Annotated in this window: 52 protein-coding genes, 2 pseudogenes and 2 riboswitches (1 of these 56 running past the window's edge); of the genes and pseudogenes, 35 read left to right on the forward strand and 19 right to left on the reverse strand. The window is 59.9% G+C overall.

Annotated features, from left to right (window positions below; translation table 11 throughout):
- The 8 genes from N2315_00555 to N2315_00590 form a co-directional block, all read left to right on the forward strand.
- Positions 1–272, forward strand: a 272-nt coding sequence (locus N2315_00555) for a phosphate-binding protein (GenBank protein MCX7827688.1), incomplete at its 5' end; no start/stop codon positions are given.
- Positions 273–395: 123 nt separating this feature from the next.
- A complete protein-coding gene (pstC, locus tag N2315_00560) occupies positions 396–1,265 on the forward strand; it encodes a phosphate ABC transporter permease subunit PstC (protein ID MCX7827689.1) in 870 nt (289 codons plus the stop codon).
- Positions 1,262–2,122 carry a phosphate ABC transporter permease PstA gene (pstA, locus tag N2315_00565; GenBank protein ID MCX7827690.1) on the forward strand — a complete coding sequence of 287 codons (861 nt, stop codon included), beginning with the start codon at positions 1,262–1,264 and terminating at the stop codon, positions 2,120–2,122. The genes pstC and pstA overlap by 4 nt, the downstream gene beginning before the upstream one ends.
- Entirely contained in the window at positions 2,119–2,919 is an 801-nt protein-coding gene (pstB, locus tag N2315_00570; GenBank protein MCX7827691.1) for a phosphate ABC transporter ATP-binding protein PstB, read from the forward strand. The genes pstA and pstB overlap by 4 nt, the downstream gene beginning before the upstream one ends.
- 15 nt (positions 2,920–2,934) lie before the next feature.
- Entirely contained in the window at positions 2,935–3,630 is a 696-nt protein-coding gene (phoU, locus tag N2315_00575; GenBank protein ID MCX7827692.1) for a phosphate signaling complex protein PhoU, read from the forward strand.
- Positions 3,627–4,316: a response regulator transcription factor gene (locus tag N2315_00580; protein MCX7827693.1), complete on the forward strand. Its 690-nt coding sequence runs from the start codon at positions 3,627–3,629 to the stop codon at positions 4,314–4,316. The genes phoU and N2315_00580 overlap by 4 nt, the downstream gene beginning before the upstream one ends.
- A gap of 2 nt (positions 4,317–4,318) precedes the next feature.
- Positions 4,319–6,067: an ATP-binding protein gene (locus N2315_00585; protein ID MCX7827694.1), complete on the forward strand. Its 1,749-nt coding sequence runs from the start codon at positions 4,319–4,321 to the stop codon at positions 6,065–6,067.
- A gap of 227 nt (positions 6,068–6,294) precedes the next feature.
- The gene (locus N2315_00590) at positions 6,295–7,137 is read left to right on the forward strand and encodes a transglycosylase SLT domain-containing protein (GenBank protein MCX7827695.1); all 843 of its coding nucleotides are present in this window, start codon (positions 6,295–6,297) and stop codon (positions 7,135–7,137) included.
- A 70-nt stretch (positions 7,138–7,207) separates the two neighbouring features.
- Here N2315_00590 and N2315_00595 read toward each other — a convergent pair whose 3' ends face one another.
- From N2315_00595 to xth, 3 genes are read right to left on the reverse strand one after another with little or no spacing between them, the layout of a single operon-like run.
- Positions 7,208–7,657 (reverse strand): DUF4234 domain-containing protein, encoded by a 450-nt coding sequence (locus N2315_00595; GenBank protein MCX7827696.1) that lies wholly within the window; start codon positions 7,655–7,657, stop codon positions 7,208–7,210.
- Complete coding sequence (locus N2315_00600; protein ID MCX7827697.1) at positions 7,647–8,489, reverse strand: hypothetical protein; 843 nt, start codon at positions 8,487–8,489, stop codon at positions 7,647–7,649. Before N2315_00600 ends, N2315_00595 begins: the two co-directional genes overlap by 11 nt.
- Positions 8,490–8,503: 14 nt before the next feature.
- Positions 8,504–9,298: an exodeoxyribonuclease III gene (gene xth / locus N2315_00605; GenBank protein ID MCX7827698.1), complete on the reverse strand. Its 795-nt coding sequence runs from the start codon at positions 9,296–9,298 to the stop codon at positions 8,504–8,506.
- A gap of 79 nt (positions 9,299–9,377) precedes the next feature.
- On the opposite strand from xth, the gene N2315_00610 reads away from it, so the two are divergent.
- Positions 9,378–10,391: a TrkA family potassium uptake protein gene (locus tag N2315_00610; GenBank protein MCX7827699.1), complete on the forward strand. Its 1,014-nt coding sequence runs from the start codon at positions 9,378–9,380 to the stop codon at positions 10,389–10,391.
- A 2-nt stretch (positions 10,392–10,393) separates the two neighbouring features.
- On the opposite strand, the gene dapF is transcribed toward N2315_00610, so the two are convergent.
- The 6 genes from dapF to N2315_00640 form a co-directional block, all read right to left on the reverse strand.
- A complete protein-coding gene (gene dapF / locus N2315_00615) occupies positions 10,394–11,242 on the reverse strand; it encodes a diaminopimelate epimerase (protein ID MCX7827700.1) in 849 nt (282 codons plus the stop codon).
- Between the two features lie 3 nt (positions 11,243–11,245).
- Positions 11,246–11,653: a translation initiation factor gene (locus tag N2315_00620; protein ID MCX7827701.1), complete on the reverse strand. Its 408-nt coding sequence runs from the start codon at positions 11,651–11,653 to the stop codon at positions 11,246–11,248.
- Complete coding sequence (locus N2315_00625; GenBank protein MCX7827702.1) at positions 11,646–14,546, reverse strand: cobyric acid synthase; 2,901 nt, start codon at positions 14,544–14,546, stop codon at positions 11,646–11,648. Before N2315_00625 ends, N2315_00620 begins: the two co-directional genes overlap by 8 nt.
- A gap of 4 nt (positions 14,547–14,550) precedes the next feature.
- The gene (speE, locus tag N2315_00630; GenBank protein ID MCX7827703.1) at positions 14,551–15,396 is read right to left on the reverse strand and encodes a polyamine aminopropyltransferase; all 846 of its coding nucleotides are present in this window, start codon (positions 15,394–15,396) and stop codon (positions 14,551–14,553) included.
- Positions 15,397–15,527: 131 nt separating this feature from the next.
- Positions 15,528–17,684, reverse strand: a complete 2,157-nt coding sequence (locus tag N2315_00635; protein MCX7827704.1) for an HD-GYP domain-containing protein — start codon at positions 17,682–17,684, stop codon at positions 15,528–15,530.
- A complete protein-coding gene (locus N2315_00640; protein ID MCX7827705.1) occupies positions 17,681–18,844 on the reverse strand; it encodes a hypothetical protein in 1,164 nt (387 codons plus the stop codon). The genes N2315_00635 and N2315_00640 overlap by 4 nt, the downstream gene beginning before the upstream one ends.
- 363 nt (positions 18,845–19,207) lie before the next feature.
- On the opposite strand from N2315_00640, the gene N2315_00645 reads away from it, so the two are divergent.
- The 9 genes from N2315_00645 to N2315_00685 all read left to right on the forward strand — a co-directional run bounded on the left by N2315_00645 (position 19,208) and on the right by N2315_00685 (position 29,682).
- Entirely contained in the window at positions 19,208–20,014 is an 807-nt protein-coding gene (locus N2315_00645; protein ID MCX7827706.1) for a zinc ABC transporter substrate-binding protein, read from the forward strand.
- 5 nt (positions 20,015–20,019) lie between these two features.
- Positions 20,020–20,856 (forward strand): ZIP family metal transporter, encoded by an 837-nt coding sequence (locus N2315_00650; GenBank protein MCX7827707.1) that lies wholly within the window; start codon positions 20,020–20,022, stop codon positions 20,854–20,856.
- A gap of 10 nt (positions 20,857–20,866) precedes the next feature.
- Positions 20,867–21,044: riboswitch (cobalamin riboswitch) on the forward strand.
- Between the two features lie 98 nt (positions 21,045–21,142).
- On the forward strand, positions 21,143–21,784 hold the full coding sequence (locus N2315_00655; protein ID MCX7827708.1) for a precorrin-8X methylmutase: 642 nt from the start codon (positions 21,143–21,145) through the stop codon (positions 21,782–21,784).
- A 150-nt stretch (positions 21,785–21,934) separates the two neighbouring features.
- Entirely contained in the window at positions 21,935–22,855 is a 921-nt protein-coding gene (locus tag N2315_00660) for a sirohydrochlorin cobaltochelatase (protein ID MCX7827709.1), read from the forward strand.
- Between the two features lie 69 nt (positions 22,856–22,924).
- The gene (locus tag N2315_00665) at positions 22,925–23,899 is read left to right on the forward strand and encodes an ABC transporter substrate-binding protein (GenBank protein ID MCX7827710.1); all 975 of its coding nucleotides are present in this window, start codon (positions 22,925–22,927) and stop codon (positions 23,897–23,899) included.
- A complete protein-coding gene (gene cbiD / locus N2315_00670; protein ID MCX7827711.1) occupies positions 23,899–24,987 on the forward strand; it encodes a cobalt-precorrin-5B (C(1))-methyltransferase CbiD in 1,089 nt (362 codons plus the stop codon). The genes N2315_00665 and cbiD overlap by 1 nt, the downstream gene beginning before the upstream one ends.
- Positions 24,987–26,240 carry an SAM-dependent methyltransferase gene (locus N2315_00675; protein ID MCX7827712.1) on the forward strand — a complete coding sequence of 418 codons (1,254 nt, stop codon included), beginning with the start codon at positions 24,987–24,989 and terminating at the stop codon, positions 26,238–26,240. The genes cbiD and N2315_00675 overlap by 1 nt, the downstream gene beginning before the upstream one ends.
- Positions 26,237–27,016 carry a precorrin-4 C(11)-methyltransferase gene (cobM, locus tag N2315_00680; GenBank protein MCX7827713.1) on the forward strand — a complete coding sequence of 260 codons (780 nt, stop codon included), beginning with the start codon at positions 26,237–26,239 and terminating at the stop codon, positions 27,014–27,016. Before N2315_00675 ends, cobM begins: the two co-directional genes overlap by 4 nt.
- The gene (locus N2315_00685; protein ID MCX7827714.1) at positions 27,013–29,682 is read left to right on the forward strand and encodes a precorrin-6A/cobalt-precorrin-6A reductase; all 2,670 of its coding nucleotides are present in this window, start codon (positions 27,013–27,015) and stop codon (positions 29,680–29,682) included. Before cobM ends, N2315_00685 begins: the two co-directional genes overlap by 4 nt.
- A gap of 184 nt (positions 29,683–29,866) precedes the next feature.
- Here N2315_00685 and N2315_00690 read toward each other — a convergent pair whose 3' ends face one another.
- On the reverse strand, positions 29,867–30,448 hold the full coding sequence (locus N2315_00690; protein ID MCX7827715.1) for a glycosyltransferase: 582 nt from the start codon (positions 30,446–30,448) through the stop codon (positions 29,867–29,869).
- A 345-nt stretch (positions 30,449–30,793) separates the two neighbouring features.
- Positions 30,794–30,915, forward strand: a riboswitch (cobalamin riboswitch).
- A 144-nt stretch (positions 30,916–31,059) separates the two neighbouring features.
- Here N2315_00690 and N2315_00695 point away from each other — a divergent pair.
- The 12 genes and pseudogenes from N2315_00695 to N2315_00750 all read left to right on the forward strand — a co-directional run bounded on the left by N2315_00695 (position 31,060) and on the right by N2315_00750 (position 42,152).
- Positions 31,060–31,746 (forward strand): SAM-dependent methyltransferase, encoded by a 687-nt coding sequence (locus tag N2315_00695; protein MCX7827716.1) that lies wholly within the window; start codon positions 31,060–31,062, stop codon positions 31,744–31,746.
- A complete protein-coding gene (locus tag N2315_00700; protein MCX7827717.1) occupies positions 31,737–32,657 on the forward strand; it encodes a hypothetical protein in 921 nt (306 codons plus the stop codon). Before N2315_00695 ends, N2315_00700 begins: the two co-directional genes overlap by 10 nt.
- Positions 32,654–33,523, forward strand: coding sequence for a hypothetical protein (locus tag N2315_00705; protein MCX7827718.1), 870 nt, complete (start codon positions 32,654–32,656; stop codon positions 33,521–33,523). The genes N2315_00700 and N2315_00705 overlap by 4 nt, the downstream gene beginning before the upstream one ends.
- A gap of 16 nt (positions 33,524–33,539) precedes the next feature.
- Entirely contained in the window at positions 33,540–34,001 is a 462-nt protein-coding gene (locus N2315_00710) for a hypothetical protein (GenBank protein ID MCX7827719.1), read from the forward strand.
- Positions 33,998–34,945: a hydroxymethylbilane synthase gene (hemC, locus tag N2315_00715; GenBank protein MCX7827720.1), complete on the forward strand. Its 948-nt coding sequence runs from the start codon at positions 33,998–34,000 to the stop codon at positions 34,943–34,945. Before N2315_00710 ends, hemC begins: the two co-directional genes overlap by 4 nt.
- The gene (gene cobA, locus N2315_00720) at positions 34,942–36,411 is read left to right on the forward strand and encodes a uroporphyrinogen-III C-methyltransferase (GenBank protein ID MCX7827721.1); all 1,470 of its coding nucleotides are present in this window, start codon (positions 34,942–34,944) and stop codon (positions 36,409–36,411) included. The genes hemC and cobA overlap by 4 nt, the downstream gene beginning before the upstream one ends.
- Before the next feature lie 99 nt (positions 36,412–36,510).
- Entirely contained in the window at positions 36,511–37,797 is a 1,287-nt protein-coding gene (hemL, locus tag N2315_00725; GenBank protein ID MCX7827722.1) for a glutamate-1-semialdehyde 2,1-aminomutase, read from the forward strand.
- Positions 37,794–38,771 (forward strand): porphobilinogen synthase, encoded by a 978-nt coding sequence (hemB, locus tag N2315_00730; protein ID MCX7827723.1) that lies wholly within the window; start codon positions 37,794–37,796, stop codon positions 38,769–38,771. The genes hemL and hemB overlap by 4 nt, the downstream gene beginning before the upstream one ends.
- Positions 38,772–38,800: 29 nt before the next feature.
- Positions 38,801–39,241 (forward strand): annotated as a pseudogene (locus tag N2315_00735) (hypothetical protein).
- 141 nt (positions 39,242–39,382) lie between these two features.
- Positions 39,383–39,565 (forward strand): annotated as a pseudogene (locus N2315_00740) (acyltransferase).
- Between the two features lie 90 nt (positions 39,566–39,655).
- Complete coding sequence (locus tag N2315_00745; GenBank protein MCX7827724.1) at positions 39,656–41,494, forward strand: polysaccharide biosynthesis protein; 1,839 nt, start codon at positions 39,656–39,658, stop codon at positions 41,492–41,494.
- A 28-nt stretch (positions 41,495–41,522) separates the two neighbouring features.
- Complete coding sequence (locus tag N2315_00750) at positions 41,523–42,152, forward strand: sugar transferase (GenBank protein MCX7827725.1); 630 nt, start codon at positions 41,523–41,525, stop codon at positions 42,150–42,152.
- 19 nt (positions 42,153–42,171) lie between these two features.
- On the opposite strand, the gene N2315_00755 is transcribed toward N2315_00750, so the two are convergent.
- The 3 genes from N2315_00755 to N2315_00765 all read right to left on the reverse strand — a co-directional run bounded on the left by N2315_00755 (position 42,172) and on the right by N2315_00765 (position 45,732).
- Positions 42,172–43,305, reverse strand: coding sequence for a glycosyltransferase (locus N2315_00755; GenBank protein MCX7827726.1), 1,134 nt, complete (start codon positions 43,303–43,305; stop codon positions 42,172–42,174).
- A 14-nt stretch (positions 43,306–43,319) separates the two neighbouring features.
- Positions 43,320–44,477: an aminotransferase class I/II-fold pyridoxal phosphate-dependent enzyme gene (locus tag N2315_00760; protein ID MCX7827727.1), complete on the reverse strand. Its 1,158-nt coding sequence runs from the start codon at positions 44,475–44,477 to the stop codon at positions 43,320–43,322.
- Positions 44,478–44,622: 145 nt separating this feature from the next.
- Positions 44,623–45,732, reverse strand: coding sequence for a glycosyltransferase family 4 protein (locus tag N2315_00765; protein MCX7827728.1), 1,110 nt, complete (start codon positions 45,730–45,732; stop codon positions 44,623–44,625).
- A gap of 133 nt (positions 45,733–45,865) precedes the next feature.
- Here N2315_00765 and wecB point away from each other — a divergent pair, with 133 nt between their 5' ends.
- Together wecB and N2315_00775 are read left to right on the forward strand one after the other, a co-directional pair.
- A complete protein-coding gene (wecB, locus tag N2315_00770; protein MCX7827729.1) occupies positions 45,866–46,954 on the forward strand; it encodes a UDP-N-acetylglucosamine 2-epimerase (non-hydrolyzing) in 1,089 nt (362 codons plus the stop codon).
- Between the two features lie 64 nt (positions 46,955–47,018).
- A complete protein-coding gene (locus tag N2315_00775) occupies positions 47,019–48,140 on the forward strand; it encodes an N-acetyl sugar amidotransferase (protein ID MCX7827730.1) in 1,122 nt (373 codons plus the stop codon).
- 102 nt (positions 48,141–48,242) lie between these two features.
- Here the strand turns inward: N2315_00775 and N2315_00780 are convergent, their stop codons facing one another.
- The 6 genes from N2315_00780 to N2315_00805 all read right to left on the reverse strand — a co-directional run bounded on the left by N2315_00780 (position 48,243) and on the right by N2315_00805 (position 54,957).
- Positions 48,243–48,959 (reverse strand): AglZ/HisF2 family acetamidino modification protein, encoded by a 717-nt coding sequence (locus tag N2315_00780; protein ID MCX7827731.1) that lies wholly within the window; start codon positions 48,957–48,959, stop codon positions 48,243–48,245.
- Between the two features lie 4 nt (positions 48,960–48,963).
- Entirely contained in the window at positions 48,964–49,578 is a 615-nt protein-coding gene (hisH, locus tag N2315_00785; GenBank protein ID MCX7827732.1) for an imidazole glycerol phosphate synthase subunit HisH, read from the reverse strand.
- A gap of 143 nt (positions 49,579–49,721) precedes the next feature.
- Positions 49,722–50,909 carry a hypothetical protein gene (locus N2315_00790; protein ID MCX7827733.1) on the reverse strand — a complete coding sequence of 396 codons (1,188 nt, stop codon included), beginning with the start codon at positions 50,907–50,909 and terminating at the stop codon, positions 49,722–49,724.
- A 76-nt stretch (positions 50,910–50,985) separates the two neighbouring features.
- Positions 50,986–52,023, reverse strand: coding sequence for a Gfo/Idh/MocA family oxidoreductase (locus tag N2315_00795; protein MCX7827734.1), 1,038 nt, complete (start codon positions 52,021–52,023; stop codon positions 50,986–50,988).
- Between the two features lie 4 nt (positions 52,024–52,027).
- Positions 52,028–53,329, reverse strand: a complete 1,302-nt coding sequence (locus N2315_00800) for a nucleotide sugar dehydrogenase (GenBank protein ID MCX7827735.1) — start codon at positions 53,327–53,329, stop codon at positions 52,028–52,030.
- Between the two features lie 47 nt (positions 53,330–53,376).
- Positions 53,377–54,957 (reverse strand): polysaccharide biosynthesis C-terminal domain-containing protein, encoded by a 1,581-nt coding sequence (locus N2315_00805; GenBank protein MCX7827736.1) that lies wholly within the window; start codon positions 54,955–54,957, stop codon positions 53,377–53,379.
- A gap of 245 nt (positions 54,958–55,202) precedes the next feature.
- Here N2315_00805 and N2315_00810 point away from each other — a divergent pair, with 245 nt between their 5' ends.
- The 3 genes in view from N2315_00810 to hisD are tightly spaced (at most 52 nt apart) and all read left to right on the forward strand, a layout consistent with a single transcriptional unit that may run on beyond the window.
- On the forward strand, positions 55,203–55,760 hold the full coding sequence (locus N2315_00810) for a DsbA family protein (GenBank protein MCX7827737.1): 558 nt from the start codon (positions 55,203–55,205) through the stop codon (positions 55,758–55,760).
- A gap of 4 nt (positions 55,761–55,764) precedes the next feature.
- Complete coding sequence (locus N2315_00815) at positions 55,765–56,694, forward strand: PfkB family carbohydrate kinase (GenBank protein ID MCX7827738.1); 930 nt, start codon at positions 55,765–55,767, stop codon at positions 56,692–56,694.
- A 52-nt stretch (positions 56,695–56,746) separates the two neighbouring features.
- Positions 56,747–57,671: the 5' portion of a histidinol dehydrogenase gene (gene hisD, locus N2315_00820; protein ID MCX7827739.1), read on the forward strand. It continues 356 nt past the right edge of the window; the window shows 925 of its 1,281 coding nt (coding positions 1–925); it begins with the start codon at positions 56,747–56,749; its stop codon lies beyond the right edge, outside the window.

Consider the following 57,671-nt stretch of genomic DNA (forward strand, 5'->3'; position numbering starts at 1 on the left):
CGGTGATACAGACCGTGGCCAAGAACCCCCTGGCCATAGGCTACGACGGGCTGGGCTACGTGGACACCCGGGTTGTGAAGACCCTAAAGATAAACGGCGTGGACGGCACCCCCACCAACGCCCGGAACGGCAAGTTCCCCACCGCCAGGAAGCTCTACATGTACACCAACGGGGAGCCCAAGGGGGAGATAAAGGACTTCCTCGACTTCCTGAAGGGCCCGGAGGGGCAGAAATACGTGGCCAAGGAGGGCTTCGTGACCCTTAAGCCCTAAGGTGGCAACAGGGTTCCGGCCCTTAGGGCCAAGTTTGAAAAGACGGGGCTGGAAAGTCCTCAAGGGGGGGCCTACGGGCCCCCTCTTTTCGGGAAAAGCCAAGACAGAAGGAGGTACCTTTAGATGGGGGAGATAAAGGGGGACCGGATACCCAGGGCCGCCATAGGGGCGGTGGCCATGATGGGCATAGCGGTGATGCTCTCCATAGTGGCCTTCCTGCTGAAGGAGAGCTTGCCCATATTGGCCCACACCACCCTCAAGGATATGGTCTTTGGCATGCTGTGGTATCCCACCAGGGACGAGCCGTCCTTCGGGATGCTTCCGCTGATGGTAGGATCCGCCGCGGTGACGGCCCTTTCGGCCCTCATGGCCCTGCCGGTGAGCGTGGGGCTTGGGATATTCACCGCCATGGTCTGCCCCAGGGGGCTTAGGGAGCTGTTCAAGCCCCTTCTGGAGGCCATGGGGTTCTTCCCGTCGGTGGTGTTGGGGTTCCTGGGCATGGTGGTCATAGCCCCTTGGATGCAGGAGAGGTTTGAGCTTTTAACCGGCCTTAACATGCTTAACGCCTCCATGCTCCTTGGGTTGATGATAGTTCCCACCGTGGCGTCCTTGACGGACGACTCCCTCACGGCGGTGCCGAAGGACGTGCGGGACGCATCCTACGCACTGGGGGCCACCAGGTACGAGACCATCTTCAAGGTGTGCTTGCCCTACGCCTGGCGCGGGATCGCCCAGGCGTGCCTGCTGGGGATCATGAGGGCCCTAGGGGAGACCATGGTGGTCCTAATGGCCGCGGGGGGCGCCGCGATCATACCGGAGTCCGTGACCGACCCGGTGCGGCCATTGACGTCCGCCATAGCGGCTGAGATGGGAGAGACCCCGGTGGGGTCCTACCACTATCACGCGCTCTTCTTCATGGGGCTGATACTCCTTGGGGTTACCATGGGGATAAACTTCGTGATCCTGTGGCTTGAAGGGAGGCACAGGGCTTGAAGGACTTCTCAAGGATCGCAAGGGATAGGCTGAACACACTGGTCCTTTGGACCATGATGATCGGGGTTATAGGGGTCATGGGGTTCATGTTGGCGTTCCTTTGGAGTAACGGGCATCCGGCGCTCAGCTGGGAGTTCATCACCGAGAAGCCCCGATCGGGAATGACCGAAGGGGGTATAGCCACGCCCCTGGTGGGTACGATCCAGCTCATGGGGCTTTCTATGCTCATGGCCCTGCCGGTGGGGGTGGCCACCGCGGTGTACCTCAACGAGTACTCCCCCAGGGGAGCTTTGGCCTCCGCGCTGAGGCTTGCGATACGGAGCCTGGCAGGGGTTCCGTCGGTGGTGTTCGGCCTCTTTGGGCTGTCGTTCTTCTGCGTGTTCTTGAGGCTCGGCACCAACATGCTCACCGCCTCCATGACGCTGGCGTGCCTGGTGCTGCCGGTGGTGGTGAGCGCCGCGGAGACGGCGCTGATGAACGTGCCGAAGGACTACAGGGACGCGTCCTTCGCCATGGGGGCCACCAGGTGGCAGACCATATGGAAGGTGGTGCTTCCCTCCGCCATGCCCTCCATAATAACCGGCGCCATACTGGGGCTGGGGCGAGTGGCGGGGGAGCCCGCCCCCATAATCTTCACCGGGGCGGTGTTCTTCACGCCGGACTTCGCAAAAAGCCCCTTTGAGTCCGTGATGGCCCTGCCGTACCACGTGTACGTGCTGGCCACCGCGGGGACCAACATAGACGCCACCAGGCCCATACAGTACGGAACCGCCCTGGTGCTCATGGGAGTGGTGCTCCTCTTCTCCCTCACCGGCACCCTGTGGCGGAGTCGATTGAGGAGGAGGAACCAGGCATGACCCAGGCACAGGGCGCTCAGGGGAACTTAGAGCACCGGGAGGACCCGAAGCTGGAGGCGTTGGGGCTCACCCTCTATTACGAAGAGGGGCGGGCCGCCATAAGGGACATAAACCTTAGGATACCCCCAAGGTCGGTGACGGCCCTCATCGGGCCGTCGGGCTGCGGGAAGAGCACCTTCTTAAGGTGCCTTAACCGGATGAACGACTTCATACCGGGGGTTAAGGTGGAGGGCAGGATCCTCCTGGACGGGGAGGACATATGCGCCCCCGGGGTGGACGTGATAGGACTTAGGCGAAGGGTGGGGATGGTGTTCCAGCGGCCCAACCCGTTCCCATTCTCCATATGGGAGAACGTCACCTACGGCCCAAAGCTGCACGGCGTGAGGGACCGCAGGAGGCTTGACGAGATAGTGGAAAGGAGCCTTAAGGGCGCGGCGCTGTGGGACGAGGTGAAGGACAAGCTGGACTCCTCCGCCCTGGCGCTTTCAGGTGGCCAGCAGCAGCGGCTTTGCATAGCCCGGGCCATAGCGGTGGAGCCGGAGGTGCTTTTGATGGACGAGCCCACCTCCGCTTTAGATCCCCTTGGCACCGCCAAGATAGAGGAATTGGTGAGGGAGCTTAAGGAGAGGTACACTGTTGTGATAGTGACCCACAACATGCAGCAGGCCGCCCGGGTGTCCGACAGGACCGCTTTCTTCCTGATGGGGGAGCTGGTGGAGGAAGGTCCCACCAGGGAGATCTTCACATCCCCCAAAGATCCCAGGACCGAGGACTACATAACGGGCCGCTTCGGTTAGAAAGGGGGAACGTTGGTGAACTCGATCAGCACGAGGAAGCACATGGACGACGAGCTGGAGATAATAAGGTCCGCCATAATGAAGCTTGGGGCCATGGCGGAGTCATCGGTGCGGGACGGCGTGAGGGCCCTGCGGCAGAGGGACCGGGACATGGCCCGGCGGGTCCTGGAGGAGGACGACAGGACCGACGAGCTGGCCTCATGGCTTGACGGTTCATGCCTTGAGTTCATAGCCCGCTACCAGCCCCTTGGGGCGGACCTTAGGACCATGTCCTGCGCGATCCACATGACCGTGGACCTGGAGAGGATAGCGGACCTTGGGGTGAGCGTGGCCAAGAGGGCCCTTGAGATGTCGGGGCAGGAGCCCATAAAGCCCCTCTTGGACATACCCAGGATGGGTGATCTGGTCTGTTCCATGGTGGACATGGCCATAAGGGCGTTCCTCAACCGGGACGATGAGCTGGCCAGGGAGCTCTGCGCCCTGGACGACCAGGTGGACGACCTGCAGCGCCAGGTGACCAGGGAGCTCTTGGCCATAATGCTGGAGAGGCCCTCCACCATATCCCAGGCCGCCTCCCTTGCGGAGGTGGCAAGGGTGCTTGAGAGGGCTGGGGACCACGCCACCAACCTGGGGGAGCACATCCTTTTCATGAGCACCGGCAAGCGCCTTAAGGCCTCCCTGTTCCGGCGTCCCATAGGAGGCGCATCATGAGCTGGCGGGTGCTGGTGGTGGAGGACGAGGAGAGCATAGCGGAGGTGCTCTCGGAGGCCCTGCGAAGGCAAGGGTACCGGGTCATGGTCGCCCGCGACGGGGATCAGGGGCTGGAGATGGCCCTGTCCGCCCTTCCGGACCTCATCGTACTGGACGTGATGCTGCCCAAGATGGACGGATGGGAGGTCTGCCGAAGGATAAGGGAGGACCGCAAGGGCCGCAAGATCCCCATAATAATGCTCACCGCCCGGCGGGACGAAAGGGACGCGGTGGCGGGCCTTGAGGCGGGGGCGGACGACTACGTACGCAAGCCCTTCTCCATGCCGGAGCTGCTGGCCAGGGTGAGGTCCCGCCTCAAGAGACATTCCGGAGCCGAGGAGTCATCCCCCAAGGTGGCCGTCATGGGGGAGCTCGCCGTGGAGGAAGGGGGGGAGACCCTGGTGCGGGGCGAGCCACTGGACCTGTCCCCCACGGAGCAGCGGCTTCTGGAGGTGCTGATCAGGGGACAGGGGCGTCTTGTAACCAAGGATGAGATCCTGGCCAAGGTATGGGGACACCTTGGGGGGGACAGCAGGACCGTGGACGTCCACGTCTTCAGGCTGAGGAAGAAGCTGTCGGAGGCTCGGGCGGGGGTGGCGGTGCGCACCGTCCGGGGCCGGGGATACAGGATGACGGAGGGGTCTTAAGGATGTTCAAGACCATAAAGGGGCAGGCGGCGCTGCTGATGATCCTTCCCCTGGCGGCCTTTCTTGGGTTTTCGTGGCTTTTGGTGCTGGGGGACACCAGGGGGTACCTGGAGGAGGTGGTAAGACGCAACCTCTCGGACCTGACCGGGGCGGCGGAGGTGATGGTGGCAGCCTCCGGCGGAAACCTTGAGGCCCTGGACGGGCCGGTGAGGGCCTGGGCAAGGAACGCGTCGGTAAGGGTCACCCTGGTGGACCGCCACGGCGTGGTACTGCTTGACAGCGAGGTGCCGAAGGACAAGGTGCCCCGGATGGAAAACCACCTGTCCCGGCCGGAGATACGGGAGGCCTTTAAGTCCGGGGAGGGCTACGCGGTAAGGCGCAGCGACACCACGGGGGTGGAGTACCTTTACGACGCGAGGCGGGTGGAGGGGAAGGCGCCTTTGGTCATAAGGGTTTCCATGAGGAAGCACATGTTCGAGGGGGCCCTGTCGTCCCTTAGAAGGCGCCTTTGGCTGTCCTTCGCCGCCGCCTTCGGCCTTGCGGAGATAGTGGGCGTATGGTGGATGAAGCGCCTTACCGACCCCATACTGGCCATAACCCGAGGGGCCGACGGGGCGGAGGCGGGAGAAGAGCCCCACTTCCCAGCCCAGGGACCGGCGGAGATAAAGAGGCTGGCCTTGAGCCTCAAGCGGATGTACCGGCGGCTCAACAGGGCCATGGAGGACTTGAGAAGAGAGAGAGAGAACCTAAAGGGGCTGGTGGAGACCATGCCGGTGGGGGTCCTGCTTCTTGGGCCGGACCGGAGGGTCATATATTGCAACTCCTCCATGGCGGGGCTGGTCAGGACATTGAGCTCTCAGGGGCTCCCCATGGAGGGGGTGATAAGGCATCCGGAGGTGATAGGGCTTGGGGAGGCGCTCCTCCAGGGGGCCCGGTCGGTGGAGTCCACCGTTGCGGTGCAGGATGGCTCCGCGGAGAGGTCTTACCTCGTAAGGGGCGCTTCGGCGGGGGACATGGCGGTGCTCACCGCCCAGGACATAAGCGAGAGGGTGAAGCTGGAGGAGGCATTGAGGAACTTCGTGGCCAACGTGGGCCACGAGTTTCAAACGCCTCTTACCGCCATAAGGGGGGCGGCGGAGCTCCTCATGCAGGGAGCCTCGGAGGAGGACCGACGGTTCGTTCGAAGGATCCTGGAGCAGCAGGAGCGCTTAAGCGACATGGTGGACCGTCTGCTGGTGCTTGCAAGGTGCGAAGGTGGGGCGGCGGGCCCCTGGGAGGACCTGGACCTTACGGCCATGGCGAGGGAGGCGGTGGAACAGGTGTCCTTGATGCCCGAGGCGTCGTCGGTGGAAATCCACCTGGAGCTTCCGCCTTCCGCGCCTATCCGGTGCGGCAGGGAGGTGTTCACGGCGCTTAAGAACCTGGTTGAGAACGCGGTGAAGTACACCTCCCATAAGTTCCAGGGCCGGGAAGGGGGGGCCGTGACGCTGCGGCTTAAAGACATGGGGGACCGTTGGGGTCTGATGGTGGAGGACAACGGGTCCGGGATACCCCAGGGCATGGAGGAGGAGGTCTTCCAGCGATTTAGGCGTGGGGACTTTCACAGGGCGAGGCCCTCCCAGGGGGGCTACGGCCTTGGGCTGGCCATAGCCAGGGGAATCTTAAGGGCCCATGGGGGAGACGTGAGGCTTGAAGGGTCCCGGCCGGGGGAGGGTTCAATTTTTCTGGTGGAGATCCCTAAAAGTAAATAAAATTTTCGTTAAAACCACAGATCACCCCAAGAAGCCACAGCCAGTTGTTTTGTTTACTAAAAGTTGGCTGTGGCATTATTTTTTGGTTAAGGTCAGGGGTGTTTTTTAATTTTATAGAACAAAGCTTGCCCCACCAATCGGTTTGGTTATAATACCCCCATCCTGCGGGGAGGCGAGAAATGGGCTGAAAATATAGACTAATCAAAAATAAAGGAGGACTATCCCTGATGAAACTAGGACGAACTTGGCAGGCGGCGGGGCTCTTTTGCATGGCCCTGATCGCCGCAGTGATCGCCTTAGCTCCGCCGGGGTTCGCGGAGGACCTTCTAGGCAGCCAAAAACCCGGCTTCGTGGTATCCGAAGCGGGGAAGAACGGGTCCCTAAAGACATCTTCGAACGCCAACGAACAGGAAGACTCAATCCCATTAAATGACAACCCCGCCCCCGAGGCTCACAACGCCGAACAGGGGGCCCCAATGGTAACCCTGGAGGCAGCGCCCGCCTCCTACCACCAATCCATCACAGAAACCCTTCGACTCATGGGGTTAACCACAAGGGACCTGGCGCTTTGGGGAACCAAACACCCCACGTCAATACTCAACAGGCTGAAGGACTTCTCAATCGAGGACCAGAGGACCGTCGCCGCGGTGGTGCGATACATCCGGGGGACTAACCCCAGCGTGTCCCACAAGACCGCGTGGCGCACCGCCGCCGCCTTGGTGTACTACAGCGCCAAGTACGGCATACCGGTGCACCTGTCCGCCGCGGTGGCCCACACAGAAAGCCACTTCAACCCAAGGGCCCAAAGCCCCAAGGGGGCCATGGGAATAATGCAGGTCATGTGGCGGGTGCACAACGGCCTTCTGCAGGCCCACGGGATCGAGTCCAAGACGGACATGATGGACCCCGAAAAGGGCGTGGCGGCGGGATGCCTCCTGCTCTCCCGGTACGTGAAGGCCTACGGCTCCGTACCAAAGGCCCTGGCCCGATACTACGGGGGCTCCTCGGTGGCCTACTTCAGAAAGGTCAACACCAAGATGGCCCACATCAAGACCTCCATGGCTCAGTAAAACCCAACACATAGGCAAAAGGCCGCCGGACTCCCGGCGGCCTTTTGCGCGTCTTAACCCTAAAACCCCCTCACTGGGGGTCCAAAAGCCCCGCGTCCAGAAGGCGGTTCACGTGATACTGCAGGTACAAGGCCCCAAACACCAAGGTCATAAACCACGACCGGGCCACCGAGTCCGCCGCCAACGGGCTGGACTCCCGGACCTTCACGTACTCCCTCAGGTTGTCCCGATACCTAAAACAGGCCACTATCATCATCACCGCCCCCACCAGGGACGCAAGACCCCCCGCCATGCCCCCCCACACAGGGCTTATGGCGCTCTTGAAGGAAAAGCCCAAGGACACGAAGCCAAGTATCAACGGGACCGTGCCCAGCACGTCCCCCACGTGGGCGCTCCCCATGGAGTTGAAAGCCTGCCGCCTGGAGTACACCCAGTAGGCGGGATATATCCCCACGGTGACGAAGGACAACAGTATCATCACAAGAAGCGACACCCGCTTGACCCTAGGATTAATCACCACAGTCTCCAACCTCAACACCTCCGCCGCAAGCCTTAACGGTCCTTACCTCCCCAAGATCCCACCGCCTAGCCAGAAACTCCCTGCAAGCCTCCGCCCCCTCTAGGTCCTTGAATATCACCCCGCTGGCGGTGCCCGAGTGGGCCACCGCTATGCCTATGCCTCCGCACTCCCGGCAGGCCCCAAGGAGCAAGGGCCACTCCTCCCGAGGCATTATGGCCTGCTGGATTATGGCGGACATGGTGGCCGCCGCCGCCACCTTCCGGCAGTTACCCTCCAGAAGCCCACGCTTCAACACCTGATAGGCCTTGGCGTGCCTCTGGGACCGCTCCTTCACCGCCTTCATTAGCCCCCGGTCCTTACGGTACGCCTCGGTATCCAAGGTCCTGTAGGGAAGCATGGCCGCCAGCCACATGTCCGGCGGCTCCGGCAGCCGCTCCACAAGCCTTCCCCTTATGTGGTCCACCAGCGCAAGGCCCCTGAACATGGTGCCGTCCGAGGGCTCCACGGAACAGCAAAGACGGAAGAGCTCCTCCTCGGACAGCTCAACGCCGCCAACCGCGGCGCAGGAGGCCAACACCCCCCCCACGTCCATGGTGGAGGTTCCAAGCCCCAAAGCGGGCCTCAAGGGGTTCTCCACCTCCACCGAAACCGCCGAAAGCCCAAAGGAGTGCCGGGCCAGCTGGAGGGCCCTGTGGGCCTTCGGCGGAAGCGCCTTGGGACGCCCCCCTTCCTCCGCTATCACCCGACCCCGCCACTCCACCGCAAGGCTGACCAAGGCCTCCCCGTCGGGCAGTATCCAGCCCTGGATCCACTCCCCCACCGTTCCGTTCAAAGACGCAAAGGCCTTCACCGCCGAAACACCCCCATCACGGGCCCGTGGTCCGAGGGCCTCTCCATGGCCCGATACTCCCGGAGCACCGCCGCGTCCAAGGACCTCTCCGCCATCCCCTCCGTCCCCAGGATGTGGTCTATCCTCCAGCCTATGTTCCTCTCCAGGGCCCCCTTCACCCGGTAGTCCCAGAAGGAGAACTCCCCCTCCCCGGGCCGATGCCGCCGGAACAGGTCCACCATGCCGGCGGAGAGGAGCTCCTCAAAGGCCCGCCTCACGTCCTGGTGGAAGCACACGTGGTTAACCTTGTTCTCCGGATGGGTCACGTCCAAAGGGGTGGGCGCCACGTTGAGGTCCCCCACCAGAAGCACCTCCCCGCCCGCCGCCTTGAGATCCCCCACAAGCCCCAGAAGGCGCCGGAAGAACCGGAGCTTGTACCCGTAGTCCGGGTGCTCGATGTCCTTCCCCTGGGGCACGTAACAGTTCACCACCCACACTCCCCCAGCCTTCACCGCCGCGAGCCTGGCCTCATCGGTCCCCTCCCCTCCCTTGGGGAAGCCGAAGAAGCTCTCCTCCGGGAGATCCAGCTCATCCAGGACCGCCAACGCCACCCCGTTGTAGGACTTCATGCCCCGGTAAAAGACCCGATAACCCCTGGACCGGAAGAGCTCCTCCGGGAAGTCCCGGTCCTGCACCTTGGTCTCCTGAAGGCAAAGCACCTGGGGCCTCTCCCTCTCCATGAGAAGGGACACCGCCTCGGACCTGGCCTTGAGCGAATTGACATTGAACGTTATCACCTTGAAAATGGACAATCATATCCCCCCAGCCAGGAAGCTACCGCCACACCATACTATTTTATTTTCCAGGGGAAAGCAAAGGGGAGGACGCCCAATGGACCACCGATGCACCGGGAAACGGCGGATAGCGGTCATAGGACTCACCCTGCTGCTCCTCATAGGGGCCGGCATGGCGGTGATGCACTTCAACATGGGGCTCTCCTGGGTGGACGCGGCGTTCTACACCGTGACCACCCTTGCCACCGTGGGCTTCGAGGCACCGCCGGGGCTAACTCCCGGGAGCAAGGTCTTCCTGGTGTTCCTCATAGTCATAGGCTTCGGCGTCATGGCCTATTCCATAGGCGAGATAACCCGGTTCTTCATAGAGGATCAGATGCTCACCCTTCTAGGCAGGAGGCGGAACAAGATGCTCAACAGCGTTAAGGACCACTGGATCATCTGCGGGCTTGGACGGGTGGGAAGCCAGGTGGCCTCCCAGTTCCACGAGGAAGGGATCCCCTTCGTGGCCCTGGAGCGGGATGAACAGGCGGTGATGGACGCGGTGGAGGGCGGATGGCTGGTGCTCAACCGCAACGCCACGGAGGAACGGGCCCTGGAGGAGGCGGGCATAACCAGGGCCAAGGGGCTCATCGCAACGCTCAGCAGCGACCCGGACAACGTGTACGTGGTGCTCTGCGCCCGGGCCCTCAACAAGAACTTGAGGATAATAGCCCGGGCCAACGACAACCAGTCCTCCGCGGCCCTCTACAGGGCCGGGGCGGACAAGGTCATAAACCCCCTGGTGGCGGGGGCCCACACCATGGCCAACGTGGCCACCAGACCCAAGGCGGCGGAGGCCATGCAGGACCTCATATACACCACAAGACGCCTGAACCTGGAGTTCGACAAGGTGGTCATAGCGGACGACAGCCCCGTGGCGGGCATGACCTTAGCCCAGGCGGACCTGCGCCGATCCCTCGACGTGCTGGTGCTGGCGGTTCGGAAGGGCACCGCCATCCGCTACAACCCCCCGGGGGACTACATACTGGACGGCGGTGACGAACTCCTGGTGCTTTGCCTCAAGGACCACGTGCGGGACCTGCGGCGCCTTCTCACCGGCCAGGTCTAGGCTCAAAGGTAAAAAACCCCCCGAGCCGCCACCTCGGCGGGGCCCTTCAAAACGTAACGGGCCCCATGAAGTTCCATTTCCGCCTCCACCATGTTAAACCCTCCGGGGCTCTCTATCCTTACAGATCCCCGGAACCCCGAGCGCAAAATCGCCGCGGCGCACCCGCAGGCCCCGGTGCCGCATGACATGGTGAAGTCCTCCACCCCCCGCTCATAGGTGCGGGCGAAGAACCCATCCCCCACGCCCGAACCTCCAAGGGGCATAAGGAAGTTGACGTTGGCCCCCTTGGGGAACCTCGGGTCGTGCCGGTAGCGCCTGCCAAGGGCCCTAAGCTCCTCCTCCGGCAGGTCCCAGCTGGGGGCGAAGAGCACCACGTGGGGCACCCCCACGTGCAGGTAGGACATCACCACCCCCTTGGGAAGCCCATCCCCAACCTCGGGCACCCCGAAGAAGGCCCCCTCCCCAAAGGGCCAGAACCCCATCTCCAACGACACCGTCTCACCCTCAACCTCCGCCTCCACCACCTTAGCGCCGGAGAGGAACCGCATCTTCGGGTCCTCCAACCCCAGCCTCTCCAGCATCATGGCGAAACACCTAGCCCCGTTGCCGCACATGTCCGCCTCGGTGCCGTCGGAGTTGAATATCCTCATCCGGAACTGCACGTCCCCATCCCCGTCCTGCAGAAGAAGCACCCCGTCGGCGCCTATGCCCTTCCGCCGGTGGCACATCTTAACCGCAAGGTCCGCTGGATCCACCCTGGAGCTCAAACGCCCCCCAAGGTCGTCCACGAAGACGAAGTCGTTGCCGTTGCCGTGAACCTTGAAGAACTCCACGAACCTCAAGCCCTCCACCGCTCATCCCTCCGATACCCTGAACCCCATGCGGGAGAGCACGGCTTTAAGGCGCTCCCGCTGATCCCCTTGAACCAAAACCTCCCCCTCCTCCACCCTGGCGCCGCACCCAAGGGCGGTCTTGAGGGACTTGCAAAGCCCCTTCAGCTCCTCCGCCGAAAGGCCCTTGACCAGAACCGCCGTGCACTGGTGCCCCCCAAGGCCCTTCCTCCGTATCGACAGGGACGCGGATAGCCCCACCCTGTCCTTCTTTTCCTTGCCCGCGGAAGCCTCCGAAGAGGGCTTTCCCTTTCTCTGACTTCCCTCCCCTGGAGACTGCGGGCCAAGCTCAAGCCCCGCGGATCGAAGCGCGGCTCCCAAGCTGTTTATGTCACCCACGCTCTCCTGCAGGGGGATCTTCTTCTTAACCATCAGGGAACACCGCCCCCTCTATCACATCCATCCTCAACCGTTCCTCCAGGAAGTCCGCCAAGGCGTCGTAGCGCCTCTCCCTCATGGCCCTGCCGGTAAGCCCCTCCCCGCGGAGCTCCGGGAGCCCGCGGGCGCGCCTTATGAAGTTCAAAAGGGCCCGCCGGAACACCGGGTCGTCCGCAAGGCCGTGCAGGTAGCTGCCGAAGACCCGGCCATCAAGCCCAAAGGCCCCGTCGGGACGGCCCCTACCGTCATCCCATACGGTGAGGGGAGCTGTCCCTCCTTCCGCGAGCGAGGTCTCACCGGCGTGGATCTCGTAGCCCTTCACACAAGCCCCCTTGAGCCCCTCAAGCCAGAAGCCGCCGTTCACCGCCGCGGACGCCGGACGGGCCACCTTGTGGTCCCTGAAAACGGTCCTCACCGGCAGAAGCCTAAGGCCCTCCTCGAAGCCGCCCCCCTCGACCCCAAGGGGGTCCTCCACCGAGAGCCCCAGCATCTGGTAGCCGCCGCATATGCCCCAAACCACGGCGCCGTCCTCCAACGCATCCCCTATGGCCTTGGGGAAACCCATGGCCTTGAGCCACCGCAGGTCCTCCAGGGTGGTCTTGGTGCCGGGTATTATCACCAGGTCCGCCCCCCTTATGTCCCCCGGATGGGAGGCGAAGACCACCCGGCACCGGTCCTCCCCAAGGGCGTCGAAGTCCGTGAAGTTGGACATCCTGGGAAGCGATATGACCGCCGCCCTAAGCTCCCCTTGGCCGAAGTCCCGGCGGTTCAGGCTGTCCTCGGCGGGTATTGAGAGATCCCTAATCAGGGGCAGCACCCCAAGAACCGGCCTTCCGGTCCTCTTCTCAAGGAAACGGACCCCCTGGTCAAAAAGCGACGGATCCCCCCTGAAGCGGTTCACCACCAGCCCGCCTATAAAGGGCCTGTCCATGGGGTGCACAAGGTCCAAGGTGCCCCACAGGGCGGCGAAAACGCCCCCCCGCTCTATGTCCGCCGCCAGGATGCCGAAGGCCTCGGCGAAACGGGCCATCCTCAAGTTCACCAGGTCCTTATGGTACAGGTTCATCTCCGCGGGGCTCCCGGCCCCCTCCATCACTACCAGGTCGGAGCTGGACAAGAGCTCCGACAAGGCCTCCGCCGCCAGGGGGAAGAGCTCCTCCGAGAGGTTACGGTGGTACTCCCCGGCAGACCAGTGGCCAAGCACCCTACCCTTCACTATCACCTGGCTAACCGAGTCCCCCATGGGCTTTAACAGCACCGGGTTGTGCAGCGGCGAGGGCTCCACCCCCGCCGCCTCGGCCTGAACCGCCTGGGCGGTCCCCATCTCCCCCCAGGGGGTTGAGAAGGCGTTGAGCGCCATGTTCTGGGCCTTGAAGGGGTTCACCCTAAGGCCCCGCCTTGCGAACACCCGGCAAAGCCCCGTGGCCAGGAAGCTCTTGCCAGCGTCGCTGGAGGCCCCCAGCACCATGAGCGCCCGGCCCCTCTTCCTAACCCTTGGGGTCGACCCCTTAGGCCTGGCTGCTTGACGCCCTTCGGCCCACAAGGCGCAGGCCGAAAGGAAACGCTCCGCCAGATGCGGCTCTCCCAGCATGTCCACGTGGGCGTAAGAGGCGAAAAGCCGCGCATCCCCGTACCCGCACCGCCAGGAGCGCCCGTCCGAGGCCTTCCGGACCTCCATGAGCGGCTCCTCCGGCCCCTCGCAGAAGGAGTAGTGGAACTCGTGGGCCCGGAAAAGCGTCCCAGCGCCGCCCACGAGGCAGTCCTTCTCAAGTCGGCACTCCACGTAGCCGAAACGCTGAAGCCGGGGCTTGAAATCGAAGCCAAGCCTAAGAAGCCCCCCCATGGAAGCGCCGCGCCCCGCGGGGTCCCTCATGCGCTCCCCAAGCACCATCATGCCCCCGCACTCGCCGTAGGTGGGCATCCCAGCCTCCCTTGCCCGACGCAGGGAACCAATGAACGGCGACAGCGAGAGCCGGTCCATGTGCTCCTCCGGATACCCACCCGGGAGGATCAGGCCATGGACGCCCTCGGGTATCTCCTCTTCAACGGGGCTGAAGGGGACTATCTCAGCCCCCATGGACTCAAGGGCGAAGAGGGAGCTTTGGTAGACGAACGAGAAGGCCCGGTCCCTGGCAAGGGCCACCCTAAGGGGCCTTCCGTTCCGAAGGGCCTTTAGCGGCCCAAGGCTCGGCTCCTTGAGGGGCCCTGCCTTGGGCTCCTCCGCCAGCCCCTCAAGGGCCTGCAAAAGGGAAGGGTCCAGGGACTCCCCCATCCAGCGGACCGCCTCCATGAGGGCCGGTCCTTCAAAGGCCTGGCAGAGCCCCAGGTGTCTTGATGGAAGGGATCTTTCGTGCCTTTGGACCTGCCCCAGCACCGGGGGCAGGTGATAGGGTTCGAGCCAGGCTCTTACCATCTCCCCGTGGGATGGGCCTGCGATGCGGTTCAGTATCATGCCCCTGATCTCAGGGGCCCCCGGGGCGTTCACCAGCCCCCAGGCCATGGCCCCCAGGGTGGGGGAGGCGTTAAGACAGTCCAACACCAGCACCACCGGCAGCCCCAGCTCCCAGGCCACCCATGCGGTGGAGAAGTCCCCCTTGGGGTTCAAGCCGTCGTAGAGCCCCATCACCCCTTCCACCAGGGCCACGTCCGCCCCACAGGAGGCGTGCCTGTAGATCCAAGGCAAAAGGCCGGGGGTAAGGAACCCGTCCAGGTTCCAGCACTCCCGGCCCGAAGCGGCGGAAAGGTAAGAGGGGTCTATGTAGTCGGGCCCCACCTTGAAGGTTTGAACCTTGGCGCCCCTCCTCCCCATGGCCCACGCCAGGGCGGCGCACAGGGAGGTCTTCCCGGAGGAGCTGCCGGGGGCGGCCAGAACTAGCCCCCTGGTCACGGCGCTACCCCAGCATGGCCTTCAGGAACGGGGGCAGCACGAAGGCGGCCCTGTGGATCTCGTGGGAGTAGTAACGGGTGCCCTCGGGAGCGGGGCGCCGGATCTCCTGGGGGTCAAAGCCCTTGGTGCCTATGCCGTAGGTCCAGAAACCGGTTGGATACGTGGGCATGAAGCCCACCGCCAGCTTAACGACCTTGAAGACCTGCCTCAGGGCCTCGTAGGCCCCGGTCACCACGTGGGGGTCCGAGAAGGGCGACTCGGTCTGGCAGACTATGAACCCGTCCTCCCGGAGGGACCGGTGGACGTTGGCGTAGAAGGGTGCCTCGAAGAGCCCCGCGGCGAACTCCACCGGGTCGGTGCTGTCCACTATCACCACGTCGAAGGCCTCCTTGTTGTCCTCGATGAACTTGAGGGCATCCATTGGGAGCACCCGGGCCCTGGGATCATCCATGGCGCAGCTCAGGGAGGGGAAGAAGTCCTTGGCGGCCCTTATTACCTCCTCGTCTATGTCCACCAGGTAGGCCTCCTTGACGGAGTCGTGCCGGAGCACCTCCCGCAAGGTCCCCCCGTCGCCGCCCCCCACTATGAGCACCTTCTCCGGGTTGGGGTGGGAACACAGGGCCAGGTGGCTCATCATCTCGTGGTAGCAGAACTCATCCCGCTCGGTCACCTGGATGGCCCCGTCCAGCACCATCACCTTGCCGTACTCGGGGGTCTCAACCACCAGCAGGTCCTGGTACTGGGATTTTATGTTCCTCAAGACCTGGGTCATCCGAAGCCCCAGCTTCATGTTGTGGGTCTGCTCCTCAAAGAGCCACATCTCGTTAAGCCTCTTGGGACGAACTTCCATAGGTATCCCTCCTTAAGGGGGTTTATCATCCAACACCCGATGCCCCTGCCCTTGTACGCACGACGTCTCAGCTGTGTAAAACCCGCCGTCCAGGGGCAGCCAAGGGGCCGGCCATGGGGTTTGATTTTACATCATTCCTCCCGGTCCCTGAAGCGGTCGAAGATGCTGCCCATCACCTCGTGGTTCTGCCGGAACCACTCCAGCACCTCCGGGGCGAAGTGCTCCGGCCGGGTCCTGCCGTCGCCCATAAGTATTACCCTCACCGCCTCCTCGTGGGAGAAGCCCCTCTTGTACGACCGGTTGGACCTCAACGCGTCGTATATGTCCGCCAATGCCATCACCCTACCCTCCCAGGGGATCTGCTGCCCCGAAAGGCCGAAGGGATAGCCGCTGCCGTCCCACTTCTCGTGGTGGGTGAGGCATACCCGGCGCGCCATGGCGAGCCACTCCGCGTCGCCTATTATCTCCGCCCCCCAAACGGTATGGCGCTTCACCATCTCGAACTCTTCCGACGTAAGCCCCGACGGCTTGGAGAGCACATGGTGGGGCACCTTGAGCTTGCCTATGTCGTGGAGCCTGGCAAAGATCCCCATGTCCTCCACCTCCTGGGGGCTGCGCCCCAGGTCCCTGGCTATGCGGGTCACGTAGGCGCCTATGCGGCTTAGGTGCTCCTCGGTCTCGTTGTGGTATATGCCGGTTATCTCCTGTAGCTTCTGGGCCAGATAATAGTAGGACTCCCGGATCTCCTGCCGGGACTTGCTGGCGTCAAGGAACCCCGCAAGCACCGACGCCACGGGTATCAAGGTCTCCAACATGGCCTCGTCCCTCTTGCGCCTCTCGGTGAAGCTCACCGTGAGCCCTCCAACGGGACGGCCCATGTGGGACAGCCCCATGGCCACCTCGGTCACCACCGCCTCGTGAAGGGTCAGGTACCCGGCTTCACTCCTCACGTCCTCCGCCCATATTAGGCCTTCCTTCACCGCCCGGCCTATGAGGGACGAGTGGACGTTCACCGGCTCCGGGGGAAGCCCTTCTTCGTATCCGCTGTAAGCCACCGGTATCAGGGTGTCCCCCTCCAGGCGGTCCACCACCACCCCGAAGGCCGAAAGCATCTCCCTTATGGTCTCCGCTATGCGACCCACCTCGTCGGGGGCCTGGTAGCCCGAACGGACAAGCTTCGCCACCTGCAGGGTCTGCCCCCATATCTGCTCCCGCTTGCGAAGTATGTCGTTGGACTCCGCCAGGGAGGCGTTCATGGCGGCCACCTCTTCGCCAAAGGCGTTTATCTCCTCCTGCTGGGACCACAATACCCTCATGGCGGCCCCAAGGCCCGAAAGCACCGAGTGAAGCTCCTCAAGGTTGCAGCGGGACTTGCGCCTTTCCACGTCCTGGGACAGGGCGTCTATGACCTGGGACAGGTCCTCGGGACACCGTATGGTCGAGAGGTCCCGCTCCATCTTCTCAAAGAAGTCCGTCATGTCCTTCACGTCCGGCATCACCTGGTTCTTCCAAAGCCTGTAGAAGAGGAACAGTATGCCAAGCATCATGAAGGACATGGCGATGGGCACCGCGGAACCGGACAGGACCTTCACCAGTATCTCCCCTTCGGGCACCACCACCAAAAGCCGCATCCCCTGAACCCGGAAGCACTTGGCCCAGTAGGCCCTGCCGTCGTCTATCCTGCCCCTAGACCAGGATTCGCAGTTAAGCATCCTCCTGTCAATCCAGCCCCGGATGGAGAAGTACCTTCCGAAGGGACCATCCTCCGCCCATATGACCCGGCCGTCCTCCCCCGCCAGCACCGGCAGGACCAACGACGACCCCTTGAAGCCCAGGGCATTCTCGTCCATCCTGATGCCCACCAGGTACTCGGACCCCTCCAGCTCCCGCACGGTGACGAACTGAGGGTACCCGTCGGGGTTGTAAAGGCTGGACACCTCCCAGACGCCCCTCAGCCGGTCCAGCTCCCGAAGGCGCACCCCGTGAGGGATATATCCCCTAAAGGGCTCCTCCGCCTGATCCTCGAGGATCCGCACGAGTAGCTCCACCTCCGGAAAGTAGGTCTCCGCCTTGTAGGGCGCCGCAGCTATGTAGGAGGCCTTCACCAGCTCCGAGTCAAGGTGCCGAACCAGGTTTGACGCCATGCTCTCCGTGGCGTTCCAGGCGTTCCTCTGCTGGTCCCGCAGGGCGGACCGGAAAAGATAAGCCCCCTGGAGGAACAGCATGAAGGCCCCAAGGGAGGCGAAGAACCAGAACCAACGGACGAAAAGCCACTTAAATGACGTCAACGGCCACCCACCTCCCCAAGGTTCCTCCAGACGGCCCCGTCGTACCTCACCTGATAGAGGGGCAGCACCACGTCTCCCGCCGGATCCACGGGGAAGTCTCCCCGGAGGGTCTTAACGGTCTTCATGGACCTAAGGGCCTCCGCGGCCCCCTTTGGGCCCTTGGGGCCTAACACCGCCTCTGCCGCCATGGACACCGCCCCGTACCCGGAGTCCACCGCCGGAAGGGAGGGGATGCCCGCTATCCTATCCTTAAGGTACTTCATGAACGGATGTTCCATGTCCAGCTCCACGGGGGAGAACACCACCGACAGCCCCAGGGACTCGGGCCCCGCCAGCCGGGCGCTGACGGAGGACACGCCCCAGCCCGCCACGGCGCAGGGCACATCTCCCTTGAGGCTGCCCACCATCTCCATGAATATGCCCGCGTAGTACGCCGGCATGGCAAGGTAAAAACCGTCGTACCCGCCGGTTACAACCTCAAGCCGGAAGGAGCTGTAAAGGTCCGAGGGCACCCCGATCAGGGTCTTCTTCGGGGCCGTACCAAGGCCCGACGCGAAGCCATCCAGCTGGCCCCTTGTGTAAACCAGGTTGGACGAGTCCAGCACTGCCAGGTACCGCTTGAAGGCCGGATACTGCAAACGGGCCGTCTGCCCCAGCTCCACCGCCCCCGATGGGCCGGAGTAGCGGTATAGAAGATCCCCCTTCACCGCAAGGGCGGGGGCGTTGGCGTTGGTGGCTATGGAGGGTATCCCCTCCTTCTCAAGGAGCGGATGAACCCGGGACACGAACCCCGACGTGGCCCCCACTATCACCACCCAGGCCCCGGAGTCCTTGATGGCCTTCAACGCCTCCTGGTCCGTCATGCCGGTAACCACCAGGGGTCTTATGCGAAGCCCCCTGTGCCGCGCCTCGGCGTTGAAGTAGTCCACCGCGAATAGGGCGCACTGCTGCACCTCCCGGGACAGCGCCGCCCCTGACCCCTTAGACTCGAACCAAAGGGCCACCACCGCCTCCCTGGGGCCCATGAGCTTGAACCCCAAGACCGCCAAAAGGCACAGGGCCCCAAACCCCGCCGCCAGTGACAGGGGCCTTGAGATTTTAAGCGTTTTAAACAACCCAGCTACCCTAGATCCCGCTCCGACCCGCAGCCCCAAGGACAATCACCGTGCCTTCCCGCAAGCCGCAAACGGCGTTTTTGTTTTTGCCGCCAAGGACGGGCGGCCATCAAACGACAATAACTCTTCGCCACCCCTTCCCCATGAATTGTATCAAACTCCACCGGTGAAACTGGATCGGATAAAAATAAAAATTTTGGCATGTAGTGCCAAGTTCATTTTAACCTTTTTAGCGGGCCGCACAATGGGTTATAATGAACCCCACGAAATCAAAAATCGTTTTTCTCAAAGGAAGGTGATAAGGCGATGAGCAAAACCAAGTGGATCCGTTTCCACCTCTTACTAGCCGCCTTGGCCCTGCCGGCCTTGTCCCTTTTAGGCCCTTCATGGGGCGCCCGCTTGGGCCCCATGCCCGCGTGGGGCCACGACAAGAGGCTCACGGTGCTCTGTCCTGTGGAGCCCCTGTCCTACCTGGCCCGCCGGGTGGGGGGTGACCGGGTAAAGGTGGTGACCTTGATACCCAAGGGGGCGGACCCCCATTCCTTCGAGATGCGCCCAAGCCACGCCAGGGCCATATCCCAGGTGGACGTGATGTTTTACCTGGGGCTCCCGTTGGAGGAGTCGCTCCTTCCGAAGCTCGAGTCCAGCAAGGTACGGGTGGCGCCCCTTAAGTTCTCAAAGCTCAAAGGGCACCACCATGGGGAAGACGCGGGGCATGGCGAGTCCTTCGACCCCCACGCCTGGAACTCGCTCTCCAACGGAAGGTCCATGGCGGTCTCCATGGCGGAGACGTTGAAGGCCTTAGACCCGGCCAACGGGGCGGTCTACGACGCCAACCTGGCGTCTTTGCTTAAGGACATGGACCGGCTTGACCGGGAGATCTCAACCCTCCTCTCCCCATTCAAGGGGCGGGCGGTGCTGGCCTACCACCCGGCGTGGAACTACTTCTGCGCCGAGAGGGGCATTATTCCCCTTGCGGTGGAGTCCCGGGGGATGGAGGCAAGACCAAAGGAGCTGGCCAAGCTGCGGGAGGAGGTGCGCCGGCGGGGCATAAGGGTCATGTTCGTCCAGCCCTCCGCCTCTGGCCCCGCTTCAAAGGCCACCGCCTCCATGCTCAAGGTAAAGCCCGTGGAGCTGGACCCTTTGGAGGGGGACTGGTTTAAGATGATGCAGAAGACCGCCAGGGCCTTCGCGGAGGCCCTGAAGGGGAGGTGACCTCCATGGAAGGGTTGGGTCTCCTTGAGATGCCCTGGGTTGAATGGTTCAAGGCCCTTCCGCCTTACCTGCAGGCCCTGTTAGGGGGGGCCCTCACCTGGGGCCTCACCGCCGTGGGCGCCGCCATGGCCTTCATCGGCGCCAACCCGTCAAGGAAGATGCTGGACGCGATGCTGGGCTTCTCCGGCGGGGTAATGATAGCCGCCAGCTTCTGGTCCCTGCTCTCCCCCGCCATAGAGATGTCCCAGGAGCTCGGGCTCACACCGTGGCTTCCCCCCGCGGCGGGGTTCCTTGGAGGGGCCCTATTCCTTCGGCTTCTGGACTTCCTGCTGCCCCACATCCACCCGGCCCTCAAGGGGGGACAGCCGGAGGGCATCAGGTCCAACTTGAGGAAGACCACCCTGCTGGTTCTGGCCATAACCCTTCACAACATACCGGAGGGGCTGGCCTTCGGGGTGGCCTTCGGCGCCGCGGGCCTTTCCTCCGCCACCCTTTCGGGGGCCCTGGCGCTCACCCTGGGCATAGGGCTTCAGAACCTGCCGGAGGGCCTGGCGGTTTCAATGCCCCTAAGAAGCGCCGGGTTCTCCAGGGGGCCAGCGTTCTTCTTCGGTCAGCTCTCCGCGGTGGTGGAGCCCATCTTCGCCGCCATAGGGGCCCTATCGGTGGAGTCCATGCGGATGGGGCTTCCCTACGCCCTCTCCTTCGCCGCGGGGGCCATGATATACGTGGTGGTGGAGGAGGTCATACCGGAGTCCCAGTCGGAGGACAACGGGGACCTTGCCACCATGGGATTGGTGTTGGGCTTCATCTGCATGATGATCCTTGACGTGGCGCTGGGATAACGGTTATACAATCTTGTTTGAACCCTCCGGTGAACGGGAAGTCCGGTGAGAGTCCGGCGCGGCCCCGCCACTGTGAGCCCGACGAAACCGCCATTGCCACTGGGGATACCTTAACCTTAAGGCCCTGGGAAGGGGCGGAGGTAGGATGAAGGCGAGCCAGGAGACCGGCCGGGGGGCAAGGGGAAGGTTGCCTGCGCGGGCGGGCGCCTCCGGTGGGAACGCCTTCCCTGTCTTCATCCCAGGGCTCCGGCCTTGAACGGGAAACCCCAAAGAAGGGAGGGAACAGATGGTGCCCCTTAACTACGACAGAAACCCCGCCTCCATCGAAAGACGCAGCATCTCCCTGATCCGCCAGGTCTTAAGTTCCTACTCCATACCCCAATCCATGATGCCCGTGGCGGAGAGGGTGGTACACGCGGGAGCGGACTTCTCCCTGGGAAACCTGCTGTCCGCAAGCCCCGGTTGGCTTGAAGGGGCCAAGAGGGCGCTTAAGGACGCCAAGGTGTTCTGCGACGTGGACATGGTGCGTTCGGGCCTTTCAAGGAAATACCTTTCGCATCTGAACCTGGAGCCGGTGTGCCTCATCCACCAGCACTGCACCGCCGCCACAAGCGCCGCCTGCGGCATAACCCGCGCCATGGCGTCGGTGGACATGGCAGTTCAAATGGGGATCCGGGTCTTCGCCTTCGGCAACGCCCCCACGGGCCTTTTCAGGCTCCTGGAACTTATGGAACAGGGCTTCGAACCCCTGTTCGTGGCGGCGTTTCCCGTGGGATTCGTGGGAGCCGCGGAGAGCAAGGAGCTCATCCTAAAGAGCGGGGTTCCCTGCGTGGCTTTAAGGGGGCCCAGGGGAGGGTCAAACCTGTGCGCCGCGGCGCTCAACGCCGTGATGAGGCTGTGCCTTGGGGAGGAAGACCAGATCCGATGACCGGGGACGGCCTTAGATGAAACGCCGTTGACCAATGGCAACGGCGCAACCCCGGCCCTTATCGATTGATCGATCATCGGCGCCCGAAAAACGCGAGACCCGCCAAAGGAACAAAAGGGCCGCGAAAGGCAAAAAATTCGGGAGGTCGAGGTGGTTTACGTGAAGTACGTGAGGACGGTTCAGGCTTTGATCTTGGCGCTGACCCTGTGCGTTTTGGGGGTTTTCCAGGGCCATCACGGGGCCTTCGCTTCGGAGGGACACACGGTGGAGAAGAAGAACGCGGTGCTGGTGGTGGCCTTCGGCAGCTCCATGCCGGAGGGGCAGCGGGCCATAGACGCGGTGGTGAAGTCCGTCAAGGACGCGTTCCCCGACACGGAGGTGCGGCTCTCCTTCACCAGCCGCATCATCATGCGGAAGCTGGCCAAGGAGGGCAAGGTGTTCCTGGACCCCATAAGCGCCTTGGCCAAGCTCCACAACGACGGCTACACCAACGTGGCGGTGCTGTCTACCCACGTGATACCAGGTGAGGAGTACGAGGACCTCTCCGCCACGGTGGGGGCCTTCCGGTACCTCAAGGAGCACGGCACCAAGAGCGGCTTTGAGGGCATCTCCCTGAGCAAGCCCCTGCTGTGGTCCCCGGAGGACTACCAGCGGGTGGCCGGGATCCTGGAGAGGGCCTTCCCCCGGGTGGAAGGCAGGGGCGTGGTGCTGATGGGGCACGGGTCCCCGCACCCGGCGGAAGGGGCTTACGCCCGGCTTCAGACGGTGCTCCAGCGCAAGCGGCACGACTTCGCGGTGGGCACCGTGGAGGGGACTCCCTCCCTTGAGGACGTAACGGCCCTCCTCAAGCACAACCGCGTCAAGAGGGCGGTGTTGGCGCCGCTCATGCTGGTGGCGGGGGACCACGCCCACAACGACATGGCGGGAGACGAGGAGGACTCCTGGGTGAACTCCCTGGCCAAGGAGGGCATAAAGGCTGAGGCGCACCTCAAGGGGCTTGGGGAGAACCCGGAGATCCGGGCCCTGCTTGTGGAGCACCTCAAGGAAGCCGCCAGGGAGGCGGGCTTCTAGAAAAATTATAAAATGCGGCCCGGGGTAGGGGGGAGCCCCTGCCACGGGCCCTTGACCCAAGCCAACCCCTTGGAAGGAAGTGTTAAACCCTTGACCGCCAACCATGCCGGGCGCCGCCCAAGACGCCTTCCAGAACGGGCCTTAACCGGCGCCATCCTGTTGACCTTTTTATCGTTCCTGTGGCTGCCGTTGGGGGCTGTCTCCTACGGGAAACCCCTTTCGATCACCGACGACGCGGGAAGGACGGTAGCCCTTAAGGAAGCTCCAAAGCGGATAGTGTCCCTGTACCCCGCCCACAGCGAGAACTTGCTGGCATTAGGCCTCAAGGACCGCATGGTAGGCATAGCCCAGGGGGACGACGGGGAGCTCTTCAAGGGCGTTCCAAAGCTTCCCCTAAGGCCCGATCCGGAGGCCATACTGCGCCTCAAGCCGGACCTGGTGCTCGTAAGGTCCCTCCAGCTATCCATGCAGCCCAACCTGCTTGACAGGATCAGCCCCTTCGTGGCGGTGGCGGGGCTGGACCCGCCGTCCCCTGACGGCCTTGAGAGCTACATAATCCGCCTTGGCGTCATAACGGGCAGGGAGGCAAAGGCCCGCTCGAAGCTGCGGGAGGCCCTAAACACCCTTGAGCAGTCCCGGCGCAGGAACCACCGTTCCCGCAAGGGGGCTTTCCTGGTGGTAAACTCCAAGGACATCACCACCTGCTCCCCCGGCAGCTGGGCCTATCGTCTGATGGAGGCCACGGGGCTCTCCCCAGCGGCGGAGGACCCAACGCCCACATCCGAAGGAAGCGCGGTGGCCCGCTTCGGCCCAGAGAGGCTCCTCATGCTGGACAAAAAGGTGGACGTAATACTGGTTCAACAAGGCCCCATGAACCACGGAGGGGCGGCGGAGTTCCTCTCGGACCCCCGGTTCTCCCCCATGAGGGCGGTCAAACAGGGGAACGTGTTCCAGGTGGACGAGAAGATGATATCCCGCCCCTCCCTGCTGCGGCTTAATGGGGCCATAAAGGTCCTGGAGGGCATAGGGAGGAAGGCCCGCTGATGTCCCTCCGCTGGGGCTTCACCACCGGCACCGCCGCCACCGCCGCCGCCATGGGGGCGGCCCTTTGGCTCCTTGGAAAGCCCTGCTCCTGGGTTAAGGTGCAGCTCCCCTCCGGCGCCCTGCTTCCCATACCCCTTGGAGGCATTGAGCGCATCGCCGGCGGAGCCCAGGGCTGGGTCTTCAAGGACGCGGGCGACGACCCGGACGTCACCCATCTAACGGCGGTGGCCGCCAAGGTGCGCCTTTGCCGCTGTAGCTCCGTGGAGTTGGACGGGGGCTTCGGGGTAGGCACCGTTACAAGGCCCGGCCTTCCGGTGCCTAAGGGGTGCAAGGCCATAAACCCCGGGCCCTCGGCGATGATCCGGGAGAACTTAAAGGCCCTTCTTCCCAAGGGCCTTGGAGCCCAGGTGGAGATATGGGTGCCCAAGGGGGAGGAGCTGGCCCATAGGACCTTCAACCCCAAGCTGGGCATAGCGGGTGGCATATCCATACTGGGCACCACCGGGGTGGTGCGCCCCATGAGCGAGGACGCCATAGTTAAGACCATCCGATCGGAGCTCTCGGTGCTGCGGGCGGAGGGGCATCTTACGGTGTGCCTTGCGCCGGGGAACTACGGCAGGGACTTCGCCAAGGCCCTTGGATTCCCCGAGGGGCTCATAGTGAACGTGAGCAACTACGTGGGCGAGGCCCTCAAGGCCTGCTCGGAGCTTGGGTTCAGGTGTATAGTCTTCGCGGCCCAGGTGGGCAAGATGGCGAAGATAGCCTCCGGCTCCATGGACACCCACAGCTCCAGGAGCGACGGCCGCCTTGAGGCCCTCTGCGCCTACGGGGCCCTTCACGGCCTGGACGCCGGGTGGATCCGCCGCATAATGGAATGCAACACCGCAGACCAGGCGGCGGTTATGATGATGGAGACGGCGCCGGGCAAAATGGCCCTTGAAGAGCTGTGCCAAAGGGCCAGGATGAGGATAGAGGCCGCCTCCGGGGCCCAGGCGGCGGTACTTACCTTCGCCCTGCCCCAAAGGGAGCTGGCCCGGTCCGGGCCGGTGGAGGAAATGATAAGATCCGCAAGGGGGCTTAAGGCTTGATGGAGCTTCGGGAGATAAACGTGTTCGGCATGGGGGCCGGAAGCTTCTTGGAACTTCCGGAAGGGATCTTGAACCTCATAGGCTCCTGCGGGGCCCTGATGGGGGAAAGCCGCTTTATGGAGGCGCTTGCCCCGTCGGAATGGCAGGTGAGGCTTCCGCTGCCCTTGGGGGACCGCCTTGTGGAGGCCCTGGAGGGGGCCCCCAAGCCCCTTGGCGTGCTGGTGAGCGGGGACAGCGGCTTCTTCAGCCTGGCGCAGCGCATATGCGCCTGCTTCCCCGGCCGGGTCCGCCTTTTCCCGGGGATCTCAAGCCTTCAGATGATGGCGTCCCGCCTTTGCGAGAGCTGGGCCAACGTTCCGGTGATGTCCCTCCACGGCCGGAACCCCTCAACCGCCATGGATGAGCTTAGAAGGTCCCTCTGGGGCAAGGACCGGTGCGCGGTGCTCTTCGGCGAGGGAAGCGGCGTAAGAGACCAGCTGGAAGGGCTCTTAGGGACCCTTAAGGACCACGTTCAAGGCTGGCTGGGCTGGGACCTTGGCACCTCCAAGGAACAGCTGGTTGAAGGCACCCTTAGAGAGCTTGCGGCGTCGCCGTACACCGGCAAGCTGTGCATAGGCTGGTTCCATGCGCCGAAGGAGGGCTTCTTCGGCGAGAAGGACCCAGGGCTTACGCTCTTGCCCCTCAAGGACCATGAGCTTCACCGGGAAGACGGGATACCTATGACAAAGTTCCCGGTGCGGTGCCTTTTGTCATCCATCCTGGAGCCCCTCTTCGGGTCGAAGGTGCTCGAGGTGGGAAGCGGCACCGGGGCTTTGACATGCCACATAGGGCGCCTCGTAGGCCCCGGAAGCGTGGTCTCCATCGAGCGGGACCCCCGGGCCCTTGGGCTTTCCATGCGGAACTCCGAGAGGCTGTGCCCCTTGGGGGCCGTGCGGTTCGTCCATGGGGAGGCCCCGCTTTTGGAGGGAGGATCGATCCTGGAAGGCCCCTTCGACCGGGTCGTCATAGGCGGCCACGGTGGGAACCTCCGGGAGGTCATAAGGTGGGCCGCGGGGCTTCTCGGGCCGGGAGGGAGGATGGCGGCGCTGTGTCTTCTCGCCTCGTCCTTCCAGTCCGCCCTGGAGGAGATGGGGGCCCTGGGCCTTAAAGCGGGCTTCATCCGGGCCTTCCCCGGGGAGGGACGACGTCTTGGGGGAGAATGGATGGTTCAGGGGAGCAACCCGGTGGACATAGTATGGGGGGATATGATTTGAGGGGTCTTGTTTGGATAGTGGGGGCGGGGCCGGGGGGCCCGGAGCTCATAACCGTGAAGGGGCTGAGGCTTCTTTCGGAGGCGGACCTGGTGGTTTACGCCGGAAGCCTCATCAACCCCGAGATCTTACGGCACTGCAAGGAAGGCGGAGAGGTGCTGGACTCCTCCAAGATGACCCTTGATGAGCAGGTTAGGGTGATGGCGGACCGGGCCGTGAAGGGCCTTAAGGTGGTGCGCCTTCACACCGGGGACCCCAGCCTCTACGGGGCCATAGGGGAGCAGATCCGGGAGCTTGAGGCCCTGGGGATCCAGTGCCGGATAGTGCCTGGCGTATCGAGCCTCCAGGGGGCCGCCGCGGCGCTGGGCATAGAGTACACGGTTCCCGGCGTGACCCAGACGCTGGTGTGCACCCGTCTTCCCGGCAGGACCCCGGTGCCCCCCAAGGAGGACCTGCGGGTCTACGCCTCCACCGGCGCCACATTGGCGCTCTTCCTCTCCTCCGACATGGGGGACCAGGCGGCTAAGCTCTGCATGGAGGGGGGGCTTTCCCCCGACACCCCCGCCGCTTGGGTCTACCGGGCCACGTGGCCGGACCAGCGAACTGGCAGGACCACCCTCGGGGAGCTTGGACAGCGGATGAAGGCGGAGCACGTAAGCCGCCAGGCCCTGATAATAGTGGGCCGCTGCCTTGAGGAGTCCCGAAACAGCCTCCTGTACGACCCCGGCTTCTCCCACGGATGCCGCAAGGCGGGATGCCCCGAGGGGGGCGGCAATTGAAGGTCTTCGTCATCGCCCCTGGGTCCCTGGCGCCTAAGGGGCAGGAGCTAGCCCGTCTTACGGGTTTTGAGCTGTTCGACCCCGAAAAGGGGGTCATGGAGGCCACAAGGGCCCTTTGGGACAGGGCTGATGGGCTTGTGTTCCTTGGAGCTCTTCCCATAGCGGTGCGGGCCGTGTCGGGTCTTCTAAGGGACAAGGCCCAGGACCCGGCGGTGCTCTGCGTCACCGAGGACCTGTCGTCGGTTTTAGTGGTTGCGGGGGGGCACCTTGGGGGCGGCACGGACCTGGCCCTTAGGGTGAGCCAAGCCACGGGAGCGGACTGGATACCCACCACCGCCACGGACCGGCGGCGCCTCATGGCCCCGGACCGGTGGGCCCGGCGGCACGGGCTTTTTCTGCTGAACAAGGATAACCTGCCTTCCGCCATAAACCGCCTTCTGTCCAGCGGCTCCCTTCGATGGTGGCTGGACCCGCTTCTGCCCCCTCCGCCCCTTCCGAAGGGGGCGGAAATTACGGCGGACCCCAGCTCCGCCCAAGTTCTCTACACCATACGAGACCTTCGAAGCCAGTGCCCCGGCGGGGTTTTTCTCGTACCCCGCTGCCTTTGCGCCGGCGTGGGGTTCAGACGGGATGCGGAAGAAGACCGTATACGGGACGGAATCCTTGGGGCCCTGGCCTCCCATCCGGAGGGGCCCTTCCTTCGGGATGCGCTGCTTGAGATCGGCACCTGGGAGGGGAAGGAGGGCTCCCAGGGGCTCTCCCAGGCGGCAAGGGACCTCGGCTGCCATGTCAGGTTCTTCAGCCCCCAGGAAATCCGGCGGATTTCAAAGGATCTAAACCTCGCGGAATCGGCGGCGAAGCGTCACCTGGATCTACCCGGCGTGGCGGAGCCCTGCGGGGCCCTCATGGGACGTCCTCTGGGGAAGAGGATCGTTAATAACCAAGTGACCGTGGCGCTGTCCTTGTCTTACGTCCGCTTCCGGGGCGGCCTTTCGGTGGTGGGCATAGGCCCAGGACACCGGGACCACATGACCCTTGGGGCCGCAAGGGAGCTTGAGGAGTGCGACGTCATCGTGGGCTACTCCCTATACGTGGACCTGCTGCCCAAGAGCTTAAGGGAAGCGAAGCTGGTGGAGTCCTACCGCATGGGTGAGGAGGAGGCCCGGGTGATCCGGGCGGTGGAGCTGGCCCTTGGAGGTTACCGGGTGGCGCTGGTGTGCGGAGGCGATCCGGTGCTCTTCGGCCTTGGGGCCTTAGCCTCCCGGCACTGGGCCTCCGCTTCGAAGGGGCAGGAGTCCGCGCCCTTCAGGATATTCCCCGGCGTGTCCGCCGCCCAGGGGGCCGCTAGTTTAATAGGCCCCTACTACACCAACGGGCTCTGCATGGTGTCCCTATCGGACTACCTGCAGGAGTGGGGGGCGGTGGTGCAAGCCATGGAGAGCGCCTCCCGGTCGGGGCTTTCGGTGGCGCTGTACAACCCCGTGTCCCGGGACAAGGAGGCGAAGCTCGCGGAGGTCCGCCGGGTCTTCCATGGCCGCACCGCCCTGGTGTGCCGGGACATATCAAGGCCCGGGGAGTCGGCTGAGGAGGTCCTAGCGGAGGACCTGTCCCCCGAAGAGGTGGACATGAGGTCCTTGATCGTCTTCCCCGGCAAGTGCTGCGCGAAGGGGTCCGACGGGGTATGGCGGGACATGCGGGGATACGGCAGCGAGACACAAGATCCAAGGGGCGGCGTCTTCCATGAACCTGGGCCGTCAAAGGGCAAAACACGCCCCATGGAATCCGGCGGGGCGGTTCTTTCAAGGCCGATGGTCGGCGACGGCAAGTTGCGCCTTGAGGGGCTTGATGGGATTGAGGCGCTCATCTTAGGCGGCACCGGCGAGGGAAAGGAAACGGCGGAGAAGCTGATCTCCTCTGGCTTTAAGGTGGCGGTGTCGGTGGCCTTTGAGACGGGGCTTCACGTGGTGCCACAAGGTGCGTACCCGCTGGTGGGGCGCCGCAGCGCCGAGGACTGGGAGCGTGTGATGAAGGGAATGCGGGGGCTTAAGGTTGCGGTGGATTGCGCGCACCCCTTCGCGGAGGAGGCCCGGCGGAACTTCCGCGTAGCGGCGGAAAGGCTTGGCATACCGCTGGTGAGGATAAGCCGTCCGGTTAAGGTGCCGGAAGGGGCCGTGCCGGTTACAAGCTACGAGGAGATGGGCAAGAAGCTTTTGGAGCTCACCAACCTGTGTGACACGGTGTTCCTGTCCTTCGGGGTGAGGGGTTTAAGGGTCGTGGTTCCGGTTTTGAAGGAAGCGGGCCGGTTGGTCTTGGCCCGAGTGCTTCCAACGGAGGAGAGCCTTAGAGAGGCCGCCGCCTCGGGTCTTGGGCCGAAGGAGATAATATGCTCCTGGGGGCCCATGGGATACGATTGGGAGGTTGGGATACTCCGGGGGATCAACGCCAAGGCCGCGGCGGCTAAGGCAAGCGGTGACGCCTCTGGTGTGCCGGATAAGCTAAAGGCCTGCGGGGAGCTTGGCATACCGCTGGTGCTGCTGTGCCCGCCCATGGAAGATGAGTTTTTGCTGGAAAAGAGTTTAAAAATAGAAAAACACTTGGACAAACAAAAACAAAGTATCCTTGCATATCTGATATTAAAAGTTAACAAGCACCAAAATAAGGTTTAAGCTCTATTAATCCCGATAAATCAAGCTTATTTACTGCCACATAAAATCCAATCCAAGTTATATAAGATCCATAAAGCAAAGCTCAAGAGAGCAAGGCAAGGAACTAATATAAACATACCGAAAAATTATAAACAAAAGCGATCAGATTCAATTTATGTGCTATCCGCCTCTAAAGCAACCCATTTCAGCTAAAATGCCGCTTCAACAAGCTATCAACATACGTATAAAAATTCTGCCTAAAAACATGGGTAGCAAAGCGTTCCGCATTGTTGCGACAGTATATAGGAACAATACAACCACTAAGCCGTTCAAAGCGCCTGACTGCTCGCACAATAGCATCTGTGGTCTGAGTAGCAAACAAAACCCCCGTAGGGCGTTCGTTGCTATCTACATCCAATACCGTTTCTGTCACACCTCCCCTGCCATAGGCAATGACCGGCGTACCACAGGCCTGCGCCTCAACAGGAATAATGCCGAAATCCTCTTCTGCAGCAAAGATAAATGCCTTAGCTAGTTGCATATAATCTCGCAAAACTTCAAACGGCTGATAACCTAAAAGCTCGACATTTATACCGCTAGCCGCCAAGAAAAATATATAAACAAAGGACATGCCAAAGCAAACACGCCAATGCAACCCAAATGGCAAAATGGTAGGGAACACCCTCGGCAACACAGCACCCCAAAACCATGCAGAAAAAACCAAAGAGGCAAGAGCGGCGAAATAGTCCACGGCAAAAAAGAACAGCAAAGCCACAAAGCTGTCCAAACTCACAGCGCCGAACAGGGAACGCAATGACCTAAGCCAAGGCTTAAAAAAACATAACCCTGCCCTCATCCCAACAAGCAGCCTCCCCCATCCCACGCTCAAATTAAGGGCTGCGCAAACACAACCCCAACTAATACGCCATCAATTATAAATAATACCACCAAAAGCCCCGAGACGCAGACGAGGAGCCAAGCCAGTTTATTGCTAATAAATTGGTTCTCAATCCAACAAAACATCCGCCACTCTACAAACCAATGCAATACCAGATCTTGTAATCCAGGTTAACAAGAATTATCATCCATATTGTCTTAGAACATCCAACAAAATATATCCCTATAACATTTCGGGGAAGTCCGGTGAAGATCCGGCGCGGCCCCGCCACTGTGAGCCCGACGAAACCGCCGTACCACTGGGAACCACACACCTGGGAAGGGGCGGAGGTAGGATGAAGGCGAGCCAGGATACCCGAAGAACCTCTTAAGATAGATCCCGCGGAGCCCTCGAGGGGGGGATCCCGGGCACCTCTCCCTGTCCACCCGCAAGGAGGCCAAGGTGCCCCATCTACCCTCAAGCTCCGGCGGCGCTTCGCAAACCAGGACGGGGGGATTCAGTTGATACTTTACGGCGTAGGACTTGGACCGGGGGACCGGGGGCTGGTGCCCCTAAAGGCCCTCGAGATCCTTAAAAGATCCCAAGCGGTGTTCGAGCCCGTCTCCGCCCAGGGACGCTCCAGCGTGGCGGGGCAGATGGCAAGGGACCTGGTGGAAGGCCTTAACACAATACCCATCCTCTTCCCCATGACCGGCTGCGACGGCGAGCTTCGAAGGGCGGTGCGGGAGTCCCTTGGCTCCTCAAAGCACCTATGGCAGCACGCGGAAACGGCCGCCATGCCGGTCATTGGGGACTCCACCCTTTACGCCACGGTGCACACCCTTTACCAGGAGCTCTCGTCCATGACAAACGTGGAGCTACGTCTAATCCCGGGCATATCGGCCCACTCCGCCGCCGCCGCCCTCTTGGGGCGCTTCATCGGCATGAGGGAACAAGTGTTCTCGGTGGTCCCAGGATCCGCGGGGCCCGAAAGGGTCATCCAGGCCCTTAAGTCTTGCCAGTGCGCCGCCCTTTACAAGCCCTCCGCCCTGGGGGACAAACTGCCCCTGGTGGTTTCCGCCTCGGGCCCTTGGGAAAAGCTTGCTCGGGTCCACAGGGTGGGGCTTGAGGGGGAGTCGGTGGTGGAAGGGGAAGCTGCCATGGAACCCACCGACGACTACCTGGCGGTGATGCTCCTTTGGAGATAAGGGGCCTCCTCTGGGCGGAAGCTAAGCTCACCGTCAGCATCCTGGCAGGAGCCGTGGCGGGGGAAGCCATGGTGAGGCTAAAGGTCACCGACGCCCTGTTCCGCCCGATCGAACGGCTTTTGTCAAACTGCCGAATAAACCGCCACGCCCTCTCCGCCATGGCGGTCTCCGTGGCAAGCCCAAGGGTGGGGGCCGCCATGCTCGCCTCCGCCCACGGCGAGGGGCAGATAACCAGGGAGGACGCGGTCTTCGGCACCTTGTGCCTTGCATTTCCGGCGTACATCAAGCGATGGATCGCCACCGCCCCGGTGGCGATAGGCATCGCAGGGTCCCTGGGGCTCATATACTCCACGGTGCTCATCGCAAGGAGCGCATTACGCTTTCTCCTGTGCCTTGGGCTCCTCGTAAAGCGCGGCTCCGGAGGCCCCGTTGAAAGCACATCCCCCCAACAGTCCGCCATGGGATCCCGCGCCATTCCATCCGCCAGCCACTGGGGGCTTATCATGGCCACCCTGCGGTCGCTGCCCATGGCCTGGGGCTTCTTCGGGCTTACGTTCTTCCTCATGCCCCGGCTGGAGTCCGCGGCCCTCAGGCTCCTAAACGGCGCCGTATCCCCTTCGGCCCTCACGGTCATAACCTCCGCCCTGGTGCACAGCTCCGCGTCGCTGGCATCCGCCGACGGGGCCCTGTCGGCGGGGCTCATCTCCCCCGCGGGGGCCCTCTTGGCGCTGCTCATGGGCAACTGCTTGGGCACCTTCACCCGGGTGCTGCGCCAAAACATGGGCTACTGGGTGGGGATCTTCCCATCGGAGGTTCTAAAGCCCCTGGCCATATGGCACATGGGTACCCTGCTGCTATTCGAATTCCTCTCCATAGCCCTTGCGGGGCTTTGGTGGTGGTGCTGCCCATGACCTACCTTACCATGGCGGTTATGCCTTTTCTTCCCGCCGACGCCCTGGAGCACGTACACATAAAAACCTGCTGGCGAGACGAGTTCTACCTGGTGCTTCCGGCGGAAAGCCTAAATCCCCATCGTAGGACACAGGTCCTGGACGAGGGTCGCAGCGGGGCCCTGCGGCTCCTTCGCACCCTGCTTGGGCTCAACAGCTTCGCGGTGGGGGAGTCCCACATAGTGCGGCAAATCAAGGACTGCTACGCCGCCTCCGAGGCCTCCTGCGGCCCTGTCCTGCACAGGCTTTTTCAAAGCTCCTTCCGGGTCTCAAGGGCCTTAAGGGCTGCGCTGCACCCGGGAAGAGCCCCGTCCATACCGTACCTTGCGGCATCCATCATGAAGGAACACCCCAAGTGGCCCCATGTATCCTGCCTTGTGGCGGGCATGGGTGAGATGGGACGGGAGACCTGCAAGGTGCTATCCTACTTAGGCGCGTCGGTGGCCTGCACGTCCCGCTCCTCCCCTCCCCCGCCGGGATTTAGGTCCTTGCGGTGGCAGGACCTTCCCTCAGGGGCTAAGTGTTTTCACGGGGTGTTCCTCTGCACATCATCCCCAAAGCCGGTGCTGCGGGAAGAACACATGGAGGGAAGCGGGGCCTGGGTGGTGGACCTGGGGTCTCCTCCGCAGGGTAAGATGGGCCGGGGCTACCGCTACTTTGGGATAGGGGAGATAGCCCAAAGGGCCCAGGCGTTGCTGGCGGACTACCGGGAAGAGCTCAAGGGCCTGGAGAAAGCGGCGGAAGACGCGGCGGCTATGCTGTGGGCGGAGCTCACCGACCGCTTCCCGGACCTTGCGGCGCAGGCGGACATCATACACAATCGTTAAAACTGGGGGTATTCACATGACCTTCGGCCCCATGGTGGCCTTAAGACTGGACGAGCCGGTGCTCGTGGTTGGAGCCGGCCCGGTGGGATACAGGAAGACCTGCAGCCTGCTGGACGGCGGCGCCTCGGTGACGGCGGTCTCCTTAAACTTCTGCCCAGAGATGAAGGACCTCATCTCAAAGGGCGTCATATCCGGCGAGGAGCGGCCGGTTCAGCGGCAGGACTTCGAGCGCTTCCGGTTCGCGGTGCTGGCGCTGCCGCCGGATAAGACAAGGGCGGCCCTTGAGCTCCGGGAGGGCACCGGGTGTCTTGTGTGCTGCTGTTCCCTGCCGGAGCTGGGGGACTTCGCATTAGCGGCCCAGTGGAACCACGGGAACTTTCGGGTAGGCATCTCCAGCGGCGGCACCGATCCCGCCGGGGCGGCGAAGCTAAAGGCACTGCTCAAGGCCTTCCTGGAGGGGAAGAGGCTCAGGAGATGAGCCGGTTTACGCTGCTCACCCGATCAAGCCCCCTGGCCATGGCCCAGGCGGCGATGTGGCGCCGACGCCTTGAGGAGGCTGGACACTCGGTGAGGCTCGTCACCGCCTCCACCCACGGGGACCGGGACCGGAAGCGGCACCTGGCGTGCTTCGGCGGCTTCGGGGCCTTCGTCAAGGCCCTGGAGGAGAGGCTCTTAAACGGGGAGGCCCACGGGGCGGTCCACAGCCTCAAGGACGTGCCGTCGGAGCAGCCCCAGGGGCTTAGGATAGCGGCGGTCCTTGCCCGGGGTCCCCGGGAGGACGTGCTGGTGACCCGGGAGGGCATATGCCTTGAGGAGCTGCCGGAAGGGGCATCGGTGGGCACGTCAAGCCTCCGGAGGACCGCCCAGATACTGCGGGCCCGAAAGGACCTCAAGGTCCTCTGCTGCCGGGGCAACGTGCACTCAAGGCTCAGGAAGCTGGAGGAGGGGCGCTTCGACGCCATAGTGCTGGCCAAGGCGGGCCTTGAAAGGCTCGGGATAAAGGCGCCATACCGGGAGCTTCCGTTCATAACGTCCCCAGCCCAGGGGGCGGTGGCGCTGGAGGCCTTGGAGGGGTCCTTTCTCTTCCAGGAGGCGGTACGGCTGGGAGACCGGGAGAGTTGGCTTGAGATCACGGCGGAACGGGAGTTTTTAAAGGCCTTCGGCATGGGGTGCGCGGTTCCCGTGGCGGCATCCGCAAGGCTGGAGGGGGAATTCATGACCTTTGAAGCGGAGATACTGTCCCCCCAAGGAACCTCCGGGTCTTGCGTAAAGATCGTCCACAGGGTCCACCATGAGGAGTCGGCGGCAGAGGTGGGCAAGCTGGCGTGGCTTGAGATCAAGGACTCCCCCGAGGCCCGGCGGATCCTGCAGGAGGCCTCGGCCAGGGGCGCCGCGGCCGCCGAAGGGGTGTGCGGCCCATGATATGGCTGGTGGGGGCGGGATGCGGTTCCCCGAGGTGGCTCACCCTTGAGGCGCTGGAGGTCCTCTCCAGGGCCGAAGCGGTGGTTTACGACCGGCTGATACACCCGGACTCGCTGCTTTTAGCCCCCCGATCCGCCCTTTTCGTGGAGGCGGGCAAGCGGGGAGGGGACCACACCATGGGGCAGGAGGAGATAAACCGCCTTTTGGTGGACCTTGGCAGGCGCTTTGACCGGGTGGTCCGCCTCAAAGGCGGGGATCCATTCGTGTTCGGCCGGGGCGGCGAGGAGGCCATGGCGCTGGAGGCGGCGGGGCTGCCATGGCAAGGGGTGCCTGGCGTCACCGCCGCGCTGGGAGGTTTCCTAAGGGAAGGGGTGCCCCTTACCCACCGCGGCGCGTCATCGGGGCTGTGCCTTGCCACCGGACAGCTGGGAAGCTCCGGCCACATGGCGGGCTACTTCGAGGGCGTGGTGGGCTTCAGGGGCTCCCGGGTGCTCTACATGTCCGCCTCCAACCTGGCCCAGAACCTGCGGAGCATGCTCTCCATGGGGCTGAATCCAGAAACACCGTGCGCGGTGCTATGCTGGGGGGGCTGGGGCAGGGCTAAACTTGAAAGGACCTCCGTCAGGGGGGCCATCGAAGCGGCAACGTCCAACGGCATCCCAAGCCCCTCGGTGATCCTCATAGGCGAAGCCGCAGCTTTGGGCCTACAGCCCGCAGAGGGGCCCCTCAAGGGGCTGCAGGTGGCGGTTTGCAGGCCCATGCCGGAGGGGTACCGCACGTCCCGGGCCCTTGAGGCCCTGGGGGCCGATGCCTTCACCTTGCCGCTGCTTGAGGAACGGGCAACCGCCGAAAAGGAACAGGTGGCGGGGGAGCTTAACAAGGCCCGCTGGTTGGTGTTCACAAGCCCAAGGGGGCCCAGGATTTTAAAGGACCTGATAAAAGACCTCCGGCTCATCCGCTGCTCCACCGCGGCTTTAGGACAGGGCACCGCCGCCGCCATGGAGGAGGCGGGCATCGGGGTGGACGCCGTGCCGGAGTTCCCAAGCAGCGACTCCCTGGCCAACCTCCTTCGGCGCGTAATAAACCCCGGCGACCGGGTTCTGTTCCTTCGAAACCGCGTGGGCTCCGACGGGCCGGTCAAGGCGGTGATGGAAGCAGGAGGGGTCCCATCGGTGCTGCCCCTCTACGAGATGACCCCAAGGGAGATGCCATGGATGGGGCTTGTAGAGGAACACTGGAAGGCCCATCCTCCTCACGGGGTGGTTTTCGGCTCCGCCGCCATGGCGGAGGAGTGGGCCCAGCGCTTTGGAGGCCTTCCCAAGGGAGCCCGGGCGGTGGCGTGGGGGGACCAGTGCGGGAAGGCCTGCGAAGGTCTTTTTGGAAGCTGCGTGGTCATGAAGACCCCGGACATGGAGGGCCTCACGGAGGCCCTGAAGGGTCTTGCGGCGGAGACGAGCCCCCGATAGGGGCGCTTAGATCATTCCCCGGGGCTTTATCACCGGGTGTTATGGCCGTTCGTCTAAAGGCGGCGCAAGAAAGGCGATCCAGGAGGGGATGAGGTAATCATGGAGACCAACAGGGAGTGCTTTGAAAGGGCCCTACGGTGTCTGGTAGGAGGGGTGAACAGCCCTGTAAGGGCCTTTGGGGCGGTGGGGGGAGATCCAATTTTCTTCCGCTCCGCCAAGGGGTGCCGGCTGTTCGACGTGGAGGGCAGGTCTTACGTGGACTACGTTTGCAGCTGGGGCCCCATGATACTGGGGCACGGGGACCCCCACGTGCTTGAGGCCTTGACCCGCGCCGCCGGGGACGGGCTTTCCTTCGGCGCCTGCTCCCCCCTGGAGGCCCGGCTTGGGGAGATGATAAAGGCCAAGTTCCCATCCATAGACAAGCTGCGCTTCACCTCCTCCGGCACCGAGGCGGTCATGGGGGCGGTTCGGCTGGCAAGGGGCTTCACCGGAAGGGATCTCATAATAAAGTTCGAGGGCTGCTACCACGGACATTCGGACTCGCTCCTGGTATCCGCTGGGAGCGGGGCTCTTACCTTCGGCACACCCTCGTCGCCGGGGGTCACCAGGGGCTGCGCGGCGGACACCCTGGTGCTTCCCTACAACCGCCTGGACCAGGTGGAGGCAGCCTTTGGCTCCCACAAGGACCGGATAGCGGCGGTGATAGTGGAGCCCTGGGCTGGGAACATGGGGCTTGTGCCCCCTGTGGAGGGTTTCCTCAAGGGGCTTAGGGAGATAACCGCCCATCACGGAGCCCTCTTGATCTTCGACGAGGTGATAACCGGCTTTCGAGTCCCCGAGGGAGGCGTCCAGAACCTGGAGAGCATAGAGCCGGACATCACGTGCCTTGGGAAGATAATCGGCGGCGGAATGCCCGTTGGGGCCTTCGGCGGCAGGTCCCACGTGATGGCGCACCTTTCGCCGGAGGGGCCGGTCTATCAGGCAGGCACCCTTTCGGGCAACCCGGTGGCCATGGCTTGCGGGATAGCCACCCTTGAGCGGCTCACCCCCCAAGCTTACGAGGAGCTGGAGGCCAAGGGAGCGGCGCTGGAGGCGGCCATACGCAAGGCCGCCGACGAGGAAGGCCTAACAGTATCGGTGTCCCGCCTTGGCTCCGCCCTAGGACTCTTCTTCGGCCCCATGCCCAAGGACCTCGGGGACGTAAGGTCCACCCGGGTGGATCTGTACCCCCTGTTCTTCCGCCACATGCTCCACGAGGGCTTCTACCTTCCTCCCAGCGCCTACGAGACCTTCTTCGTGTCCCTGGCCCACGACGACGATGCCATAGCCTCCACCAAAGATGCCCTGCGCTCCGCCTTCCGCAAGATTAGGGGGCACATGGGATGAGCGCCCCCTTCCCCCTTTCAAGGCCCCGGCGGAACCGCATAAACCCGGCAATAAGGGAGATCCTCCAGGAGACGGACGTAAAACCCAGCCACCTGGTGCTGCCCCTTTTCCTCGTGCCCGGCACCGGCGTGGTGGAGCCCGTGCGCTCCATGGAGGGGGTCTTCCGCTGGAGCTGCGACACGGTGCACCGGCCCGTGGAGGAGGCATTGGACGCAGGGGTAAGGTCCTTCCTCCTCTTCGGCATCCCATCCTACAAGGACGAATCTGGCTCCTCGGCGGACGATCCCTCCGAGCCGGTGCAGCGGGCCCTGGGGGAGCTCAGGTCCCGGTACCCAAAGGCATACCTCGTGAGCGACGTGTGCCTTTGCGAGTACACCTCCCACGGCCACTGCGGGGTACTCAAGGACGGGGCGATCCACAACGACTCCACGCTTGAAAGGCTCGCGTCGGTGGCCTTAAGCCACGCCAGGGCGGGGGCCCACGGTGTTGCCCCTTCGGACATGATGGACGGCCGGGTGCTGGCCATAAGGAAGGCCCTGGAGGACAACGGCTTCCATGACACCGCCATATGGAGCTACGCCGCCAAGTTCGCCTCCGCCTTCTACGGCCCCTTCCGGGAGGCGGCCCAAAGCGCCCCTTGCTTCGGGGACAGGAAAAGCCACCAACTGCCACCGCCCAACCGTCTGGAGGCCTTAAGGGACGCCCTCATGGACCAGGACGAGGGGGCGGATCTTTTGATAGTCAAGCCCGCTGGAACGTCGCTTGACATCATAAGGGACCTAAGGGAGATGTCCATGCTGCCCATAGGGGGCTACGTGGTAAGCGGCGAGCACGGCATGCTGAAGTCCGCCATAGGCCAGGGGCTTGTAAGCTACGACGCCTATCTTGAGTACCACCGGTGCGTGCGCCGGGCGGGCTGTTCTGTGATAATAACCTACGGGGCCGTGGAGCTGGCCCGGCAGATATCTATCTAATCTAAGCTAAGGCGGGTGAGCTTAAGATCATGGAAGTACGTTACATAGATCCAAAGGCCCAGGTGGACCCAAGCGCCAAGATAGGCTTTGGGGTTGTCATTGAGGATGACGTCCTTATAGGCCCCAACGTGGAGATAGGGCACAACGTGGTGATCCACAGCGGGGTCCGAATGGGCCCCAACTGCAAGGTGGGGTCCAACACGGTGCTTGGCAAAAGGCCCGCCGCGTCGGCCATAAGCGCCACCACCTCCGCCCACAGGGAGCTGCCTCCCCTGGTCATAGGGGAGAACGTGACCATAGGGGCCCTTTGCGTTATATACCGGGGAGCGACCCTTAACCAGTGCGTGTTCGTGGGCGACTTAGCCAGCATCCGGGAGGACGTGGCCATAGGGGAGATGACCGTGATAGGCCGGGGCGTCACGGTGGAGAACAGGGTGTCCATAGGAAAGAGGGTTAAGATAGAGACCGAGGCATACATAACCGCCCTGTCCACCATAGGGGACTACTGCTTCATAGCCCCGGAGGTCACCTTTACCAACGACAACTTCCTGGGCCGCACGGAGGAGCGGAAGAAGCACTTCGGAGGCCCCACCCTGCTCCGCGGCGCCAGGATAGGGGGCAACGCCACCCTGCTGCCGGGGGTGCAGATCGGGGAGGACGCGCTGGTGGCGGCGGGGAGCGTGGTCACCAGGGACGTGCCCGCGGGGGTCATAGTAGCCGGCGTGCCGGCCCGGCTGCTGCGGCCGGTGCCCACGGAGCAGCTGCTCCAGAACCAGGCGTTCTACGACCGGTAAGGGGAAAATAACTAACACCGCCGGGTGGTATCGTGTAAAATGTGCTTGCCCATTGCGCAAAAACAAGCTTACGATCCGAGGTAAACCGCGTTGACCAATAGAGAGCTTTACTTGAAGATGGCCCTGGACATATCCGCTGGGGCGCTGGTTTCCGTTCTGGCGCTCGTTCTGCGGTTAGGGTACCCAGTTCCAGGTGAGTTCCTATACTCCATACCCCACTACCTTGCGCTGTCCGGGGCCGGGAAGCTCGTTGCGGAGCTCCTGTGGAACCTTCACAGGCAGTCGTGGAAGGACGTCAGCATCCCAAACCTCAAGGACATCTTCAACGCCTCGGCGGCCAACCTCCTCATCACCTCCTCAGGCCTCTTCATGATGTCCACCTTGGCCAAGGTCCCAAGGAGCGTGCCGGTGATCGACTCCATCCTCTACGGGGTGATGCTTTGCGCTTTAAGGATATTAAGACGCAGGTTCTGGGAGAAAAGGCTATCCTGTGGCAAACTCATGGGGGTCATAATCGCCGGCGCCGGGGAAGCGGGCATATCCCTGGCCCGGGAGATGCTCAAGAACCCTGCCATGGGGATGGAGCTAAAGGGCTTCCTGGACGACGACCCCCAAAAGCGGCTTACAACGTTCCTGGGGTACCCGGTGCTTGGCGGACTTGAGGACCTTAAGGAGGCGGCGAAGAAGTCCGGGGCCTCCGAGGTGCTGATCGCCATGCCCTCCGCGGAGGGGCGAGTGGTAAAGCGGGTCCTTGAAGCCGCATCCTCCGCGGGGCTTAAGGCAAGGATAGTGCCGTCCTACTCGGAGATCGTCTCCGGCAAGGCCTCCATATCGCAACTTAGGGATGTGAACATAGAGGACCTGCTGCGACGGGAGCCGGTGCGGCTTGACCTTAGCTCCATACGGGGCTACGTAGACCACCGGGTGGTGATGGTGACCGGCGCCGGGGGCTCCATAGGAAGCGAGATAACAAGACAGCTGGCCCGGTTCTCCCCAGGCCTCATGGTGCTGGTGGGCAGGGGTGAGAACAGCCTCTTCCACCTCAAAAGGCACCTGAGCCGCATTGAAGGGTGCCCTCCCTTTAAACTGGTGGTGGCGGACGTGCGGGACCGGGAGAGGATCTCTCAGGTGATGGACCTTTACAAGCCGGAGGTGGTCTTCCACGCCGCGGCCCACAAGCACGTGCCCTTCATGGAGGAGAACCCCGAGGAGGCCATAAAGAACAACTTCCTGGGCACTAAGAACGTGGCCCGACTGGCCCTTGAGAAGGGCGTAAGGGTCTTCGTCAACATATCCACCGACAAGGCGGTGAACCCCACCTCCGTCATGGGGGCCTCAAAGCGGCTTGCGGAGATGGAGGTTTTAAGGTGCGCCGAGGCCGCAGGCCAGGATCGGTGTTTCGTGTCCGTGCGGTTCGGCAACGTATTGGGCAGTCGGGGCAGCGTGATACCCATCTTCAAGGACCAGATCCGAAGAGGCGGCCCCGTCACGGTCACCCACCCGGATATGAGCCGCTACTTCATGACCATACCGGAGGCGGCGCAGCTGGTGATCCAGGCGGGAGGCCTTGGGGAGAACGGCAAGGTGTTCGTGCTGGACATGGGAGAGCCCGTGCGCATAGCGGACCTTGCCAGGGATCTTATACTCTTAAGCGGCCTCCAGCCCGGGAAGGACATCACCATAGAGTACACCGGCGTAAGGCCAGGAGAGAAGCTGTACGAGGAACTGTTCACCCCCGAGGAGGGGACCATGGCGTCAAGGCACAGCAAGATCCTCATAGCCCCCAACCACAGGGTTCCAGAGGACTTTGAGGCCCTGTCGGAGGCGCTGGTGTCCGCGGCGCTCAAGGGAGATCCGGCGGCCGTAAGGGACATGCTAGCCAGGATCATACCGGGATGCCGGCTGGAAGGGACGAGCGGCCATGAGTAATGATGGGGAGATAAAGCAGAGGACGCAGATTTACCGGCGCTTCCTCAAACGCCCCCTAGACCTTGCGCTGGTGCTTATCTCCCTTCCACTGACCCTGCCATTGATGGCCGTCACGGCGCTGATGGTGGGGATTTGCCTTGGCAAGCCGGTCATATTCAAGCAGGAGAGGGCGGGGCTTAACGGAAGGCCCTTCAAGCTCTACAAGTTCCGCACCATGACCGATGCCAAAGGCCCCTCGGGGGAGCTGCTCCCAGATGAGGTGAGGCTAACCAGGTTCGGCAGGTTCCTTCGAAGCACCAGCCTGGACGAGCTGCCGGAGCTCTTCAACGTCCTCAAGGGGGACATGAGCATCGTAGGTCCAAGGCCGCTCCCTACCTCTTACCTCAGCCGCTACAGCCCATTTCAGATGAGGCGCCACGAGGTGATGCCGGGCATCACCGGCTGGGCCCAGGTGAACGGCCGAAACGCCCTGTGCTGGGAGAGGCGCTTTGAGATGGACGTTTGGTACGTGGACAACCTTTCGTTCCTTTTGGACCTTAAGATAATACTTTTAACCATGATAAAGGTTGCACTCCGGGAGGGCATATCCCAGGAGGGGCACGCCACCATGGAGGAGTTCAAGGGGGAAGGAGACAGAGAGCACATACCGCCCCTCTAGCCTGCCCCAGCCACACCTGTTAAATCAGGCTTTCGCAGATGCCGGCGTAGTCCTTAACCATTTTATTAACGTCCATGACTTCAACCACATATCTTCTAGCCGCCTGTCCGATGGAAGATGCCTCTTTAGGACAAGCCAGCGCCTGGTCGATGAGCGCCGCAAGGTGTGCGGTGTCCCCCACCGGATAGAGCCACCCTCTTCGATCCTCCAAAAGGTCCACGGTGCCCCTGGCGTCCGCCCCTATCACCAGCTTCCCCATGGCCATGGCCTCGATGACAGCCCGGGGCAGCCCTTCCCTTGCGGAGGGAAAAACCATGCCAAGGGAACCTTGCAAAAGGGCTCTCACATCTTCACAGCTCCTATGTCCCGCAAACCTGAAGCGGTCCCAAAGACCAAGTTCGGCAACCCTTTGAGCCACTTGCTCCCTAAGTCTTCCGTCTCCCACCATGACCACCCGGCAGTTGCCGGCAACACCCTTAAGGGCTTGAACCATGTCCATGTGGCGCTTACCTGGGTTAAACTCCGCCACGTTCAGAAAATACGGGACCCCGTCATTGATCTTTAGTTCACCTAAAACGCCGCTAACCTGCTCCATAGACACCGCGGCAGGGTCAAAGAAGGATAGGTCCACCCCCACCCCGCTCACGAACTCTATCCTGGGTGCCAGGTTCATCCTCTTCGCCATGTCAAGGTCGTAGCGGTTCATGACGAACAGGACGTCGGTGAAGAAACCGCCCGCCTTCTCAAGGGCAGCGAACACACAGTTAGACACCGGATTGCCCTTTGGGTGGAAGTGGAAGCCGTGGGCGGTGTAGAGGATTTTAAACCCCAGATCCTTCCTCATGGGCCCTATGGCGAGCCTGGTCACAAGGGCCGCCACCGGGGTATGAACGTGAACCAGGTCAAACCGGCGGGATCTTATAAGACATCTCATGATCTTCCACGCCCTGGCGTTGGAGATGTCAAATGGGCTTCTGGAAAAGGGGACTTCGAAAACCTCATCGAAAGCGGCTTTAAGCGCTGGGGATTTTTCAACCCCCTCCGCAGCGGCGCAAACCGCCCAGCCCCTGCGTCTTAGCTCCTCCACATAGGGCAGGTGGAAGGCCTCGAGGTGCACCGCAACCGAGGCCGCCATCAACAGCCGTCTTTTCATGTTTTCATGGACCCTTACTTGCCCCATGCCCTTCTTAGGGCCCCTACAACCCTCTCCTGCTGCTCCTCCGTAAGGTTCGATCCGGAGGGAAGGCAAAGCCCCATGGAGAAGAGCCGATCCGATACGCTTTCCCCTTCCAAATGGGGGAAGTACGCGCAGCCCTCGAACAGGGGCTGCAGGTGCATGGGCTTCCAAAGGGGCCGGGTCTCTATGTCCTCCTCCCCAAGCCTTTCCATGACGTTAAGAGGGGTTAAGCCGGAGGACGGGTCTATCAAAACCACCGTAAGCCACCGGTTGCTCCTGCCGTACGCAGCCTCGGGCATGAACGATAAGCCGTGTAGATCGCCCAAGCTCTCCACGTAGCGGTCGAAGACATTGCGCCTTGCCTCGACCCTGGAGCTAAGGGCCTTGAGCTGGGCCCTTCCTATCCCCGCCAGCACGTTGCTCATCCTGTAGTTGTACCCCACCTGGCTGTGCTGGTACCAAGGGGCCTTGTCACGGGCCTGGGTGGCCCAAAAACGGGCGCGTTCTATGGCGTCTTCGTCGTCGGAAAGCAGCATGCCGCCGCCGCTGGTGGTTATTATCTTGTTCCCGTTGAACGACAGCACCCCAAGCCTCCCAAGGGACCCGCACATCTTCCCCTTGTACGTGGCGCCCAGGGCCTCGGCGGCATCCTCCAGAACCGGTATGCCCTCCTCGCCGCACACCGAAAGTATGCCGTCGTAGTCGGCGCTTTGGCCGTAAAGGTCCACCGCCACCAACGCCTTGGGCTTGACCCCATCGTCCTTGAGGCGCTGGACCGCCCGCTTTAAAGCAGGAAGCGACATGTTCCAAGTGTCAGGGTCCGAATCGATAAAGACCGGCTTGGCGCCAAGGTAAAGTATGGGGTTTGCGGTGGCGGCAAAGGTCAATGTAGAACACAAAACCACATCGTCGGGGCCCACGCCCAAGAGCTTGAGCCCCAAATGTATCCCCGCGGTGCCGGATGAAAGGGCCAAGGCGGACTTGACCCCCAGCACCTGTGCCATCTCCCTCTCAAAGGCCTCCACATGGGGCCCCAAGGGGGCCACCCAGTTGGTCCTGAAGGCCTCCTCCACGTAAGCCATCTCCTCGCCGGTCATGTGGGGGGAGGAAAGGTATATTTTATGGCAATAATAGCGTTCTTTCTTCATGTTCGCATTCCCCCGTGCAATCTATGATGCAAAACAAACACCATAGCCACTTTAAATAAGAAACCGATCCCCAAGCCAACCACAAAATCCGCATGCGCAGCATACGCAACACAAAATGGCAATACATTCAAAAAACGAAAGCCAGTTAACTTTTTTTCAGAAGCATCATTATTATGCGATGAGTATCATCCGCCCTAATAGCCCAGGAATGCTTCGTCTCTATCAGCAAACGTCCAGCTCGAGACATCCTATCCCTTTCTGAGGGGTTTTCGTAAATGTACGCAACCGCCTTGGCCAGAGCATCAGGATCTTCTGGTGGTATGACCAACCCGCAATCACCCTCCCGAATCAAATCGGCTTGTCCAGATATATCGCTAACTATCATAGGGGTACCACAGGCCAAAGATTCAAATAGCTTAATAGGCGACAAACCAGTTGAAACCAAGGCGGCATCCCTCGTTTTTACACACAAGCTAACCACTGCTCCGGCCACTAAGCCGGGAATATCCCTATAAGAGACTCTTCCCAAGTACAGGACCCTCTGATAAACCTGTGAGGCCATTTTCACTTTATGTCCTTCCACCCCCTCCCCGGCAACCAAAAGGCTTACCTCTTGAGGCCAATAGGGACTTTTGACCGCTTCAAGCATCGTATCAACGCCCTGCCATCTAGCAAGAGCTCCGAAGAAAACGGCGTAAAACCTGGGCAAAAAATCACTAAAAGCACTTGGGTTCACAACTGCGGATGGGGAAAAAAACTCCGTGTCAGCCCCATTAGGGATAAGGAAGACCAACTCATTAACAGACTGGCTTTTCAGCCAATCAACAAGACCCTTGGTAACTGTTACCAAAGCATCGCTGTGTCTCCATTGGCTTCGCCACAACCAAACAAACATCCAAGAAAACCTTCTGGTAAATGGCCAAGCTAGAAACAGGTCCTCATAGGGGCCGTTAACCTCACTAACCACCACAACACCCAGCGCTTTTGCAAGCATCACCGATGGCCAGGAAAAAGGATGCGATCTTACATACAAAACATCTGGCTTCCCATTCTTCAGGAAACTCCAAGCCATACTCACCTGGACCGCAAGAAACTTCCAAAGCCTCACGGCCAAGCCTGGTTTATCCACACCAGCATAGTAAGGCTCAAACAGTTTAACATCCCAACCGTTTCTCCTTAAGCCCTTTATTATTTCATGAACATGCACATAAGACGCCTGTCCCTCCCTGGACCCCTCAAGGGTCAGATAGGCCAACCGCATTAAATACCACCCTTCACAAAGCAGACTTAAAAAGCCTGCTGTTATTCATTAGCAAAGAGGTTGCGTTTATGCTATTATAAGAGAAATTATAGCAAACAAAAACACAATCGATAGGGGATTTACCGCAATGAAAAGAAAGATTGTTTCTCTCGTCGGGGCAAGGCCCCAGTTCATAAAGGAAGCTGTAGTATCTGCAGAAGTCAGAAAAAGAAACCTCTGGAATCACATTGTTGTCCACTCGGGGCAGCATTACGATGCCAACATGTCGGACATATTCTTCTCCGAGCTTGAGATACCGTCTCCCCATTACTTTTTAGGAGCAACGCCGGGTTCCCACGGCAAACAAACAGCAGAAGTACTTGAAAAATTCGAGAGCGTCCTAGTTAAGGAAAAACCGGACATGGTTATGGTATATGGAGATACCAATACCACGGTTGCAGGCGCCCTGGCGGCGGCCAAGCTCAAGATACCAGTGGCACACGTGGAGGCCGGCATACGCCAAAAACCCAAAGACATGCCTGAGGAGATAAACAGGGTTCTCACCGATCACATCTCTACGCTTCTTTTTTGTTGCTCAAACCTTGGGGTTCAAAACCTCCTAAAAGAAGGAATCTCCGATGGCGTGGCATTGGTAGGAGATATCATGTACGACCTTTTTCTAATGATGCGCCATCGCTTTAATCCAGAAGAAACCACAAGACGCTTCGGAATCCGCCACGGGGATCCGTTTATCATAGCAACCATCCACCGAGATTTTAACACCGACAATCCCGATAACCTCACCGCAATATTGAAAGGACTAAACATGATACATAGGGAGTTGGGCTTGGCCGTCCTATTACCTATGCATCCCAGAACCAGGTCCAGAGTAAACCAATTTGGCCTCCAGCCATATACAGAAGATCTTCTGGTAACAGATCCAGTCGGCTACATTGACTTAATGTCCCTAACAATGGCATGCACTGCGGTGGTAACTGACAGCGGAGGCTACCAAAAGGAAGCCTACTACGCAGGCAAGAGAGCAGTGGTAATAATGCCTGACACTGGATGGAGAGAGCTTGTAGAATCGGGGTGGAACGAGCTTTGCCCTACCGACCCCGAGGCGCTATTGGATAAAATATCTAAAATTAACAATAACCCTCTATATCCTAAGGGGCTCCTTGGGGAAGGCAACGCCACGCATAAAATACTAGACCACCTCAAGCTAAATGCCTAAAATTATCTACTAAACAGCTCTTTTAATTAACCCCCTAGACTAAAAACCAACAGGAGGACAACAAATGACCACCAAATATCAAGTATGCAAACGCTGCATAATGGACACAACAGACCCAGAAATAGTGTTCGATGATAACGGCTATTGCAACCACTGCAATAATTTTTTTAAAAATATAAAGAATATCAAGTGGATTCCAAATCATCAAGGCATGCAGGAGTTAAATAAAATAATAGATAGAATAAAATCTGATTGCAAGAATAAACAGTATGACGGGATAATTGGACTAAGTGGAGGGGTAGATAGCTCTTATTTGCTATGTAAGCTCAGAGAATGGGGATTAAATCCTCTTGCGGTTCACGTAGATGCGGGCTGGAATTCAGAGCTAGCCGTAAAAAATATAGAATTGTTGTGTAAAAATCTAGGTGTAGATTTAGACACAATAGTAATTAATTGGGATGCCATGAGAAGAGTACAGGTGGCTTTTCTAAAATCTGGCATCCCTAATCAGGATATACCCCAAGATCATGCCTTTTTTGCCTCGCTATACCACTACGCTGTAAAACATAGATTGCTTTATGTCTTCAGTGGATCTAATTATGCTACCGAGAGCATACTACCAAAAGCTTGGGGATATGATGCTATGGATTCAAAATATTTGAAGGCCATAGTACAAAGATTCGGAGATGGCAATCTTAGTGGCTTCCCCTTGATTAGCTTCTATCAACTTCACTTCTATTATCCTTATATTATTGGCATGAAGATAATTAGACCCCTTAACTACATTCCATATAAAAAGAAGGACGCTATAGCAGAATTACAAAAATATGGCTGGAGCTATTATGGCGCTAAGCATTGGGAGTCTAGATTTACAAAGTTCTTCCAAGGCTACTATCTACCAACTAGGTATGGATATGACAAGAGGAAGGCACATCTTTCAAGCCTTATAGTTTCTGGAGAAATAACAAGAGAAGAAGCGCTGGTGGAAATTTCAAAACCCCCGTATCCAGTGGAAGATGTTGAAAGAGACATAGAATACCTAACAAAGAAACTTAAAATATCTAGAGCTGAATTCGAAGAAATGCTATACCTACCCAAGGATATTCACCCAAAAATTCCATCTAACGAAAATCTAAAAAAAATCTGCTTAGATATAAAAAAAATGATCGATAGTATCGCTAAGTAGGGTCATACAAAAAACGGAGCGTGGTGGTAACAAATCCCCTCTCTCCGTTTTTGCACTATTTGTATGTAAAAATAGAATCTATCTCATCGTGTGTAGGATAAGTTATAAGAACTGCCCTATGAGGTCCATGAAAAAAAAAAACCCCCCCGCCGCTACGGCACTGGCCCCAGCTTCAATCGCAGAACGCATATGCAATAGACTGCCGGCTCCACCCATCGCTATCAGCGGAACTGGTAATTTACCGGCAATCTCTCGGATCAAGTCACAATCCACGCCTTCCATGGTACCGTCCCTATCCACCGAGTTGAGCAAAACCTCTCCTGCGCCAAGATTCACACATCGCCAAAGGAATTCTTCCAGCGGTAAATCCAAAGCCTTATCCCTACTAGAAAAATAAAGCTTCTTCTTCCCCAACCAACTCTTCTTAACATCAGCGGAAATCACCACCGCTTGGCTGCCGTAGTGATCCGCAATCTTTCGTATTAGTTCAGGCGACTCCAATGCCGCAGATTGCAGGGACACTTTCTCAACTCCCAAAGAAAACAACCTGCTCGCCTGCTCAAAGGTCTTTATACCCCCTCCATAACATAGAGGCATAAAACACTCGCCTGCTATCTGTTCTATGAGCTCAAAATCAGGAGGCCTGTTCTGCCGTGATGCCTCTATATCCAACAAAATCAGCTCATCAACTTCCTTTTCATTAAATATCCTTATCACATTGATGGGATCTCCAACATATCTAGGACTGGAAAACCTGGTAGTCTTAACCAATCCCCCTCCTGAAAGCAAAAGACAAGGTATAATACGATGTCTCAGCATACTATCACATCTCCACAAAACGCTTTATCAATGCCATGCCGTATTTATGGCTCTTCTCCGGATGGAACTGAACGCCAAAGATATTGTCGTGCTCAAACGCCGCTACAAAATCATAGCCATACTCACAAGTGGCAACCACATCCGATGCGTCGTCACACATCACATGGTAAGAATGAACAAAGTAAAAACGCTGTCTTTCTTCTGGCTTTATCAATCTATTTTCCCTTTTGATAGATAGCGAATTCCAGCCCATATGGGGGACTTTTAAGCTAACCCCTTCCGGGAAACGAAACCTTACCACCTCAGCATTTATCCAGCCCAACCCCGGCAAGCTTCCTTCCTCGCTTCTCTTAGCCATGAGCTGCATACCAAGGCATATTCCAAGGATAGGCACCCCTCGCTCTAAAACAGAATAACAAAGGGCATCCAAAAGGCCAGAGTCCCTAAGAGATTTCATACCAACATCAAAAGCTCCAACCCCTGGGAGTAGAAGTTTTTCCGCCCTTGCTATTTCATTCGGGCTAGAAGATACGTTACAATCTACACCAATATATCGCATCATATTTACGATAGAGTTAATATTTCCAAACGAACACGATACTATCGCTATATTAATCATATCATCACCATTAATAAATAAACTCTCCAGTTTTTTGAAATCCCAAAACTAACCGGGCTATATTCTCTATATTCCCCTGCGCACCACAACTAAGAACAAAAACAACACACAACCGCAATATTAAAACAAACATTTTAGAGCTTTTATAACACACTGACAGGGTTAAGACAATCATACATATTAATAAAACCCCTAACAACATCATTCCAGTTATTAATTTTAAGTATTATATTTTTATTTACCTTAGACTTTTCGCGCAAGTAATCTATATTTTCTAGAACATATAACAACTTGTCGCGCAACAAACCATCCTCAAGGCGATCCAATACTTCGTAATAAGCGCCGAGTTTTCTTAGCTCACTATAATCAAGCCAAGCTCCGTTAATTACAACATTACCAGCATATAAATTCTCTTGCATTGATGCCGACAATACATCCGTGTTCAGTAGATTTATAGTTATGTTGGTTCTTTTTCTCAAAACAGCTATTTCTTGCAACGACATAACTTTCTTCTCTATATAATACCTTATTCCACGTTGACCCAGGACATCGGAGCATTTTTCTATTATTTTATCTCGATAACCAGAGTCACCATATCCCATCGGCAAAAACAAGAAGAACTTACATGCGATATAATTCGGCAGTTTAGCCACCTCTTCTATTATGTAAGAGTGATTATCGTTACTAGAAGATGAATGCCCTATGGTTATAACTATATCGGTGGCATCAACCAAATGCTTGTCATTAAATTCATCTATATCGCTCTTTTTTACTCTATCTATTATAGCAAAGTCCATAATCGAAGCAAATCTAGTTATAAATAGTTTCCTTTTGTCTCCAAAGAGTTCAACACATCTTTTTATCATCTTTTCTCTCGCTAAACTAACTGCCAAAGCTCTTCCCACTAGAGCCCTACACATAGCAGCTTTGATGCCATTAATTTGATACAAATCAGAACCCCAAAAAGTTAGAATATAATCGCCAATAAACGGCAAAAAAAACCAGTATATCGGACTTACACCTTGAAAATGAATAAAATCATAGCGGTTTTTATTTTTAAAAAGAAAACCTCCAACCATCAATATAGCAGATAACAACCCAGTTACTCGTGGAGCTGTCCCCTCTATCAACTTATCTTCTCTAAAACAAATAAATAAACCCCTATACGGGTCATACCAATCAATTAAATACCTATTTTTTCTTGAATTAGCTAAATAAATAAATTTACCAATATAACTATCATCGGTTCTGATGTCAGATCCAATCAACAATATTCTTTTGATATATTTGTCTTTTTTGTTACGCCCAAAACTTGTCCATTTGATCATCATGGTTCACCCCCCCCCACAATACAACACATAGCCAAAGATATTCTGACACCAAACAAAACATCAAAACAAAACATATCTACCATGTACTCCAAACAAAACTATAAACTCTTTGTATTATCTCCACCGTCTTCCTGCCCTCACGTCCTGTCACCATTGGCTCCGCCTTGCCATCCAGGACATCCAAAACATGACGATAAAAGGGTAGATGGCCGTAACCATAAACGCTGGGCGGATCCGTATCAGCACAGTGTACTTCTTCATCCATGGGATCGGGACATTCAAACTCCCAATGCTCTATCCTGTTTAAAGCAACCCCGCCTATCTTCACGGTGCCACGCTCCCCAATCACCGTTAAACTGCCCTCCAGGTTCTTGGGATATGTCAAAGTAGTAACGTTCAAACTGCCAAGGGCGCCGCTGCGATAACGAAGGTTCACCACAATGGTATCCTCCGCCTCTATTCGCCTGCCCAGCGTGGCGCTAAACGCCTGAACCGACTCCACCGACCCGCCTATCCACTGCATAAGGTCCACGTAATGGGAAGCCTGGTTGCTCAAAGCCCCTCCATCGAACTCCCAAGTGCCGCGCCACTTAGCCTGGTCATAGTAGCTTTGGGGACGGGTCCAAAACACGTTTGACGATATCATATATATCCTGCCAAAGCGCCCCCCCTCAAGGGCTCTCCGCAAAAGCTCCACCGGTTTGTTAAAACGGTTCTGCTTCACCACAAAATACATAACCCCAGCCTCGTCGCAAGCTCTTATGGCCCTGTCTACCGCATCAAGGCTCGTCCCAGCTGGCTTTTCTGACAAAGCATGGCATCCGTGCCGAGCCGCCGCTTCCACATGGGCCGGATGAAGCCCCGATGGAGTGCATATGCTCAGCACATCGCAGCCTACAGCTTCCAACATCTCATCGATTGATCCAAAGGCGCCGCAACCCGCAACCTCAGCAGCGTTTTCAGCCCTGCTCCTATCAACATCGCAACAGGCCACAAGCTTGGCCCTGCCCTCTTCTTCCAAAACCCTCAAGGCCTCCACGTGCTTTCCGCTTATACGGCCACACCCCACAAGACCAAAACGGTACATCCCCATCCTCTCCCACTCCAAACCCATGCTTCTACAGCACCGTAACGTTTGACGGCCTATCGGCGCCGTACACGTTCTTGCAGTCCAGCACCATGGGGACATGACAGGCCACCATCTGATAGTCCACTCCATTCCTATGCCCCGTGGCTACCACAGCGGCATCGTAAGCGGAAAGAGCCGAGGATGAAATTTCTATGGATTTTACAACATCCCCAGCAAATTTGACGGCCGGGCAATAAGGGTCGAAGTAGTCAACGATGGCCCCCTTCTTGATTAACTCCTCCCAAACCTTAAGCGAAGGCGACTCCCTCACGTCATCAATATCCCCCTTGTAGGCAACCCCAAGCAAAAGTATCCTGGATCCCTTCAAGGGCTTCGTGCGCTCGTTCAGCATGTCCTGAAGCCTTGACACCACATATCGTGGCATTTCATCGTTTATGTCCCCCGCAAGCTCGATAAGCCGGGTGTGGTAATCATAGCCCCTGGCCCTCCAGGTAAGGTAGTAGGGGTCTATGGGGATGCAGTGGCCACCCACGCCAGCGCCAGGATAGAACGGCACGAAGCCAAATGGCTTGGTAGCCGCCGCGTCTATCACCTCCCAAACGTTGACACCCATCTTATGGCAGATAATCGCCATCTCGTTGGCCAAGGCACAGTTGACTATCCTAAAGGTATTCTCAAGGATCTTGGCCATCTCCGCTTCCTTGGGAGACGAAACCACGAATACCTCCGCGTCAAGCACCGCTTCATAAAGTGCCTTGGCATGCCTTGTGCACTCCGGAGTGCAACCCCCAACAACCTTAGGGGTGTTGCGGGTCTTAAACCGCTGGTTCCCGGGGTCCACCCGCTCAGGCGAAAAGGCAAGGTAGAAATCCTCTCCAGCCTTGTAGCCTTTAGATTCAAATATTGGCTTCAAGATCTCTTCCGTGGTGCCAGGCCAGGTGGTGGATTCAAGGACCACCAGCATATCCTCGTGCATGTACTTAGCCACCGACTCCGCCGAGGCCTTCACATATGATATGTCCGGTTGCTTGTATTGATCCAAGGGCGTTGGGACGCATATGGCCGCCACATCACACTCTGCAATACGGCCGAAGTCCGATGTGGCCATAATCCTGCCATCCTGAACCAAGCGCCTGAGATCCTCACCAACCACATCGCCTATGTAGTTCTCACCGCGATTTACCTTATCGCATTTATCCGGTTGGACATCGAATCCTATGACTTTAAAACCAGCTCGCGCCTTTTCCACCGCCAAAGGAAGCCCCACATAGCCCAAGCCTATGACGCCCACAACGGCGGAACGGGAAGTTATCTTCCCCATAAGAGACATGCCCACATACCCCCATTTATTAAAAATTCATCCTAATTCAACCACAATTACCGGGAAGCAGCTCCCATTATAAGCCTCAATATTTCCGATGGCCTCCAAGCATGGCTCAAGTGATTATATAAACCGACCTTGTCTAAAACGTAAAAATGCAGGCAAAGGGCAAGGGGAACCGCCATCAAGGAGATGGCGCTCCATATAATCCCCCATCCAGCCATCTTCCAGCACAGCATTCCAAGGGGCACCCCCCAAAGCAGCGAGAACGCCACATGGGGCGCCGCAAAACGCCATGGCACCCCAAGCCCACAAGACCCAAGAAGCACACGGCCGTACAGAAAGGACGACAAAGCTATGGCAAGCGACGTGGCAAGGACTATGCCGTAAACCCCAAAGGGACGCCAAAACAAAAAGTCCAAAAGGGCGTTGAAAACAAGGCTTGGAACTACCACCATCAAGACCCTGCCCATCCCCCCTGACGCCTGGGCGGCTCTAAAAAAAACGGTGTTCAACACGTAAAAAGGCAGGGCCCACGAGAAGATCCCAAGGCAGGCCCCGGTGGCGATGACGTCCTCCCACTTAAAAGATCCGTGCCCAAAAAGCAGCCTCACCAACGGCAATGACCCGGCAAAAAGAGCCGCCCCAACGGGAAAGATATAAGCCACACTTAACCCGGAGGTCCCCTCTACCATGCGCCTTTGATCCTCAGATCCCCCAGACTCCACCGCCTTGGATGCCTTCACCAGGAACATCATGGCTGAGCTCGAAAAGAGCGACCCCGCCGCTGAGAACATGACGCCGCTGTAATATAGGTGGGTCACCCCCCCCACGGGCAGCATGGAGGCAAAATACCGGTCCACAAAGGTGTATAAACTAAAAACACCATTTAAAACAAGACAGGGGAGGAACAGACCCAAAGCCTCCCTTAAATCCTCCCCCTCCGGCCTGCCTCCGATCAAAAGCGGATAGTCCCTCACCGCCGGCAAAAGCAGGACAAAGCTCAAAACCCCGTTGAAGACCACCGACAACCCAAGGGCCGGGATCCCCAAGCCAGCCGCTACCCCGCCGACCAAGACAAGAAAGGACAAAAGGTTCGCAGCGCCGGCGACAAGATGGGGAACCACGTACCTGTCTTGCGCCATGGCCCAGGCCTCAAGGGGAGAGGCGGCAACCTTAAAGACGAGGAAGAGGGCGCAAATCCCCATGAAGTACGACGCCGATTCAGCCCTCTTTGGATCAAAACCCGGAGCGAAAAGGCCTATGACGGGGGCCCTAAATGCGTAAAGCAGCGCCCCTCCCAATACGGCGCCAAGAAAAACAAGGCGCACCACCGCCCCCATAAGGGACCGGGCCCTGGCCTCATCCCTCACCAAAAGCCTTGACGCCACCGGCAGGACCGCGCTCTCCACGCCCACGATGAAAAGCGCCATGAAAAGGGACGTCAGACCAAAGGCCATGTTATAACCGTCCATATCTACGGAGGCCCCGAAGAACCATGCCAGAACCAGCATCCTTGCGTAACCCACCGGTTTTGACAAAAGGGTCAACGCAAGGATCAGCAGAGACGCTCCCCGGGCGGACTTAACCGACGCCACCTTTGAAATGAACCTCCCGATGCGGAAAAAAACGCTCAAGAATACCAACCTCTCCTAAATTGATCCACAGCCTCCGAGGGACTCCACAACAAACCCACCCAGGGCGACCGAAGGAGATCATAGCAGGGAACTACGCCCCGCCGACGGACCTTGACACGGCTTGGAATCTAGATTCTAGCATGAAGTAGGCCTCTCAATGGCGGAAACCACCTTTTCGGCCCTTGCTTTTTAATGGCCCTCGCTAATAATATATTCAACTAAATCCGCGGATGGAGGTACTCCCCATGGAGGTCTTTTTCGACTTCGCGTGCCCCTACTGTTACCTGGCCTGGAGTTTTCTTAAGAAACTCGGCAATCCTCTGAAGGGCCTTGAGTGGACGCCGTGGCAGATCATGCCGGAGGTGCCGGAGGGCGGGATGAACCGCCGCTGGTCCAACCTGGGGGCCTTAAGGGCTCTGGGAGAACCGGCGGAAGCTAATTTCGCGGATCTCAACCTGGTCCCAAACACGAAAAGGGCCCTTGCGGCGTACCTTTGGGCCAAGGCAAGGGGTAAGGGGCAAGCCGCCGGGGACGCCCTCTTCAGCGCCTTCTTCGCCCGGGGGCTTAACATATCGGACCCCGATGCCATAGTGCGGGTCTTCTCCGAGGCGGGCCTTGAAAACCCCGCAGCGTCCTTCGACGACCCCCTGCTCCACAAGACGCTGGAGGAGAACGACCGGCGGGCGGAGGAGATCGGAGTGGAGGTGGTCCCCTCCTTCGTAAGCGACCACAGGGTGGTCCTCCGATGGGATACGTCCTTCACCGTGGAGGACCTGGCGGAACGAATCTCCTCCTGGAGGTGACGCCTTGTCAAGGATAGTGGTAGTCGGGGCCTCCGCCCGGGAGATATCCATAGACGTGGACTCCTACCCAAAGGTAGACCATAGGGTGGAGGCCTCCCATTACAGGGAGCGCACCTCAGGGCGCGGCGCAAGGCAGGCGGCGGCCTGCGCAAGGCTCAAGGCCCAGGTGAGCCTCATAAGCGCCGTGGGCACCGACGGGTCCGAGCGGCCGCTGATGGAGGACCTGGAGGAGGAGAAGGTGCACATTCGGGGGGTCAAGGTTGTACGGGGAGCCCACACAATGCTGGAGGTGACCATGAACCTGTCCTTCGGCGGGTACGGCAAGGTGGTATACCCCGGGGCCTCCCACATGCTCACCCCCCAGCAGGTGCTGGAACAGGCCAAGCTCTTCGACGGGGCCCAGTGCACCCTGTTGCAGCTGGAGCTAAAGCCCGAGACCGTGCTGGAGGCCATGAGGTGCGCCAAGCGGGCGGGGTGCCTGGTGCTTTTGGACCCATATCCCCCGTCGGAGCTGCCCGACGAAATGTGGGGCATGATCGACGTGGTGATGCCCAACGCAGAGGAGTTGGCGAGGCTCTCGAAAAAGGACGACCCCGACGAAGGGGCCCAGCGGCTCATAACCTGGGGGGCCAGGGCGGTTGCGGCCCACTTGGGCCCCCTGGGGACCATAGTGTACTCCAAGGGCTCAAGGCCCAGGTCCCTTCAGGCCTTCCGGGTGGACACCCATGACCACTCAGGGGCGGGGGACGCCTTCGCGGCGGGGATGGCCGTGGCGCTGGCGGAGGGCAGGGACCTGGAGGAGGCCGCAAGGTTCGCCTGCGCCGCCGGGGCCTTGGCCTGCACACGGAAGGGCACCATCGACAGCTTCCCCTTGAGGGAAGAGGTGGAAGCGCTGCTCAAGGCCCAGCCAAGGCCCGGTTCGTTCACCGGCTGATTGGTTCCATGGGATTTATCCACAAAACAATCCACCGAAAGGGGAGAACTCCATGCGGCACTTAAAAACCCCCGCCAGGGATCGTTCTGGCCAAGAGGCGGGGGACATGTACGGCGTAAGGGACCAGGTGGCCAGGATAATAGAGGAGGTCCAAAGGCACGGGGACCGGGCGGTGATGGAAGCCTCAAGGCTGTACGACAAGTCCGAAGCGAAGCACCTCAAGGTGCCGGAGGAGGTTCTTGAGGAGGCGTTCCTTAAGCTGGATTTAGGGCTTAAAGACGCCGTCCTCAAGGCAAAGGACAACATCGCCCGCTTCGCGGAGCTTCAGATGCGGTGCCTTTCGGAGCTTAGGGAAACCGAGATATGCCCCGGGGTTTTCCTGGGACACCGGGTGGTGCCGGTGGACTCCTGCGGGTGCTACGTCCCCGGGGGGGCGTATCCACTGGTCTCCACGGTGCTGATGCTGGCGGTGCCCGCCGCCGTGGCGGGGGTCAAGAGGATATGCGCCTGCACCCCCGTAAGACACGGTGAGGCCCTGCCGGACCGGGCGGTGCTGGGGGCCCTTTGGGCTTCGGGGGTCCGGGAGGTCTACGCCGCCGGCGGGGCCCACGGGGTGGCGGCCATGGCCTTCGGCACCGAGACCATAAGGCCCGTGGATCTCATAGTAGGGCCTGGCAACAAGTACGTAACCGAGGCCAAGCGGCAGTGCTTCGGCAAGGTGGGCATAGACTTCGTGGCGGGGCCCAGCGAGGTGATGGTGATAGCCCAGACCGGCAAGCCGGAGTACATAGCCTGGGACCTTTTGGCCCAGGCGGAGCACGACCCCGACGCCAAGTCCGTGCTGGTGGCCACCAGCCAAGAGCTGGCGGAAAAGACCATGCTAAAGGTGGAGGAACTCCTCAAAGACCTGCCCACGGGCAAGACCGCAAGGCGATCCTGGGAGGACAACGGGGAGGTGGTCCTGGCGGACTCCATGG

The sequence above is a fragment of the Thermanaerothrix sp. genome, from assembly GCA_026417795.1.
GTDB lineage: Bacteria > Synergistota > Synergistia > Synergistales > Synergistaceae > Thermanaerovibrio.

Bases quoted from the DNA above. Each gene is read 5' to 3' on its own strand.
- pstC (MCX7827689.1), top strand. From the start codon at position 396: ATGGGGGAGATAAAGGGGGACCGGATACCCAGGGCCGCCATAGGGGCG.
- pstB (MCX7827691.1), top strand. From the start codon at position 2,119: ATGACCCAGGCACAGGGCGCTCAGGGGAACTTAGAGCACCGGGAGGAC.
- N2315_00580 (MCX7827693.1), top strand. From the start codon at position 3,627: ATGAGCTGGCGGGTGCTGGTGGTGGAGGACGAGGAGAGCATAGCGGAG.
- N2315_00585 (MCX7827694.1), top strand. From the start codon at position 4,319: ATGTTCAAGACCATAAAGGGGCAGGCGGCGCTGCTGATGATCCTTCCC.
- N2315_00590 (MCX7827695.1), top strand. From the start codon at position 6,295: ATGAAACTAGGACGAACTTGGCAGGCGGCGGGGCTCTTTTGCATGGCC.
- N2315_00610 (MCX7827699.1), top strand. From the start codon at position 9,378: ATGGACCACCGATGCACCGGGAAACGGCGGATAGCGGTCATAGGACTC.
- N2315_00620 (MCX7827701.1), bottom strand. From the start codon at position 11,653: ATGGTTAAGAAGAAGATCCCCCTGCAGGAGAGCGTGGGTGACATAAAC.
- speE (MCX7827703.1), bottom strand. From the start codon at position 15,396: ATGGAAGTTCGTCCCAAGAGGCTTAACGAGATGTGGCTCTTTGAGGAG.
- N2315_00645 (MCX7827706.1), top strand. From the start codon at position 19,208: ATGCCCGCGTGGGGCCACGACAAGAGGCTCACGGTGCTCTGTCCTGTG.
- N2315_00650 (MCX7827707.1), top strand. From the start codon at position 20,020: ATGGAAGGGTTGGGTCTCCTTGAGATGCCCTGGGTTGAATGGTTCAAG.
- N2315_00655 (MCX7827708.1), top strand. From the start codon at position 21,143: ATGGTGCCCCTTAACTACGACAGAAACCCCGCCTCCATCGAAAGACGC.
- cbiD (MCX7827711.1), top strand. From the start codon at position 23,899: ATGTCCCTCCGCTGGGGCTTCACCACCGGCACCGCCGCCACCGCCGCC.
- N2315_00675 (MCX7827712.1), top strand. From the start codon at position 24,987: ATGGAGCTTCGGGAGATAAACGTGTTCGGCATGGGGGCCGGAAGCTTC.
- N2315_00705 (MCX7827718.1), top strand. From the start codon at position 32,654: ATGACCTACCTTACCATGGCGGTTATGCCTTTTCTTCCCGCCGACGCC.
- N2315_00710 (MCX7827719.1), top strand. From the start codon at position 33,540: ATGACCTTCGGCCCCATGGTGGCCTTAAGACTGGACGAGCCGGTGCTC.
- hemC (MCX7827720.1), top strand. From the start codon at position 33,998: ATGAGCCGGTTTACGCTGCTCACCCGATCAAGCCCCCTGGCCATGGCC.
- cobA (MCX7827721.1), top strand. From the start codon at position 34,942: ATGATATGGCTGGTGGGGGCGGGATGCGGTTCCCCGAGGTGGCTCACC.
- hemL (MCX7827722.1), top strand. From the start codon at position 36,511: ATGGAGACCAACAGGGAGTGCTTTGAAAGGGCCCTACGGTGTCTGGTA.
- hemB (MCX7827723.1), top strand. From the start codon at position 37,794: ATGAGCGCCCCCTTCCCCCTTTCAAGGCCCCGGCGGAACCGCATAAAC.
- N2315_00755 (MCX7827726.1), bottom strand. From the start codon at position 43,305: ATGAAAAGACGGCTGTTGATGGCGGCCTCGGTTGCGGTGCACCTCGAG.
- N2315_00760 (MCX7827727.1), bottom strand. From the start codon at position 44,477: ATGAAGAAAGAACGCTATTATTGCCATAAAATATACCTTTCCTCCCCC.
- wecB (MCX7827729.1), top strand. From the start codon at position 45,866: ATGAAAAGAAAGATTGTTTCTCTCGTCGGGGCAAGGCCCCAGTTCATA.
- N2315_00775 (MCX7827730.1), top strand. From the start codon at position 47,019: ATGACCACCAAATATCAAGTATGCAAACGCTGCATAATGGACACAACA.
- N2315_00780 (MCX7827731.1), bottom strand. From the start codon at position 48,959: ATGCTGAGACATCGTATTATACCTTGTCTTTTGCTTTCAGGAGGGGGA.
- hisH (MCX7827732.1), bottom strand. From the start codon at position 49,578: ATGATTAATATAGCGATAGTATCGTGTTCGTTTGGAAATATTAACTCT.
- N2315_00790 (MCX7827733.1), bottom strand. From the start codon at position 50,909: ATGATGATCAAATGGACAAGTTTTGGGCGTAACAAAAAAGACAAATAT.
- N2315_00795 (MCX7827734.1), bottom strand. From the start codon at position 52,023: ATGGGTTTGGAGTGGGAGAGGATGGGGATGTACCGTTTTGGTCTTGTG.
- N2315_00800 (MCX7827735.1), bottom strand. From the start codon at position 53,329: ATGTCTCTTATGGGGAAGATAACTTCCCGTTCCGCCGTTGTGGGCGTC.
- N2315_00810 (MCX7827737.1), top strand. From the start codon at position 55,203: ATGGAGGTCTTTTTCGACTTCGCGTGCCCCTACTGTTACCTGGCCTGG.